Annotated in this window: 50 protein-coding genes and 2 tRNA genes (1 of these 52 only partly in view); 28 read left to right on the top strand and 24 right to left on the bottom strand. The window is 70.5% G+C overall.

All coding sequences use genetic code 11. The features are described from left to right. The first annotated feature begins 208 nt into the window (after positions 1-208). Positions 209-784, top strand: a complete 576-nt coding sequence (locus tag ABIA38_RS18375; RefSeq protein WP_424639759.1) for a TetR/AcrR family transcriptional regulator — start codon at positions 209-211, stop codon at positions 782-784. 569 nt (positions 785-1353) lie between these two features. Here ABIA38_RS18375 and ABIA38_RS18380 read toward each other — a convergent pair. The 9 genes from ABIA38_RS18380 to ABIA38_RS18420 all read right to left on the bottom strand — a co-directional run bounded on the left by ABIA38_RS18380 (position 1354) and on the right by ABIA38_RS18420 (position 8828). Then, positions 1354-2190: an SGNH/GDSL hydrolase family protein gene (locus ABIA38_RS18380; protein ID WP_424639760.1), complete on the bottom strand. Its 837-nt coding sequence runs from the start codon at positions 2188-2190 to the stop codon at positions 1354-1356. Positions 2191-2369: 179 nt separating this feature from the next. Further along, positions 2370-2443 (bottom strand) — tRNA-Ala (locus ABIA38_RS18385). A 49-nt stretch (positions 2444-2492) separates the two neighbouring features. Then, the gene (locus ABIA38_RS18390) at positions 2493-3677 is read right to left on the bottom strand and encodes a hypothetical protein (RefSeq protein ID WP_424639761.1); all 1185 of its coding nucleotides are present in this window, start codon (positions 3675-3677) and stop codon (positions 2493-2495) included. Positions 3678-3969: 292 nt separating this feature from the next. Next, positions 3970-4599 (bottom strand): GNAT family N-acetyltransferase, encoded by a 630-nt coding sequence (locus ABIA38_RS18395; protein WP_424639762.1) that lies wholly within the window; start codon positions 4597-4599, stop codon positions 3970-3972. Next, positions 4584-5282 (bottom strand): MogA/MoaB family molybdenum cofactor biosynthesis protein, encoded by a 699-nt coding sequence (locus ABIA38_RS18400; RefSeq protein ID WP_424639763.1) that lies wholly within the window; start codon positions 5280-5282, stop codon positions 4584-4586. The genes ABIA38_RS18395 and ABIA38_RS18400 overlap by 16 nt, the downstream gene beginning before the upstream one ends. Then, complete coding sequence (gene moaC / locus ABIA38_RS18405) at positions 5282-5749, bottom strand: cyclic pyranopterin monophosphate synthase MoaC (RefSeq protein WP_424640053.1); 468 nt, start codon at positions 5747-5749, stop codon at positions 5282-5284. The genes ABIA38_RS18400 and moaC overlap by 1 nt, the downstream gene beginning before the upstream one ends. Before the next feature lie 164 nt (positions 5750-5913). Then, positions 5914-7134 carry a gephyrin-like molybdotransferase Glp gene (glp, locus tag ABIA38_RS18410; RefSeq protein WP_424639764.1) on the bottom strand — a complete coding sequence of 407 codons (1221 nt, stop codon included), beginning with the start codon at positions 7132-7134 and terminating at the stop codon, positions 5914-5916. Further along, the gene (gene galU / locus ABIA38_RS18415) at positions 7131-8057 is read right to left on the bottom strand and encodes a UTP--glucose-1-phosphate uridylyltransferase GalU (RefSeq protein ID WP_424639765.1); all 927 of its coding nucleotides are present in this window, start codon (positions 8055-8057) and stop codon (positions 7131-7133) included. Before galU ends, glp begins: the two co-directional genes overlap by 4 nt. Positions 8058-8066: 9 nt before the next feature. Next, positions 8067-8828 carry a GGDEF domain-containing protein gene (locus ABIA38_RS18420; RefSeq protein WP_424639766.1) on the bottom strand — a complete coding sequence of 254 codons (762 nt, stop codon included), beginning with the start codon at positions 8826-8828 and terminating at the stop codon, positions 8067-8069. A gap of 91 nt (positions 8829-8919) precedes the next feature. Between ABIA38_RS18420 and ABIA38_RS18425 the strand changes: the two genes are divergently transcribed. Beyond that, positions 8920-9507 (top strand): 5-formyltetrahydrofolate cyclo-ligase, encoded by a 588-nt coding sequence (locus ABIA38_RS18425; RefSeq protein WP_424639767.1) that lies wholly within the window; start codon positions 8920-8922, stop codon positions 9505-9507. Positions 9508-9538: 31 nt separating this feature from the next. On the opposite strand, the gene ABIA38_RS18430 is transcribed toward ABIA38_RS18425, so the two are convergent. Further along, on the bottom strand, positions 9539-12781 hold the full coding sequence (locus ABIA38_RS18430; protein WP_424639768.1) for a penicillin acylase family protein: 3243 nt from the start codon (positions 12779-12781) through the stop codon (positions 9539-9541). A 296-nt stretch (positions 12782-13077) separates the two neighbouring features. Here ABIA38_RS18430 and ABIA38_RS18435 point away from each other — a divergent pair, with 296 nt between their 5' ends. From ABIA38_RS18435 to mscL, 6 genes are all read left to right on the top strand, one after another. Next, positions 13078-14580 (top strand): potassium/proton antiporter, encoded by a 1503-nt coding sequence (locus tag ABIA38_RS18435; RefSeq protein WP_424639769.1) that lies wholly within the window; start codon positions 13078-13080, stop codon positions 14578-14580. 267 nt (positions 14581-14847) lie between these two features. Continuing rightward, positions 14848-16119 (top strand): MFS transporter, encoded by a 1272-nt coding sequence (locus tag ABIA38_RS18440; protein WP_424639770.1) that lies wholly within the window; start codon positions 14848-14850, stop codon positions 16117-16119. Positions 16120-16165: 46 nt separating this feature from the next. Further along, positions 16166-16531 (top strand): FmdB family zinc ribbon protein, encoded by a 366-nt coding sequence (locus tag ABIA38_RS18445; RefSeq protein WP_424639771.1) that lies wholly within the window; start codon positions 16166-16168, stop codon positions 16529-16531. A 3-nt stretch (positions 16532-16534) separates the two neighbouring features. After that, positions 16535-17374: an S-methyl-5'-thioadenosine phosphorylase gene (locus ABIA38_RS18450; protein ID WP_424639772.1), complete on the top strand. Its 840-nt coding sequence runs from the start codon at positions 16535-16537 to the stop codon at positions 17372-17374. Between the two features lie 344 nt (positions 17375-17718). Next, a complete protein-coding gene (locus tag ABIA38_RS18455; protein ID WP_424639773.1) occupies positions 17719-18438 on the top strand; it encodes an SAF domain-containing protein in 720 nt (239 codons plus the stop codon). Between the two features lie 126 nt (positions 18439-18564). Beyond that, positions 18565-19038: a large conductance mechanosensitive channel protein MscL gene (mscL, locus tag ABIA38_RS18460; RefSeq protein WP_424639774.1), complete on the top strand. Its 474-nt coding sequence runs from the start codon at positions 18565-18567 to the stop codon at positions 19036-19038. 108 nt (positions 19039-19146) lie between these two features. On the opposite strand, the gene ABIA38_RS18465 is transcribed toward mscL, so the two are convergent. The 4 genes from ABIA38_RS18465 to ABIA38_RS18480 all read right to left on the bottom strand — a co-directional run bounded on the left by ABIA38_RS18465 (position 19147) and on the right by ABIA38_RS18480 (position 23071). Beyond that, entirely contained in the window at positions 19147-19374 is a 228-nt protein-coding gene (locus tag ABIA38_RS18465; RefSeq protein WP_424639775.1) for a hypothetical protein, read from the bottom strand. A gap of 35 nt (positions 19375-19409) precedes the next feature. Then, positions 19410-20387, bottom strand: coding sequence for a sigma-70 family RNA polymerase sigma factor (locus ABIA38_RS18470; RefSeq protein ID WP_424639776.1), 978 nt, complete (start codon positions 20385-20387; stop codon positions 19410-19412). Between the two features lie 343 nt (positions 20388-20730). After that, positions 20731-22260, bottom strand: coding sequence for an MFS transporter (locus ABIA38_RS18475; RefSeq protein WP_424639777.1), 1530 nt, complete (start codon positions 22258-22260; stop codon positions 20731-20733). A gap of 34 nt (positions 22261-22294) precedes the next feature. Further along, positions 22295-23071, bottom strand: a complete 777-nt coding sequence (locus ABIA38_RS18480; protein ID WP_424639778.1) for a GNAT family N-acetyltransferase — start codon at positions 23069-23071, stop codon at positions 22295-22297. Between the two features lie 151 nt (positions 23072-23222). Between ABIA38_RS18480 and ABIA38_RS18485 the strand changes: the two genes are divergently transcribed. After that, the gene (locus ABIA38_RS18485) at positions 23223-23552 is read left to right on the top strand and encodes a cupin domain-containing protein (protein ID WP_424639779.1); all 330 of its coding nucleotides are present in this window, start codon (positions 23223-23225) and stop codon (positions 23550-23552) included. Between the two features lie 55 nt (positions 23553-23607). Continuing rightward, positions 23608-23680, top strand: a tRNA-Arg gene (locus tag ABIA38_RS18490). A gap of 95 nt (positions 23681-23775) precedes the next feature. Here the strand turns inward: ABIA38_RS18490 and ABIA38_RS18495 are convergent. The 4 genes from ABIA38_RS18495 to ABIA38_RS18510 form a co-directional block, all read right to left on the bottom strand. Next, positions 23776-24708 carry a trypsin-like serine peptidase gene (locus ABIA38_RS18495; RefSeq protein ID WP_424639780.1) on the bottom strand — a complete coding sequence of 311 codons (933 nt, stop codon included), beginning with the start codon at positions 24706-24708 and terminating at the stop codon, positions 23776-23778. Between the two features lie 340 nt (positions 24709-25048). Then, the gene (locus ABIA38_RS18500) at positions 25049-26068 is read right to left on the bottom strand and encodes a TIGR03842 family LLM class F420-dependent oxidoreductase (RefSeq protein WP_424639781.1); all 1020 of its coding nucleotides are present in this window, start codon (positions 26066-26068) and stop codon (positions 25049-25051) included. A 74-nt stretch (positions 26069-26142) separates the two neighbouring features. Next, positions 26143-27546, bottom strand: a complete 1404-nt coding sequence (gene hydA, locus ABIA38_RS18505) for a dihydropyrimidinase (protein WP_424639782.1) — start codon at positions 27544-27546, stop codon at positions 26143-26145. An 8-nt stretch (positions 27547-27554) separates the two neighbouring features. Continuing rightward, entirely contained in the window at positions 27555-28397 is an 843-nt protein-coding gene (locus ABIA38_RS18510) for a nitrilase-related carbon-nitrogen hydrolase (protein WP_424639783.1), read from the bottom strand. Between the two features lie 243 nt (positions 28398-28640). On the opposite strand from ABIA38_RS18510, the gene ABIA38_RS18515 reads away from it, so the two are divergent. The 3 genes from ABIA38_RS18515 to ABIA38_RS18525 all read left to right on the top strand — a co-directional run bounded on the left by ABIA38_RS18515 (position 28641) and on the right by ABIA38_RS18525 (position 31307). Next, entirely contained in the window at positions 28641-30161 is a 1521-nt protein-coding gene (locus tag ABIA38_RS18515; RefSeq protein WP_424639784.1) for an ATP-binding protein, read from the top strand. Then, positions 30109-30600 (top strand): Rieske (2Fe-2S) protein, encoded by a 492-nt coding sequence (locus tag ABIA38_RS18520; RefSeq protein WP_424639785.1) that lies wholly within the window; start codon positions 30109-30111, stop codon positions 30598-30600. The genes ABIA38_RS18515 and ABIA38_RS18520 overlap by 53 nt, the downstream gene beginning before the upstream one ends. Before the next feature lie 134 nt (positions 30601-30734). Then, on the top strand, positions 30735-31307 hold the full coding sequence (locus tag ABIA38_RS18525; RefSeq protein ID WP_424639786.1) for a DUF4383 domain-containing protein: 573 nt from the start codon (positions 30735-30737) through the stop codon (positions 31305-31307). Between the two features lie 165 nt (positions 31308-31472). Here the strand turns inward: ABIA38_RS18525 and ABIA38_RS18530 are convergent, their stop codons facing one another. Next, positions 31473-33020: an MFS transporter gene (locus ABIA38_RS18530; protein ID WP_424639787.1), complete on the bottom strand. Its 1548-nt coding sequence runs from the start codon at positions 33018-33020 to the stop codon at positions 31473-31475. Between the two features lie 149 nt (positions 33021-33169). On the opposite strand from ABIA38_RS18530, the gene ABIA38_RS18535 reads away from it, so the two are divergent. The 4 genes from ABIA38_RS18535 to ABIA38_RS18550 all read left to right on the top strand — a co-directional run bounded on the left by ABIA38_RS18535 (position 33170) and on the right by ABIA38_RS18550 (position 38532). Beyond that, positions 33170-33892 carry a TetR/AcrR family transcriptional regulator gene (locus ABIA38_RS18535; protein WP_424639788.1) on the top strand — a complete coding sequence of 241 codons (723 nt, stop codon included), beginning with the start codon at positions 33170-33172 and terminating at the stop codon, positions 33890-33892. 114 nt (positions 33893-34006) lie between these two features. Beyond that, positions 34007-35143: a P1 family peptidase gene (locus ABIA38_RS18540; protein WP_424639789.1), complete on the top strand. Its 1137-nt coding sequence runs from the start codon at positions 34007-34009 to the stop codon at positions 35141-35143. Positions 35144-35267: 124 nt separating this feature from the next. Further along, positions 35268-36146, top strand: coding sequence for an MHYT domain-containing protein (locus tag ABIA38_RS18545; RefSeq protein ID WP_424639790.1), 879 nt, complete (start codon positions 35268-35270; stop codon positions 36144-36146). An 817-nt stretch (positions 36147-36963) separates the two neighbouring features. After that, positions 36964-38532, top strand: coding sequence for a M4 family metallopeptidase (locus tag ABIA38_RS18550; RefSeq protein WP_424639791.1), 1569 nt, complete (start codon positions 36964-36966; stop codon positions 38530-38532). Between the two features lie 136 nt (positions 38533-38668). Here the strand turns inward: ABIA38_RS18550 and ABIA38_RS18555 are convergent, their stop codons facing one another. Beyond that, positions 38669-39331 carry a M15 family metallopeptidase gene (locus ABIA38_RS18555; RefSeq protein ID WP_424639792.1) on the bottom strand — a complete coding sequence of 221 codons (663 nt, stop codon included), beginning with the start codon at positions 39329-39331 and terminating at the stop codon, positions 38669-38671. A 151-nt stretch (positions 39332-39482) separates the two neighbouring features. On the opposite strand from ABIA38_RS18555, the gene ABIA38_RS18560 reads away from it, so the two are divergent. From ABIA38_RS18560 to ABIA38_RS18585, 6 genes are all read left to right on the top strand, one after another. Continuing rightward, positions 39483-40478: a Zn-ribbon domain-containing OB-fold protein gene (locus tag ABIA38_RS18560; protein WP_424639793.1), complete on the top strand. Its 996-nt coding sequence runs from the start codon at positions 39483-39485 to the stop codon at positions 40476-40478. Between the two features lie 62 nt (positions 40479-40540). After that, complete coding sequence (locus tag ABIA38_RS18565) at positions 40541-41665, top strand: lipid-transfer protein (protein ID WP_424639794.1); 1125 nt, start codon at positions 40541-40543, stop codon at positions 41663-41665. Next, on the top strand, positions 41662-42819 hold the full coding sequence (locus ABIA38_RS18570) for a thiolase domain-containing protein (protein WP_424639795.1): 1158 nt from the start codon (positions 41662-41664) through the stop codon (positions 42817-42819). Before ABIA38_RS18565 ends, ABIA38_RS18570 begins: the two co-directional genes overlap by 4 nt. A gap of 170 nt (positions 42820-42989) precedes the next feature. Next, a complete protein-coding gene (locus ABIA38_RS18575; protein WP_424639796.1) occupies positions 42990-44114 on the top strand; it encodes a nitronate monooxygenase in 1125 nt (374 codons plus the stop codon). A 517-nt stretch (positions 44115-44631) separates the two neighbouring features. Further along, a complete protein-coding gene (locus ABIA38_RS18580) occupies positions 44632-46119 on the top strand; it encodes a hypothetical protein (protein ID WP_424639797.1) in 1488 nt (495 codons plus the stop codon). Positions 46120-46408: 289 nt separating this feature from the next. Then, entirely contained in the window at positions 46409-47233 is an 825-nt protein-coding gene (locus tag ABIA38_RS18585; protein ID WP_424640054.1) for an alpha/beta fold hydrolase, read from the top strand. Between the two features lie 123 nt (positions 47234-47356). On the opposite strand, the gene ABIA38_RS18590 is transcribed toward ABIA38_RS18585, so the two are convergent. Next, positions 47357-48868: an FAD-dependent monooxygenase gene (locus ABIA38_RS18590; protein ID WP_424639798.1), complete on the bottom strand. Its 1512-nt coding sequence runs from the start codon at positions 48866-48868 to the stop codon at positions 47357-47359. Positions 48869-48940: 72 nt separating this feature from the next. Then, entirely contained in the window at positions 48941-49249 is a 309-nt protein-coding gene (locus tag ABIA38_RS18595) for a hypothetical protein (RefSeq protein WP_424639799.1), read from the bottom strand. Between the two features lie 358 nt (positions 49250-49607). Between ABIA38_RS18595 and ABIA38_RS18600 the strand changes: the two genes are divergently transcribed. Continuing rightward, a complete protein-coding gene (locus ABIA38_RS18600) occupies positions 49608-50090 on the top strand; it encodes an iron chaperone (RefSeq protein WP_424639800.1) in 483 nt (160 codons plus the stop codon). Positions 50091-50462: 372 nt separating this feature from the next. Here ABIA38_RS18600 and ABIA38_RS18605 read toward each other — a convergent pair whose 3' ends face one another. Then, a complete protein-coding gene (locus ABIA38_RS18605) occupies positions 50463-52928 on the bottom strand; it encodes a DUF4132 domain-containing protein (protein ID WP_424639801.1) in 2466 nt (821 codons plus the stop codon). Then, positions 52925-53317, bottom strand: coding sequence for a hypothetical protein (locus tag ABIA38_RS18610; protein WP_424639802.1), 393 nt, complete (start codon positions 53315-53317; stop codon positions 52925-52927). The genes ABIA38_RS18605 and ABIA38_RS18610 overlap by 4 nt, the downstream gene beginning before the upstream one ends. A gap of 582 nt (positions 53318-53899) precedes the next feature. Between ABIA38_RS18610 and ABIA38_RS18615 the strand changes: the two genes are divergently transcribed. From ABIA38_RS18615 to ABIA38_RS18630, 4 genes are all read left to right on the top strand, one after another. Further along, positions 53900-54127, top strand: a complete 228-nt coding sequence (locus tag ABIA38_RS18615) for a hypothetical protein (protein ID WP_424639803.1) — start codon at positions 53900-53902, stop codon at positions 54125-54127. Next, positions 54105-54614, top strand: a complete 510-nt coding sequence (locus ABIA38_RS18620; protein WP_424639804.1) for a DUF6879 family protein — start codon at positions 54105-54107, stop codon at positions 54612-54614. The genes ABIA38_RS18615 and ABIA38_RS18620 overlap by 23 nt, the downstream gene beginning before the upstream one ends. After that, positions 54614-55465 (top strand): helix-turn-helix domain-containing protein, encoded by an 852-nt coding sequence (locus ABIA38_RS18625; protein ID WP_424640055.1) that lies wholly within the window; start codon positions 54614-54616, stop codon positions 55463-55465. Before ABIA38_RS18620 ends, ABIA38_RS18625 begins: the two co-directional genes overlap by 1 nt. A 309-nt stretch (positions 55466-55774) precedes the next feature. Then, on the top strand, positions 55775-56796 hold the 5' portion of the coding sequence (locus ABIA38_RS18630; RefSeq protein WP_424639805.1) for a methyltransferase domain-containing protein. The gene runs 115 nt beyond the window's last position; the window shows 1022 of its 1137 coding nt (coding positions 1-1022); it begins with the start codon at positions 55775-55777; the stop codon falls past the right edge of the window.

Raw genomic sequence — 56796 nt, forward strand, 5'->3', positions numbered from 1 at the left:
CGGGAGCCACGGAACGCCGACGCGCATGGGGAACCGCCGGGGTCGTCGCGATCATCGCCCTGATCGCCTGGAACTTCCTCTACTTCTATCCGATCTTCACCGGTGAGACGATCACCCGCAGCGGGTGGCTGGATCGCATGTGGTTCAGCACCTGGATCTAGACCCGGACCCAGTGCCGCGCCCGGCACTAGCGAGAGAGGCTGCGCCGGTGTCCGTCACGCGGGAGCAGGACATACGCCGGCGGGCCATCGACGCGACCCGCGACCTGGCCGCGGCGGGCGGCTACGACAGCGTGCAAATGCGCGACGTGGTCCGCCTGTCCCGCCTTTCCTCGGCCACCATCTACCGCCACTTCTCCTCCAAGGACCACCTGCTGGCCGCCACCCACCTGGAATGGATGGCCGCCCTCGAACGCAGCGACACGGCCCACCCGCAGGGCGCCGACGCGGCGGAACGGGTCTGCGCGATCCTCCGCGATACCTGCCGCACGATGGCCCGTCACCCGAGGCTCACGGCCGCCCTGATCCACGCCCTCGGCTCCAGCGACCCGGGCGTCGGCGACTGCCACCGCGAAATCAACCGCATCATGAACACGATGTTCCGCACGGCAATAGCCGACGAATCCAAAGCCCCCGACGAATTCGTCCACCTGCTGGGCATCGCCTGGGAAGGCGCCCTGTTCAGCTGGGCCTTCGGGCGAATGACGATGCAGGAAGTCGAACAAACGGTAACCAGATCCGCCCACCTACTCCTCCTGGGCGCAGCAGCGGAACCCAGCCCCTAGCAACTCGGAAACAAGCCCAGCCGCACCCAAGAACGCAACCAATCCAGCCCGTACAGCGCTCGCGGACAACCAACCCGAGCCCACGTCACGCCGGGACACCAACCACCCCAGCCCGTCCGGCACCGAACGCCAACCCCAACGCACACCCGCAAGCCCCACCAAGCCCGTCCGGCGTTTGAGGACAACCCGGCGCAAGCCCAGCCACACCGGGGGGCGCAACCAAACCAGCCCGTCCGGCGCTTGAGGACAAGCGACGCATGCCCACGTCACGCCCGGACGCCAACCACCCCTGCCCGTCCGGCGTTTGAGGACAACCGACTCGGGCCCACGCCACGCCGGGACGCCAACCACCCCAGCCCATCCGGCGCTTGAGGACAAGCCTCGGCAAGCCCAGCCGCACCCGAGAGCGCAACCAATCCAGCCCGTCCGGCGTTTGAGGACAACCGACACAGGCCCACGCCACGCCGGGACGCCAACCACCCCAGCCCGTCCGGCGCTTGAGGACAACCCGGGCACCCGGCACGGGCCATCGCCCGAACACGGGGCGCCAACGGGCGCAGACCGACCCGCTACGACGCCTGTCGACTCGCCGAAGGCGGCGTGATCGGGACGATGTCCAGCGGTGCCAACTCCGGCCGCTTCGCGGTGACGTGGTCGCCCGAGGACTGCCCACGAAGCCGCCGTCCGATCCACGGGACCAGGTGCTCCCGCGCCCAGTGGACGTTCTCCAGCCGCGCAGCGCCCGCGGTGACCTCGACCTCCTCCGCCGGCCACGGCGCATCCGGGTCGCCCTCCACGGCCAACCCGAGCGCCCGCCCGACCTTGAGCGCCACCCGGTCGTGCCCCTCCGGCGACAGGTGCAACCGGTCCTCGCTCCAGGCCCGCCGATCATGCAGCGAGGTGAGCCCCCACATGTCCGCCACCAGGCAGTCGTACCGATCCGCGACCGCCCGCAACAGCTCGTTGTAGGTGGCCACCTTGCCCCGAATCAGCTTGAGCACCGGCACCCACCGCGTATCGAACCCGGTGAACACCACCACCCGCGCGCCCGCCGCCGTCAACGCGGCGACCGCCTCCTCGTACTCGGCCGCCAGCCGGTCCGGATCGCTCCCGGGCCGCAACACGTCGTTCCCACCCGCGCACAACGTCACCAGATCGGGCCGCGCCGCGATCGCCAGCGGCACCTGCTCCTCGATGATCTGGTGCATCAACTTCCCGCGCACCGCGAGATTCGCGTACCGCAACCCCGGCCGCTCGACCGCCAACCGAGCCGCGAACCGATCGGCCCACCCGAGGTAGTTCCCGTCGGGCCCGGGGTCGCCGACACCTTCGGTGAAGCTGTCGCCGATAGCCACATAAGAGTTGATTTCGGACAGGTTCCCGTGTGGATTCAATAGCTCGGCCATGTCACCCGATGTTGGCAGTCCCGTCCTCGGCTACGCGACCGTAATAACGACCCGCTCACCCAAGGTGGTCGCGGCGCGACCACCACGAGCAACACCGCCGCGCGCAACGGGATTCCCCCAACGCCGCAGGAAATGTCGAAAGCCCCGCCGGAAGAATCCGGCGGGGCTTTCGAACCGTGTGGACCTGTGGGGATTTGAACCCCAGACCCCCTCGATGCGAACGAGGTGCGCTACCAGACTGCGCCACAGGCCCAACGAGGAGAAACATTACCACCTCGCCGAGGTGGGTCGCGCACGGGTATTCACTCGTTGCCGGCCCGGCGCCACTCGTGTTCGTACAGCGGCAGCGAGTCGACCGAGGCGCCGTAACCGGCGCGGGTGTCCTCGGCGTACTGGTCGAACAACGGGGTGGACGGGCGCGACGCTTCGGCCGGGTGGGGGTCGGGAACCGCGTGGATCTGCGGGCGTTCCGGCTCCGGTTCGGCGTCGCCGCGCGGGACCACCGGGGCGGTCACGTAGGTGGGCAGCGGGACCGGTACCGGGTCCCACGAGTCGCGGTCGTGCGGGCCGTCGCCGGTGGCCAGTTCGGCGATCCACTCGGCCAGCGCGGGCTCCTCCGCCTTCGGGTCGCGCCTGCCGCGGGCCGAGCCGCTCGACGAGCCCGAACCCGAGCCCGAGCCGCCGGCGCGCGGCGGCCGGGCCGTACGCGCCTCGCCGCCGGCCGGCGGGGTGGGCGTACGGGGTTCGGCGGCGGCGCCGTCGGGCGCCTTGGTCCGCACCCGCGATTCGGCGGCGGGACCGCCGTCGGCCGCCGTGCCCGACTTGCCCACGGGTCGGCCGAGTCGGCGCAGGCCCGCCTCGTAGCGACGGCGTTCCTGGACCCGCAGGTGGACGATGTACGCGGACAACAGCACACCGGGCACGGCCGGCAGCCACACCCACGCGAGCCCCGCCACGCCGGCCAGGATCGCCCCGGCGGTGAACGTGGCGAACAGGCTCGCGATCACCCGACGCCGCCGCGTCAACAACGCGGCCCGCCCGTCGTCCCGCCGCACCGGCCCGGCGGGCCGCTTGCCCACACCGCTCTTGCCCTTGGCGCCGCCGGACCCGGACGACCCGGCGGACCGAGGCGACCCGAAGGTCCCGGCAGAGCCGGCCGATCCCGAAGAGCCCACCGACCCGGCGGACCCGGACGACCCGCCCGAGCCGGCCGCCGATCCCGGGGAGCCCACCGACCCGACCGCCCCGACGGACCCCACGGACCGAGCGGACCCCGCGCCTTCGGCACCCCCCGGGCCCGCCTCCGCGACCGCCCGCGCCGATCGGCGTTCGAACGCGCCGCGGCGGGAGAGGATCCGGATCGCGGTGGTGAATCGTTCGGTCGGCCGGGCCTCGTTCAGCTCGTCCTGTCGGCGAAGCCACATGGGCACCAGATAGGCAGCCCAGGCCCCCACGATCGCTGCGTAGATCAGGCCGCTGCCGTTCACGCTTCACACGCTAAGCCGGATGGGCACCGCATCGTCGGATTAGGCACGGTGTGTCGCCCGATCCGCACTGATGCCCATGTGACGAATGATGCCCGTGTGACGAACCCGACTGGCATGACTGTCGGGATTGTCGCGACTGTGGATACAGCTGAGCCGGTCAGGGCGTTCGGGACCGTCGTTCTCCCGGAGGCTCTGGGGTCTGCCGAGGTGACACCGCTCATATCTCCGGGAGAGTAGCGAAGTCGCGACATCGATGTGTCGATATGGCGGGATCGACACCGAAGAGATGCCACTACCAGGTGAACCCCCGGCTCTCCCGGTAGGCACGCCACCGCATCAGCAGTCCCTCCGGGACCTCCTCGGCGTTCAACGCGTAGGCGAGATGGTCGCGCCAGTCGCCGTCGATGTGCAGGTAGCGCGGGCGCAGACCCTCCTCGCGAAAGCCCAGCTTGTCCACCACCCGCCGACTGGCCCGGTTCTCCGGCCGGATGCACACCTCCAGGCGATGGATCCCGAGCCGGAAGAAGCAGTGGTCGGACACCAGCGCCACCGCCGTCGGCATCACCCCCAGGCCGGCCACCCGCTCGTCCACCCAGTAGCCGACGTGCGCCGAGCACATCGAGCCCCACGTGATCCCGGCGACGGTGACCTGCCCGACCAGTTGCCCGTCGTACAACACCACGAACGGCAACATCCGCCCGGCGCCCGCCTCGGCCCGCAAAAAGCGCACCATCTGCCGGAACGTCGGCCGCCGACCGGCCGCGGACCCCGGCGGTACGGTCGCCTCCCAGCGGCGCAGCCAGTCCCGATTGCGGGTGTGCACCTCCTGCCAGGCGACCGCGTCCCGGGCCCGGATCGGGCGCAGGGTGACCCGGCCCTCGGTGAGCTCCACCGGCCACCCGCGGCTCAGCGCGTGCCCCATGGCGGCTGCTGCGCCCCTCCGTAGCCCCCGCCGCCCTGGAACCCGCCGCCCGCGCCGCCGCCTTGGTAGCCGCCCCCGGCGCCGAAGCCGCCCTGGTAGCCGCCACCGCCCGGCGCGGGCTGCTGTTGCCCACCGGCACCGGCACCGCCCGCGCCGGCGAACCCGCCCCCGCCGCCGAAGCCGCCGCCCTGCTGGTGGTCGCCGCCCTGGAGCTGGGACACCACGTGCGGCAGCACCTTGGCCAGCACGTTGATCCCGTCCTGCGCGCCGCCCGGCGAGCCGGGCAGGTTGACGATCAGGCTGCGGTAGGTCCAGTGCGAGTCCTGGGTGATCGCCACACCCGCCAGGCCGCGGGACAGGATCGAGGTGGGCACCCGCTCGAAGTTCTCCATCCGGATCGCCTCGGCGATGCCCGGCACCTCGAAGCTGATCACCCGGCTGGTCATCTGCGGGGTCTGGTCGAACGGATTGAGCCCGGTCCCCCCGGTGGTGATGATCACGTCGTAGTGCCCGGAGACCGCGTCCCGCAGTGCCTGGGCGACCGGTTCGCCGTCGGGCACGATCTGCGGGCCGCGCGTCTCGAAGCCCAGCGCCTGCAGCCCGCGCACGATCACCGGACCGCTCTCGTCCTGATAGGTCCCGGCTGCCGCGCGCGTGGACACGGTGATCACCATGGCTCGCATCAGACTTGCCCTCCGTCGCGTTGTGTGGCTGCTGTCCCGGTGTCCCGTCGCCAGTCGCCGGAGACTCCGCCCGTCTTCTGCTCCACCCGCACGTCGGTGATCACCGCGCCCGGGTCCACTGCCTTGATCATGTCCACCACCGTCAGCGCCGCGACGGAGACCGCGGTCAGCGCCTCCATCTCGACGCCGGTGCGGTCCGCGGTGCGTACCGTCGCGGTGATCGCCACCGCGTCGTCGAGCACCGTCAGGTCCACCGCGACGCCGTGCAGCGCGATCGGGTGGCACAGCGGTACCAGGTCGGGGGTGCGCTTGGCGGCCATGATGCCCGCGATCCGGGCGGTGGCCAGCGCGTCGCCCTTGGGCATGCCCTCGCCGCGCAGGAGTTCGATCACGCGGGCCGAGACGAGTACCCGGCCCGAGGCCGATCCGGTGCGGACCGAGATCTCCTTGGCCGTGACGTCCACCATGCGGGCCGCGCCGGCCTCGTCGAGGTGCGTGAGGTTCTTGGCGCCGCGCGTCAACTTTCCACCTCATAGGTGTGTACCGAACAGCCCTGTGTCGTGCTGGGGCAACGTTAGAGGCACAACAGGGCGGCCCGCATGCGCGGGCCGCCCGGACGCGGTCGTGGCGCTCAGCCGAGCAGCAGCACGGACACCTCGCCGCCCGCGGCCACCTCGGTGACCTCGGCCGGCAGGGTGATCAACGCGTTCGCCTTGGCCAGGCTGCCCAGCAGGTGCGAGCCGGTGCCGCCGACCGGTTCCACAGTGCCCGCGCCGACGCCCGCGACCGGCGGGGTGTACCAGGCGCGCAGGAACTGACGGCGGCCCTCGGGCGATTCGAGCGCCGTCGAGCAGGAGGCGGTCACGGTCGGCCGATCGGTGACCTCGGCGCCCTGCATGCGCAGCAGCGCCGGGCGGACGAACACCTCGAACGAGACGAACGCGCTGACCGGGTTGCCCGGCAGGGTGAAGATCGGCGTCTCGTCGGGGCCGATCACGCCGAACCCCTGTGGCATCCCCGGCTGCATCGCGACCTTGCCGAACTCGACCGTGCCCAGCTCGGAGAGCACCTCCTTGACCACGTCGTAGGCGCCCGCGCTGACCCCGCCGGTGGTGACCACCACGTCGGCCCGGATCAGCTGGTCCTCGATCGTGTCGATCAGGATCTTCGGGTCGTCGGGCACGTTGCCCACCCGGTAGGCGATGGCGCCCGCCTCGCGCGCGGCGGCGGTGAGCATGTAGCTGTTCGAGTCGCGGATCTGCCCCGGGCCGATCGGTCGGCCGGGCTGGGTCAACTCGCTGCCGGTGGACAGGATCACCACGCGCGGCTTGGGCCGGACCCGGATCCGCTCGCGACCGATCGCGGCGAGCAGACCGACCTGGGCGGCGCCGATCGTGGTCCCCGCGTCGAGCACGGTCTGCCCCGCGCTCACGTCGTCGCCGCGGCGCCGGATGAACTGGCCGCTCGCCGGCGCCCGGGTGATCCGCACCGTCGGCATGCCCGCGTCGGTCCACTCCACCGGGACGATCGCCTCGGCCCCCTCGGGCAGCGGCGCGCCGGTCATGATCCGGGCACAGGTGCCGGAACCGATCGCCGTCTTGGGCTCGTTGCCCGCGGCGATGTCGTCCACCACCTCGAGCACCACCGGGTATTGCTCCCCCGCGTCGGCCACGTCCGACAGGCGTACCGCGTAGCCGTCCATCGAAGAGTTGTCGAACGGCGGCAGGTCGCCGGTGGCGGCGACCTCGTCGACCAGGAGACTGCCGTGCGCGTCGAGCAGTTGCAGTTCGAGGGGGGCCAGCGGTGCGATCCGCCCGAGGATCCCGGCCAGGTGGTCCTCGACGCTCTTCATGCCTGCATCTCCTCGTTCACGTACTGCCTCAGCCAGGTCCGGAACTCCGGTCCCAGATCCTCACGCTCGCACGCCAACTTCACGATGGCGCGCAGATAGTCGGCCCGGTCGCCCGTGTCGTAGCGGCGCCCGGTGAACAACACGCCGTGCACCGTGCCGCCCTCGGCCAACTCGCGGCCGGCCAGCACCCGCAAGGCGTCGGTCAGCTGGATCTCGCCACCGCGGCCGGGCGGGGTGTGCTCCAGGACGTCGAACACCGCCGGGTCGAGCAGGTAGCGGCCGATCACCGCGAAGTTGCTCGGCGCGGTGCCCGCTTCGGGCTTTTCCACCAGGTCGGTCACCCGCACCACGCCGGGCTCCGAGACGCCCTCGGGCAACATCTCCACCGCCGCGCAGCCGTAGAGGTGGATCTGCGCCGGGTCGACCGCGATCAGCGCCACGACGCTGCCGCCCAGCTCGCGGCGTACCCGCAACATCGTGCTCAGCAGCGGGTCGCGCGGGTCGATCAGGTCGTCGCCGAGCAACACCGCGAACGGCTCGTCGCCCACATGCGGGCGGGCGCAGGACACCGCGTGCCCCAGGCCGCGCGGATCGCCCTGGCGCACGTAGTGGATGGCGGCCAGCTCGCTGGACTCGCGGACCAGCTTGAGCCGGTCCACATCGCCCTTCGCGGCCAGCGCGTGCTCGAGCTCGTAGGCCCGGTCGAAGTGGTCCTCCAGCGCGCGCTTGTTGCGCCCGGTGACCATCAGCACGTCGCTCAGCCCGGCCGCGACCGCCTCCTCCACCACGTATTGAATGGCCGGCGTGTCCACCACCGGGAGCATCTCCTTCGGCGTGGCCTTGGTCGCCGGCAGGAAGCGAGTCCCCAGACCGGCGGCGGGAATCACGGCCTTGGTGATGTGAAACGGCTGACGCTCAGGCATGGGCGCACACTAACGGGTGAGATCACCGGGGGTCCCGTGGAGTCCGACGATTGGCCGGTTGTCGGCCGGCGGCGCGGTCTCGGCCGCCGGGCCGCTCTCGGCCGGACGGGGGCCGCAGAACCGGTCCCCGCCGGCGCTCTTGGCCCGGGCCAGCGCCCGGTCCGCGGCGCGCAGCAGGGTCGCCGAGTGGGTGCCGTCGCCGGGGAGCACCGCGGTGCCGATCGCCAAGGTCAGCCGGACCGGGTCGCCGGCCGGCCCGAACGTGCCCCGTCGCACGGCGTAGCACAGCCGTTCGGCGACCTTGGCCGCGCCGGCCGCGTCGGTCTCGGGCAGCAGGATCACGAACTCCTCGCCGCCGTACCGGGCGATCGTGTCCACCTGGCGGATCTCCAGGGCGAGCCGCTGGGCCACCTCGCGCAACACCGCGCCCGCGCACTGGTGGCCGTGTCGCTCGTTGACCGTGCGGAAGTGGTCGAGGTCGAGCATGAGCAGCCCGAGCGGCCGGCCGAACCGGCCGGCCCGCATCACCTCGCGGTCGAGCACCAGTTGCAGGTAGCGGTAGTTCCACACGCCGGTCAGCGGGTCGGTGACGGACAACCGCTCCAGTTCGGCGCGGCTGAGTTCGAGCCGGGTGACCTCGTGGCGCAGCTCGGGCAGTTCGTTCCCGGCGAGCGCGCGCAGCCGGCGCACGGCGACCGTCAGCGAGCCGACCGCGACCGCGAGGGCGCCGACGAGCAGGATGATCAGGAGGCGTTCGAATGTCAGGCCCATGCGGCGTCCGGGTCCGGTGCGGTGGCGCGAACTGTGTCGATTGCGCGGACTCCTTCGATAACCCGTCCAAACACGTCATTCAGGGAACAGCATGAAGGACATCCTCAACGACAAGGCCACGCTGAGGTCACAGTTGACGCACTCACGGTCACGCGTCGGGTCGGACCGGCGTGTCGCGGCGAGTCGCGCGCTCCGCGCCGCGCTCCTCGCGCTCCCCGAGGTGGCCGGCGCGCACACCGTGGCGGCGTATGTGCCGGTGGGGTCCGAGCCGGGCGGCCGGGAGTTGGTCGAGGACCTGGCCGCGGGGTCGACCCGGCGGGTGTTGCTGCCCGTGCTGCTCGCGGACGACGACCTGGACTGGGCGGTGTACCAGGGACCGGAGTCGCTGGTGCCGGCCGGCCGCGGGCTGCGCGAGCCGATCGGGCCGCGCCTGGGCCCGGAGGGGGTGCGCACGGCGGACGTGCTCGTGGTGCCGGGCCTTGCGGTGGATCGCCGGGGGGTGCGGCTCGGGCGCGGCGGCGGCTCCTACGACCGGGCGCTCGCCCGGCTGCCCGCCTCGGCGGTGACGGTGGTGCTGCTCTACGACGGCGAGGTGCTCGACCGGGTGCCGGCCGAGCCGCACGACGTGCCGGTGGACATCGCGGTGACGCCCGCGGCGGTGCACCGGTTCACCCGGTAGCACCGCCGCGAGCCGCGATCGGGGCCTGAGATCAGGGCCCGGCGGGTGGTGGCGCCGGCGCGGCCGGCGTCAGCGTCAGCCGGTGCTGGGCCGCCTTGTCCACCGCCGCGCGGGTGAACGGCCAGGGCAACGTCTTGCCCTGGCGCCACAGTTCGGTCTGATCGGTGTAGTTGTCGTGCCACACGTGCCCGGAGGCGCCGGTGAGGTTGATCCACCTCGACGCGTCCAGATCGGCCAGGTCCACCACCATCCGCATCGACGGCACGGTGGTCACCGCGTAGCCCTGCGCGGCGTTCCACCCGGTCGCATTGACCAGCCCCTCGCCGCCGGCCATCCGGTACGGACCGCGGTTGAGCATCCACTTGACCACGCCCGGCCCGTCGGTGCCCAGCGTCTGGTTCTTCAGGGTCAGTGTGTGCAGCCGACCCCACGACCAGGTGTCGATGTCCTTGCCGAGCCGCGAGGTGAGGTCCTTCTTCGCCTCGACCATCGCCTTGTGCAGCAGCCCGTCGCGGGTGGTGATCGTGCCCGGGTTCTTGGAGATGTTCCACCACGGGCTCTCCGGGGTGGTCAGCAGCGTGCGGGCGACCTCGTTCCAGCGATCGCCGCCGTCCGGCTGCGCGGTCGAGTCGTCCCGCTTGCCGCACTGCACGTGGCCGGTCTTGGGATTGCTCGCGCAGTCGTTGTCCGCGCGGACCGAGAACGGCATCTTGTCGCCGAACGCCAACATCAGCACCTGGCGCCACACCGCGTTGAAGTAGGCCGCGGCGCCCGAGTCCGCGTCGTTGCGCATGTTCCAGCCCTTGAGCAGGTCCTGCGCCTCGCGCACCCACGGATCGTCGATCCGGACCCCGAGCAGGTAGGGCACCAGCATCGGGGCGACCGGGTTGAGGTCGTCCGCCTGCATCTGCTGCATCATCGCCGCGTCGATCTTGCCCGGCGCCTTGGTGATCATCTCCTCGATCCGCGCACTGCGCGCGCCGTAGCCCCAGTCGGAGGTGATCAGGTACGGATACGCGGGCGAGACCACCGCGTTGTTCGCGGTGACGATGTACCCCTCCGGCGGGTCGTAGGAGTACGGCAGCGACTCGAACGGGATCGCGCCCACCCAGTCGTACTTGGGGTCCCAGCCGTACACCGGCCAGCGGCCGTCACCGCTGCGCCGGATCGGGATCTTGCCGGGCGCCTGGTAGCCGATGTGGCCCTCGACGTCGGCGTAGATCGCGTTCTGCGAGGGCGCGTCGAAGTTCTTCAGCGCGCCGCGGAAGTCGGCCCAGTTCTGCGCCTTGTCGAGTTGGAAGAGCGCATCCATCGTGTTGCCCGGATCCAGCGCGGTCCAGCGCAGCGCGACCGCGTAGCCGTCCTCGCGCTGCGGGCTCAGATCGGGGATCGGCGCCTTCTTGCCGACGTCCTTGAGGTCGTCGGAGGCGTCGGCGTCGGTCAGGATCGGGCCGTGTCGGGTGGTCCGCACGGTGATCTTGCGATCGGCGCCGCCGGCCACCTTGATGGTCTCCTCGCGAACCTCCTTGAACGGCTCCCACTTGCTGTCGTAGAGCACGCCGTCGCCCTGGACCTTCTCCAGGTAGAGGTCGGTCACGTCGGCGCCGAGGTTGGTGAAGCCCCAGGAGATCTTCTGGTTGTGGCCGATGATCACCCCCGGCATGCCGGAGAACGTGTAGCCGGAGACGTCGTATTGGCACTGCGGGCCGACCGTGCGGCAGTGCAGGCCCATCTGGTACCAGACCGAGGGCAACGACGGGGACAGATGCGGGTCGTTGGCAAGGAGCGGTTTGCCGGTGGTGGTGCGACTGCCCGCGATCACCCACGAATTGGAGCCGACGCCGGACGACTTCTGGCTGAACAGCGAGGGCAGGTTGGCCAGCGAGTCGGACAGGTTGGACAGCGCGTTCTGGGCGTTCTTCGAGGGCACCGGCGGCGGCGCGTCCTGGGCGAAGCGCTCGATCTTGGCGTCCTTGGGATCCTTGACGATCGCGCCGTCGCGCACGATCGGCTTGTTCACGTCGTAGGGATACGGCGGGTAGAGCTCGTCGATCTGATTGACCGTCAGCTTGTCCGACAGCAGCGCGCGGTCGATCTCCTCCTGGATGTTGGTACGCAGGTCCCAGGCCATCGCCTTGAGCCAGGCGACCGAGTCCACCGGGGTCCACGGCTCGGCCTTATAGCCGTCGTGCACGACGCCGAGGAGCGCGTACTCGAAGGACGCGTCCGCGCCCTTGTGGTCCTTGAGGTAGGCGTTGACCCCCTCGGCGTAGGCCTGGAGAAACTTCTGCGACTCCGGCGCGAGTGCCGCGTACTCCTGCTCGGCCACCTTGCGCCAGCCCAGCGTGCGCAGGAACCGGTCGTTCTTGACCTGCGAGTCGCCGAACATCTCCGACAGTCGGCCGGCGGTCATATGGCGCCGTACGTCCATCTCCCAGAACCGGTCCTGGGCGTGTACGTAGCCCTGTCCCCGGAAGAGGTCCTCGGACGTGTCCGCGTACACCTGCGGGATGCCGTTGCCGTCGCGGATCACCTCGACCTTGCCGGTCAGTCCGGGCACCTTGATCGTGCCGGAGGTCTGCGGGAACGAGTCGCGGGACAACTGCCAGCCCCACCAGCCCAGTCCGCCCGCCGCGATGGCGAGCACCACGACGAAGACGATGGCCGTCAACCGGAACCGGCGCCACGCCTTGGACGGCCCCTTGGGGGTCGTCGGTCGTTCCTTGACCTTGGCGGTGGCACCGGGCACGGGGGCGGCGGGCTCGGATCCGGACTCGGGTTCGGGCTCGGGCTCGGACCCGGGCGCGGTCCCCGCCGCGGGCCGGGACTCGGCGCGCGGCTCGGGCGCGGGCGCGGGGACCGGTACGGACACCGGCTCGGGGATCGCCGGCGGTGGTTCGGCGGCGCGCGGCGCGGGCGGCACGGCGTGGGCGGCCGGCTCCGCGTAGGGCTCGTCGGGCGGGTAGGGCTCCTGGGCGGCGTACGGCTGGTAGGGCTCCTGGGGTGCGTACGGCTCTCGCGGTGCGTACGGCTCGGGTTCGGCGTACGGCTCGGGTTCGACATACGGCGACTGCGGCGACTGCGGCGGCTGTTGCCCTGCGGCGGCTTCGCGCTCATGCTCCGCGCGTTCTTCCGCGCGCCGCCGGGCCGCGACCGGATCCGCGGCCGCCCACTGCGACGTGGGCCACTCGCCCGTGGGCCAGTCGTCCCAGCCGGATGAGGCGTCCTGGCCACCGGGGGGCTGCTCCGGGTCGGGCGTCTTCGAGGGAGGCATCAAGGTCCTTATGCGGTCGGTGCGGCAAGGGACACCTTAAAAGCCGAGCGTCGTCGGCATCACAGCCACGGGTACGAGACGGGACCCCTCTGGGGTATGGATCCTTCGCTTTGGTAAAATATTTGCCAGGCGTAGGTAATTGATCGCCGGTTCGCCGGCGCGGCAGGCCCCCCGTCCCAAGGCCCGCTGATTCCCTGCGTTTTCGCGGTGTCGCCGGTTCCCCCGTCGTCGCCTGCCTTCATGTTCTGCACTCCGTGTGGCCGCCTGGGGGGTGGCCGGACCGACGACCGCCGGAGGTGACGCACGTGTCCGTGCCCGAGCTCAACCAGGTATTGCTCCTGGGTGCCATCGTCATGTTGTCCGCAGTGATCGCGGTACGCCTCGCGACCAGGACCGGGCTGCCGAGCCTGCTGCTCTACCTCGGCCTCGGCATGGTGATCGGGGCCGACGGCCTCGGCATAGGTTTCAACAACGCCGAACTGACCCAGACGCTCGGCTATGCCGCGCTGATAGTAATCCTCGCCGAGGGCGGGATAGCGACCAGTTGGAAGGAGATCAAGCCGTCCGTGCCGGCGGCGGCGGTGTTGTCCACGGTCGGCGTCGGGGTGAGCGTCGCGGTCACCGCGCTGGCCACCAAGATTGTGCTGGACGTCAACTGGTCCACCGCGATCCTGATGGGCGCCATCGTGTCCTCCACGGACGCCGCCGCGGTGTTCTCGGTGCTGCGCAAGCTGCCGCTGCCGCATCGGCTGACCGGCTTGCTGGAGGCCGAGTCCGGGTTCAACGACGCGCCGGTGGTGATCCTGGTGGTCACCTTCGCCCACGTGGGTCACATCGAGCCGTGGTACCGGATACTCGGCGAGATCGGCATGGAGCTGACCATCGGCGCGGCGCTCGGCCTCGCGGTCGGCAAGCTCGGCGCGTTCGGGCTGCGCCATGTCGCGCTGCCCGCCTCCGGGCTCTACCCGATCGCGGTGATGGCGCTGTGCGTGCTGGCCTACGCCGGCGGCGCGCTCGCGCACGGCAGCGGGTTCCTGGCCGTCTACCTGACCGCGCTGATCCTGGGCAACTCGCAGCTCCCGCACGGTCCGGCCACCCGCGGCTTCGCCGAGGGGCTGGGTTGGATCGCCCAGATCGGGCTGTTCGTCCTGCTCGGACTGCTGGTCACCCCGCACGAGTTGGGCAGCGCGGTGGTACCGGCCCTGGTGATCGGCACGATCCTGTTGCTGGTCGCCAGGCCGCTGTCGGTGATCGTGACCACCACCCCGTTCCGCGTACCGTGGCGCGAACAGCTGATCCTGTCCTGGGCCGGGCTGCGCGGAGCGGTGCCCATCGTGTTGGCCACGATCCCGATCGTGAAGGACGTCCCGCACGCCCAGCGGCTGTTCAACATCACCTTCGTCCTGGTGGTCGTGTTCACCCTGGTCCAGGGGCCGACGCTGCCGTGGATAGCGCGCAAGGCCGGCTTCGCGGGCGCCGACGAGCCGACCGACCTGGGGGTCGAGTCCGCGCCGCTGGAGAAGCTCCAGGGGCATCTGCTGTCGGTCAGCGTGCCGGCCGGCTCGCTGATGCACGGCGTGGAGGTCGGCGAGTTGCGGCTGCCGCGCGGGGCCGCGGTCACCCTGATCGTGCGCGACGCGGAGAGCTTCGTACCCGAGCCGACCACGGTGCTCCAGCGCGGCGACGACCTGCTCGTGGTGACCACCGACACGGTGCGCGACCAGACCGAGGACCGGCTGCGCGCGGTCAGCCGGGGTGGCAAGCTGGCCGGTTGGTTCGGGGTCAAGGGTGCCGCGTGAGGTACGATCGGTTGGTTGATTGCCTTCGCGGTGCCACCCGGCACCACGATCGCCGATCCCCTACACACACCGACTCTGCCTGACGCAGGGCTGGCGTCGTGACCGCACGGCGGCCGAAGCAAAGCTTCGGTATCTACCCCGGTGGACGCTTTCGAGGACAGCTCTCGGCGCACCGGGGTTTTCCCTGTGCGTCACCAGGTGGCAGGAAGCGATACCCACGATGCCCACGCATCGGACCGGCGTCCGCGCCCGCGAGGAGCGGCGCGGATGATCTCCACGTACACCGAGCTGCTGCGGACCCCGTCCGCGTGGCGATTCCTGGCTCCCGCGCTGATCGCGCGGCTGCCCTACGCGATGCTCGGCCTGGGCATCGTGTTGTTGGTCAAGCACACCACCGGCTCGTACGGCACGGCCGGCGCGGTCTCCGCCGCGGCGGCCGTGGCGCTCGCGTTCGTCGGCCCGCAGACGGGCCGGCTCGCCGACCGCTTCGGTCAGTCGGCCGTGGTGGTCCCCGGCGCGCTGCTGCACGGCGCGGCGGTGTCCGCGCTGATCGTGGCCGCGCTCGCGGACGCGCCGCTGTGGCTGCTGTTCGCCGGCGCGGTGCTCTCCGGTGCCACCGTGCCGCAGATCGGTTCGATGGTGCGCGCCCGCTGGGCCGCGCGACTGGAACGCTCGCCGCTGTTGCCGACCGCGTTCGCGTTCGAGTCGGTCACCGACGAGTTCACCTTCGTGGTGGGCCCGGTGGTGGCCACGTTCCTGGCCACCGGGGTGCACCCGGCCGCCGGTCTGGTGGTCGAGGCGGCACTGACCGTGGTCGGGTCGTTGTTGTTCGCGGCGCAACGCGGCACCGCGCCGCGCCGGGTGGTCCGGGCCGCCGGCGACGCGCCGCGCGTCTCGGCGTTGCGGATCGGCGGCGTACGACTGCTCGTGGTGGCGTTCGTGTGCATCGGCGGGGTGTTCGGGACCGTGCAGGTATCGGTCACCGCGTTCGCCGAGGAGGCCGGTCGACCCGGCCTGGCGGGCGCGCTCTACGCGGTGTTCGCGGGCGGCAGCCTGATCGCCGGCGCGGTCTACGGCGCGATCGCCTGGCGGCGGTCGGCGCAGCGGCGGATGGTGCTGATGTTCGCGCTGCTCGCGCTTGGCACCGCGCCGCTGTGGGCGATCCCGTCGGTGGGAATCATGGTGCCCGTCGCGTTGCTGTGCGGACTGGCGATCGCACCCACCCTGATCACCGGGTTCACCCTGGTGGACACGCTGGTCCCGGCCGCGGCCAAGACCGAGGCGTTCACCTGGCTGACCGGCGCGATCGGCCTGGGCCTCGCGCTCGGCTCCACCTTCTCCGGGATGCTGACCGACGCGCGTGGTTCGAGTGCCGGGTTCGCGCTGACCCTGGGGTCGGCCGGGATCGGCTTCCTGGTGGTGCTGGCCGGGCAGCGGCTGCTGCGGCCGAGCGTGGATGTGACACCCATTACACCGGTGACGTCGACCGTGGTGGACGGAACTCCGGTGGATGCTGCACCATTGGCACTCGACAGGTGAGAGTGCCAGTACCCAGCTGACCTGTCTGTCGAAGGAGGACCAGACCGTGCCGACGTACCAGTACCAGTGCACCGCCTGTGGCGAGGGGCTCGAGGCCGTTCAGAAGTTCACGGACGACGCGCTGACCGAGTGCCCCGCCTGCCAGGGCAGGTTGCGCAAGGTCTTCTCGGCGGTGGGCGTCGTGTTCAAGGGCTCGGGCTTCTACCGCACCGACAGCCGCGGGTCGAGCACGTCGTCGACGCCGGCGACGGCCGCGGCGGGCTCGGGTTCGTCCGCGTCCTCCTCGGGCTCGTCGTCCTCGGGCTCGTCCTCGTCGGAGGGCTCGTCGTCCTCGTCCTCGGGGTCGTCCTCGTCCTCGTCGTCTTCCTCCTCGTCGTCCGGCTCGTCCGGTACGACGTCGACGGCGGCCTGACCGATGGCCTCGGGCGTGCTGCCGGCGGGCGTGGCTCCGGCCGAGATCGGCGTGATCGGCGGTTCCGGGTTCTACGCGTTCCTGGAGGACGTGGTCGAGGTGCGCGTGGACACGCCGTACGGCGCGCCCAGTGACGCCCTCTTCCTGGGCGAGATCGCGGGCCGTCGGGTGGCGTTCCTGCCCCGGCACGGCCGCGACCACTCGATCCCGCCGCACCGGATCAACTACCGCGCCAACCTGTGGGCGCTGCGCGCCGTCGGGGTGACCCAGGTGCTCGCCCCGTGCGCGACCGGCGGGCTGCGGGCCGAATTCGGCCCGGGCACGCTCGTGGTGCCGGACCAGCTGATCGACCGCACCTCCGGCCGCACCCAGACGTTCTTCGACGGGCTGCCGCTCGCCGACGGCACCGTCCCGCCGGTCGTGCACACCACGTTCGCCGACCCCTATTGCGCGGACGGCCGCGCGGTGGTCACCGCGAGCGCGCGCGCCGCGGGCTGGGCGCCGGTGGACGGCGGCACCCTCGTGGTGATCGAGGGGCCGCGCTTCTCCACCCGCGCCGAATCCAAGTGGTACGCCGCGCAGGGCTGGTCGATCGTCGGCATGACCGGGCACCCCGAGGCGGTGCTCGCCCGCGAACTGGGGTTGTGCTGCACGGCCATTGCGCTGGTCACCGACCTGGACGCGGGGGTCGAGGCCGGCGAGGGGGTCACCCACGCCGAGGTGATGGAGGTCTTCGCGGCCAACGTCGACCGGCTGCGCACACTGCTGTTCGACGTGGTGGCGGAGCTGCCGAAGACCCGTTCGTGCGCGTGTGGCACGGCGGAGGTCGAGCGGCCGGCCTAGTGCCGCGCCACCAGCTGTTCCTACGCGCGGCGGCCGTTCGGCCAACCGCACGTACCGATCGCACGTGTCGGTGAGCCATCGAGGCCGCCTCCCGGGTTCCGGGGGGTGGCTTTTTTGGTGTGCGGGTGGCGGGGGTCACCCACGTGAGTGAATTCGGTATCCACAGGCGCCGAGTAATCCACAGGCGGGTGGACGGTTCGGCCGGGCCGGGGTCGTGCGCGGCACGGTGGGAACGCGGCTCGGCCCTCGTTTCCTGCCCCGGTTCCGACGCGGGTCGGGCCGCACTCGTCCGAGTCGTTCGGGTCGTGCGCGCCGGGCGCGTACCGACCCGCGCTGGAGGTGTGATGTCCGCTTCGGGATCGTTCGGATCCTCGCCCGGTGCCGCTCCCCGTTCCGCGTCCGCCGCCGCCCGGGTGTCGTGGCGGCGCGTACTGGCCCGCCACCGACGGGGGTTGGCCGCACTGTCCGCCGCCGTCGCGGCGCTCGCGCTGATCGTGGCGGTCCGGCCGCCGCCCCCGTCGACCACGCCGATCGTGGTGGCCGCGCGCGATCTGCCGGCGGGCAGTACACCCGGGCCCGCCGATCTGGCCCTGGTCGAGATGCCGACGGCGCTGCGCCCGGCGGGAGTTCTCCGCGCGGTACGACAGGCCGCGGGCGGAGCGCTGACCGGTCCGCTGCGCCGGGGCGAGCCGGTGACCGACGTCCGCCTGGCCGGCCCCGGCGGCCGACCCGACGGCGGCACGGTCACCCTGCCCGCGCGCTTCGCCGACGCCGACGCGGTGGCAGTGCTGCGGCCCGGCGACCGGATCGACGTACTGGCCGTACCACCGCCGGAACACCCCGGGCCGGCCCGGCTGATCGCCCCCGCCGCACTCGTCCTGGCCCGCCCCACCGCGACCGGTGCCGCGGCCGGTCCGTCGCTCGGTTCCTCGACCGGGGCGTTGTTGCTGCTCGAGGTGCCCCGGGCCGTGGCGGCCGAACTCGCCGGTGTCGCGACCGGCCCCGTACTCACTTACACCATCCACGGGTTCGCGAGTGGCGCTGTTGCGACGAATCACGAATAACACCAGACTCGTGCGAGTTGTCCGGCTTCATGGGGCATTCCGCGATTACGACCATTATTGGTATTGATCGATGATCGGATCGCCCCGTCGAGGCTTCGACCGATCAAGATCGATGGGAATCAAGCAGTGGGCGGCTTCAAGAAGTTCCTCATGCGCGGAAACGTCGTCGACCTGGCCGTGGCCGTGGTCATCGGCGCCGCGTTCACGGCAGTGGTGAACGCCTTCGTGAAGGGGATGATCAACCCGGTCGTGGGTGCCCTCGGCACCAAGAACCTGGACAGCTACACGTCCTGCATCAAGGGCCCGTGCGGGGTCGACGCGAAGGGCGAGACGATCGGTGTCCAGCTGTTGTGGGGCTCGGTCCTCGGCGCGGCACTGACGTTCGTGATCACCGCGGCGGTGGTCTACTTCCTGCTCGTACTGCCGCTCAACCACATGATGGAAAAGCGCAAGCGGGCCCTGGGCCACGGCGGCGAGAAGGAGCTGAGCGACACCGAACTGCTGGGCGAAATCCGCGACTTGCTCGCCGAGCGGCTCAACCCGCAGGCGCGCCCCGGCCACGGCAGCACCGGCTCGGGATCGTCCCGCACCGAGGACTGAGCAGGTACCGACACCACTACGCACAACGGCGGACCCGTACGCACAACGGCGGACCCGCACCTTCCCTCGAAGGTGCGGGTCCGCCGTTCGTCGTCGGGTCGGTCGGGGTCACATGTGGTGCGGCGGCTTGTCGTCCAGAAAGCGCCGCAGGTCCGCCGGATCGGGGGCGGCCCGATCCTCGCCCCACCCGGCGTCCGTCTCGTCCGAACCCAGCTCGGGAAGCACTTCGTCCCACCCGAACCGATCGAGCCGCTCGACTCGTTCCGCCTCGCTCACGTCACCCGCACCCGCCTCCATCGCCCCGATCTCCACCATCGCCCGAGGGCTTGAAGACACACCCCCAGTGTGCCGGCGCCCCGGCGGCACGCCGGTCACGCCGCTTCGAGCCCTTGGGCCGTGGCCAGTTCGCGGAGTTCGACCAGTGCCTGCTTCTCGATCTGGCGGATGCGTTCCCGGGTCAGGCCCAGTTGCTTGCCGACCTCGGTCAGCGTGTGCTCCTTGCCGTCCGCCATGCCGTAGCGCGCCCGCAGGATCGTCGCGGTGCGGCCGTCGAGCCGACCGACCAGGTCCGCTATCTGCTCGCGCCGCAGTGTCGCCAGGGTGATGTCCTCAGGCGTCAACGGGTCGGTCTCCTGGACCAGTTCGCCCAGTTCGGTCTCGCCGTCGTCGCCCACGGGGGTGTCCAGGCTGATCGGGTCACGCGCCCAGCCGATCACGTCCAGGACCCGCTCGGGCGTGGACCCGACCACCTCGGCGATCTCCGCCATCTCCGGATCACGGCCGTGGTCGCGGGCGAACTCGCGCTGCACCCGGCGGATCTTGCTCAGCTCCTCGACCAGGTGCACCGGCAACCGCACGGTGCGCGCCTGATCCGCCATCGCCCGGGTGATCGCCTGCCGAATCCACCACGTCGCGTACGTGGAGAACTTGAAGCCCTTCGCGTAGTCGAACTTCTCGACCGCGCGAACCAGACCCACATTGCCCTCCTGGACCAGGTCCAGGAACGGCATCCCGCTACGCGGGTAGCGACGCGCGACGGAGACCACCAGGCGCAGGTTGGCCTGGATGAACAGCTCCTTGGCCTGCGCGCCGCGCTCGATCAGCGCGTCCAACTCGGCCCGGTCGACGCCCTTGGGCACCGCGTCCTCGTCGATCAACTTCTGTGCGTAAAGCCCGGCCTCGATGTCCTTGGACATCTCGACCTCACGTTCGGCGTCGAGCAGCTTGGTGCGGCTGATCTCGTCCAGGTACACACCGACCGTGTCGCGCTCGACGTCGGCAGCCTTCCGCGTGCGGGAAGCCGCCACTCGCTCGGCGCCCTGTCGGGCCACACCACGTGTAGTCGGCATGCTCTAGCCCTCGCTTTCATTCGCGTTCGTCAATATTTCGAACGAACGAGAAGCCTGTGATATTCCGTCCGGAGATGTACGGTAGAAAGGTTGGCCGATAGCGACCCCTGGGAGCGCCTGCCCGGCCTCGGCCCACGCATGCACGCTCCGGAGTGCCTACGACCCGCTCAACGGTCGACAGGGCCCGGATGTTCCGATCTGCGCACGTGAAGCCGCCACGCGGCGCCCAGAGGCGGTACCCGAGGCGGCTCCCGACGGCGGATCACCGGCCGTCGACCCACCGATTTCGGCCGGCCCGAACACCGAAGCGCCTACCGGCCCGGCGCCGCCTCGGTACGGGTCCTCAGTGCGCGTCCGGCGCGGGTGCCAAGTCCCGAGGAATCAGCCGCCAGGCCAGCCCGGCGGCGACCAGCGCGACCACGCCGCCGGCCAGGAAGGTCGGCGTCATGCCGGCCGTGAACGCGTCGCCCGCCCGGGCGAGCAGGCCGCCCGTACCGAGCCGATCCGCGACCACCGAGGCGTCCCCGATCGACTCGCGCACCGCCGACAGGTCGGCCGGGGCGAGGTCCAGGGCGGGCAGGTTGGACCGGTAGAGCGCCGACGCCATGCTGCCCAGGATCGCCACACCCAACGCGGCGCCCAGCTCGTAGGCGGTCTCGTCGATCGCCGCCGCGCCCCCGGACTCCGCGGCCGGCACCGCGGACATCAGCACCACCGACGCGACGGTGGCCAGCGTGCCGACGCCGAGCCCGACCACCGCGAGCGACACCCCCACCAGCGGGTAGTCCACGTCCCGCACGTGTTGCCCGAGCCACGGCAGCGCGAGCCCGACACCCATCAGCGCGAGCCCGCTCCCGAGCACGTTGCGCGGCGGGAAGCGGTGCATCAGCGCGGGCACCACCATCGACGCGGCGATCAGCGCGATCGGCGCGGGCAGCAGGTGCAGTCCGGCCGAGACCGGGCTGTAGCCCTGCACGTACTGGAACCACTGGCTGAGCAGGAACAGCGCCGCGCCGAGGCCGAGCATGCCCAGGAAGATCGCGGTCGCGGCCATCGTGAACGCGCGGTTGGTGAACAGCCGGACCTGGAGCAGCGGGTTGGCCAGCCGCAATTGGCGCCGGACGAACACGGTCAGCGCGACCGCGGCCACCACGAGCAGGGCCCAGGCGATCGGATCGCCGACGCCGCCCTTGCCGAGTTGCTTGATGCCGCCCGCGAGGGTGCCCATGCCGACGATGGACAGGCCCACCCCCGGCCAGTCCCACGCGCCGGAGCGCGGCGAGCGGGACTCGGGCAACAACCACAGGCCGAACCCGATCACCGCGACCGCGATCGGCACGTTGAGCAGGAACGCCGACTGCCAGCCGTGCGATTGCACGAGCAGTCCGCCGACCACCGGGCCGAGCGCCATGCCGCCGCCGAAGACCGCCGACCACACGGCGTAGGCGAGGGCCCGTTCCCGGGCGTCGGTGAACACCTGGCGCAGGATGGTCAGCGTGGACGGCATGATCGCCGCGCCGCCGACGCCGAGCAGCACCCGGGCCGCGATCACATGCCAGGCGGCGGTCGCGGCCACCGCGAGCAGCGAGGCCGCCGCAAAGATCGCGAAGCCGACCAGGAGCAGCCGCTTGCGCCCCCAGCGATCGCCGAGGGCGCCCGCGGTGACCAGCAGGCCGGACAGGGCGAGTGCGTACGAGTCGATGATCCACAACTGCTCGACCGAGCCGGGCCGCAGATCCGCGACCAGGGACGGGAACGCGACGTTCAGGATGGTCGCGTCCATCGAGATGATCAGCAGGCTCCCGGACAGGATCGCGAGCACGGCCCAGCGCAGCGGGTCGCGGTCGGACGAAAGAGCGGCGGAGCCGGCCATGAAACAACCTCAATCCTTATGAGACATAAATGTCTCACATCAGGGTCGACACGTCCACCGGCTCCCCGCCCGGGAGCACCATCTGCACGAACGACTCACACGGCCGGAACCCGAGCCGCTCGTAGACCGCCCGGGCCGGATTGCCCTCGGTGACCGCGAGCCCGATCGAGGCCAGCCCGTCCAGTCGGGCCAGCCCGAGGGTGTGCCGCAACAACCGGGCACCGAGCCCGGCGTACGCCGGATCCGGATCGCGAAAGACCTCGGTGACCCACGGCCCGAGCGACGCCGCGTCGTTGACCAGGACCGCCGCCACCACCCGCCCCCGATCGAGTGCCACCGTGCTGAACCCGAACAGCGGCCCGATCGTGCCGCCGTCGTACAACCCCTCCAGCCCACGCGGATTCGGCTCCTCGCCGCTGTTGTCGGGATGCCCGGGCGGATAGGCGGCGACCCAGATGTCGTAGAGCTCCGCGGGCTCGACCGAGGCCGCGGCCCGCACCTCGATCCGCGGATCGGCCCACTGCGCGTCGCCGAGTTCCGCCCCCAGGTCGCGGGTGTACTGGTGCAGATGCCGCAACAACCGGCCCCCGGAGGCCAGCAGCACCGCGCCGATGTCCTCGCGGGCGGACACCACCCACCCGGGCAGCGCGGTCAGGATCGCGGGCGCGGCCAGTTCGGCGGGCCGCCGATGCACGCGCAGATCCATCGCGGCGGGCCGACCCGATCGATTGCCCAATCGGTAGTCGGCGACCAGGGTCCCGTCCCGATCGAAGACGGTCCCACGCGTACGAACACTCTCGTCGGTAGTCATGAGTTTCATTCTTCGATGCGCGAGCAAGTGATTTGTCTCCCTCGGCGGCGGCGTCGACCCCATCGCCCAGCATCACCCGACACACCGGCCCCCGCATTCCCGGAGACACCAGAACATGCGCGGAGAGTGATCGCCCACGAAACTGACATACATGGATAAAATCTCGCTCCGCACGGCCACGAAGGAGCAACTCGCGTCGGCCCGCAGCACCTCCTCCGGCCGCAGCTCGGTCACCATGCTCGGCGGCTCCCGGCAACACCTGCGGCAGACCCTGATCGCGCTGACCACCGGCAACTCGCTGGCCCAGCACGAAAGCCCCGGCGAGGCCTCGCTGATCGTGCTCACCGGCCACGTCCGGATGACCACCGACGACGACACGATCGAGGGCACCTCCGGCGACCTCCTGGTCATCCCCGAGGCACCGCACTCCCTGGAGGCCGTCGAGGACTCCGCGGTGATCCTCACCGTCGGCAAACCCTGACCCACCCCCCACGACCGGTCCGCTACCCTGTCCTGCGGGGCCACCAGGCCCCGATGCCTCCATAGCTCAGGGGATAGAGCACCGCTCTCCTAAAGCGGGTGTCGCAGGTTCAAATCCTGCTGGGGGCACCTCGGGTCAGGTCGGATTTTCCGACCTGACCTGCTGTGTGTCCAGCGGCGGTTCGGTGAATCCTTCGGTCGACGCGTGTCCCGGCACCCGGCCGTCACGTGGTCGGGGCCACCTCCGCCGCGCTTGCCCGCTGGTACAACGCCGCGATGGCCGGGCCGAAGTAGCTGCTGTAGTTGGTCAGATCGTCGCCGCCCTCCTGGTAGCCGCCGATCACCCCGATCACCGTGCCTCTGCCGTTGGCCGGGTCGATGTCGGTGAGCATCGGGCCGCCGCTGGTGCCGTCGGGGAAGTCCGCGCAGTCGAACCGCAGTTGGGTGTCGGAGAAGGCGGCGGTGGTGTTCTGGCAGCCGACCGGCTGCTGCTGGTCGTCCGGGTAGCCGACCGTCCGGGCGGGCCGGCCCGGCGGTATGTCGAAGGAGAGTTGCTCGGCGCCGGTGACCGATTCGATCCGGTCCTCCGTACCCGGGCGCCGGACCTGGAGGAACGCCACGTCGTAGGCCGGGTCCCGGTCGCTGACCCAGCGCGGGTCCACGTCGATCCGGGACGGGACCCATACGCCGTACGGCATCACGCCGTCGTGATAGCCCGGCGCGAACGCGATGTCGGACGCGAAGGCCCCGCCGTAGACGCAGTGCGCCGCGGTGACCACCAGGTTTCGGTTCGGCGAGGACACCACCGTCGCGGTGCAGAAGTGCGCCGGATTGTCCCCCTCCCCCGCGTGCAGCAGCGCGCCGATCGCGGGCGTCGGGGCGATCGGCGCGGCCTGCAGCGGATCGGACACCGGCAGTGGCTCCACCGCCGCCGAGGACTCCGTGGGCACCGGCGGCATGGGCGCCCCGGAGGGCGCCGCGGGCGAACTGCCGAGCAGCCCGGCGGCGATGCGATCGCCCTCGGCCGGGTCCGGCAGGTGGTATCCCCGGGCCGCGTCCCCGGTCGGGCGCGTTCTCGGGTGGCCGGAGATCCGGCCGGTCGACGCGAGGCCGACCACGACCAGGACCGCGGCCACACAGAACGCGGCGCCGAGCATCAGGCGCCGTCTTCCCCGGGTCGCTTCGGGCTGCGCGATTCGTCGCGACACTCGATCACCATTCTCAGCGGGATACGGCCTCGGCTCTTGGACGCTACCGGCTGGATGGATACCCCGGTGGGCCTGAAACAGACCGAACCCCGCACGGTCACCAGGTCGTGACGAACTGTTCCTCCGACCGTCGCCCGGGCTGGTGGGAGGAGGGCGACGGCCGCAGGAATCCCCCGCGTTTCCGCGTGCCGGCGCGGCGCAGTCTCTCCAAACACGCCCGACCGGCCCTGCGACCGTATCCCGGGGATCCGCCCGATCGGCACCCCGATTCGGGGGATTTATGACTGCCTTAAGAAAGTTCCATGGTGCGTGCACCTTTTCCGAAGGCCGCCCCGTACGCGTCGATCGTGGCCGGCACCGCGTCGTGCATCCCGTACACCGCGAACTGCGTCACGCCGAGCACGGTCAGCTCGGCCAGCCGCTCCGCGTGCCTCTCGATCGGGCCGAGCACGCAGAACCGGTCGACGATCTCGTCCGGTACGAAGTCGGTGGACGGGTTGTCGGCCCGGCCGTGGTGGGTGTAGTCGTAGCCGTCGCGGGCCCGGATGTACTCGGTCAGCGCGTCCGGCACCGCGCCCGAGTGCTCGCCGTATCGGGCCACCAGGTCGGCGACGTGGTTGCCGACCATGCCGCCGAACCAGCGACACTGCGCGCGGGCGTGTGCGATCGCCTCGGGCGCGCACACGTACGCGGGCGCCGCGACGCACACCGCGAGGGTGTCCGGATCGCGCCCGGCCGCCACCGCCGCGTCCCGGAAGCCGCGCACCATCCACTCCACCAGGTACGGATCGGCCAACTGGATGATCAGCCCGTCCGCCACCCGCCCGGCCAGCGCGAGGGCCCGCGGCCCGTACGCGGCCATCCACACCGGCAACCGCCCCTCGCGCACCCACGGGATCCGCACCGGCGTACCGGCCAGGTCCACCTCGCCACCCCCGGCCAGTGTGCGGATCGCGCCGATCGCCTCCTCGAGGCGAGCCAGCGTGCCGGGCCGGCGGCCGATGAAGCGCACCGCCGAGTCGCCCCGGCCGATCCCGCACACCGTGCGCGGCCCGTACATGTCGTTCAGCGTCGCGAACAACGACGCCGTCACCGTCCAGTCCCGGGTCAGCGGGTTGGTCACCATCGGCCCCACGGTCAGCGCGCTCGTCTCGGCCAGGATCCGGCCGAGCACGAGATACGCCTCCTGCCACAACACGCACGAGTCGAACACCCAGCCGTGCTCGAAGCCGTTGTCCTCCGCGCGCCGTATCAGCGACACCACGGACGACGCGGGCGGATCGGGTTGCAACACCAGGCCGAGTTCCATGACGCTCCGTCGACTCGGTTACCGGAAATCGGTTACCGGAAAGGGGGGAAGGGGGGAAGGGGGCCGCACCGAAGTCAGAGCAGATAGCCGCAGGTGTCCCGGCGCCGATAGCGCCCGTGTCCCGCGACGCCCGTGTAGACCCCGTCGTCGACCACGACCCGCCCCCGGGACAACACCGTGCGGGCCCGACCGGTGACCACCCGGCCCTCGTAGGCGGAGTAGTCCACGTTCATGTGGTGGGTGCGTACCGACAATTCGTGCCTGGCGTGCGGGTCGTAGATCACCACGTCCGCGTCCGAGCCCGGGAACAGCGCGCCCTTGCGCGGATACAGGCCGAACATCCGGGCCGGCGTCACACACGCCAGCTCGATCCACCGGCGCAGCCCGATGTGCCCGTCCAACACCGCCTGATGCAGCAGGTCCATCCGGTGTTCGACGCCCGGCAGGCCGTTGGGGATCCGGGAGAAGTCGCCACGCCCCAGCTCCTTTTGGCCGGCGAAGCAGAACGGGCAGTGGTCCGTGGAGACCACCGACAGGTCGTTCGTGCGCAACCCGCGCCACAGCGCGCCCTGATGCTCCTCGGCGCGCAGCGGCGTCGAGCACACATACTTCGCGCCCTCGAAGTCCGGCCGGGCCAGGTCCGCCGCGCTCAGGAACAGATATTGCGGACACGTCTCGCCGAACACGTTCAGCCCCAGGTCCCGGGCCCGGGTCAGCTCCTCCACCGCCTCCTGGGCGGACACGTGCACCACGTAGAGCGGCGCACCCGCCACCCGGGCCAGCGCGATCGCCCGATACACCGCCTCGGCCTCGAGCAGCGCCGGCCGGGTCGAGCCGTGAAAGCGCGGATCGGTGCGCCGCGCGGCCAGCGCCTGCTGGACCAGGACGTCGATTGCGATGCCGTTCTCCGCGTGCATCATCGGCAGCGCGCCGGTACTCGCGCAGCGCTGCATCGCCCGCAGGATCCGCCCGTCGTCGCTGTAGAGCGCGCCCGGATAGGCCATGAACAGCTTGAAGCTGGACACGCCCTCGTCGACCAGGCCGGGCAGTTCGGCCAGCGTGCGGTCGTTGACGTCGGCCAGGATCAGATGGAACGCGTAGTCGATCGCGCAGTTCCCCTCCGCCTTGGCGTGCCAGTCGTCCAGCGTCTCGCGCAGGCCCGCGCCGATCTTCTGCACCGCGAAGTCGACGATCGTGGTGGTCCCGCCCCACGCCGCCGCGCGGGTGCCGGTCTCGAACGTGTCGGAGGCGACCGTGCCGCCGAACGGCATCTCCATGTGGGTGTGCGCGTCCACCCCGCCCGGGATCACATAGCACTCGCTCGCGTCGATGATCCGGGCGCCGCCGCGCGCCCAGCCCTCGGCCACGTCCGGCGCGGCCACCGCCGCGATCCGCTCGCCGTCGATCAGTACGTCGGCGCGGATCTCCTCGGCGGCGGTCAGCACCAGGCCGCCCCGGATCAGGGTGTGCTGCGTCACCGCGCGCCTCAGGCTTCCGTCAGTGGGCCGTAGGCGTCCGGGCGGCGATCGCGGTAGAACGCCCAGTGCGCCCGGGTGCGGGTGATCAGGTCCAGATCCAGATCGCGCACCACCAGTTCGTCGTCCCGATCCGAGGCCGGATCACCGACGAAGCGGCCGGTGGGATCGACGAAGTAGCTGGTGCCGTAGAAGTCGTTGGCGCCGTACTCCTCGACCCCGACCCGGTTGATCGCCGCGACGAAATAGCCGTTGGCCACCGCCGCCGCGGGCTGCTCCAGGCGCCACAGGTGGGCGGAGAGGCTGCGCGAGGTGGCCGAGGGGTTGAACACGATCTGCGCGCCGGCCAGGCCCAGCGCCCGCCACCCCTCGGGGAAGTGCCGGTCGTAGCAGATGTAGACGCCGATCCGGCCGGCCGCGGTGTCGAAGACCGGCCAGCCGAGGTTGCCCGGCCGAAAGTAGAACTTCTCCCAGAATCCGGGCAGTTGCGGGATGTGGTGCTTGCGGTACTTGCCCAGGTATCGACCGTCCGCGTCGATCACCGCCGCGGTGTTGTAGAGCAGCCCCGGCTGCTCGATCTCGTAGACCGGCACCACCATCACCAGGCCCAACTCCCGGGCCAGCGCCCGCATCCGGGTCACCGTGGGACCGTCCGGGACCGGCTCGGCCCAGCGGTGGTGCGCGGTGTCCTGCACCTGGCAGAAGTACGGCGCGTTGAAGACCTCCTGGAAACCGATCACCCGCGCGCCCTGGCCGGCGGCCAGCCGAGCCAGCTCCTCGTGGCGCACGATCATCGATTCGGTGTCACCGGTCCAACCGGCCTGGACGAGTGCCGCGCGGACTACCTCGGGCATGTCTGGCTGCTCCACAACGTTCGGGCCGATCGGGTGCGGCCGACCTACCCGCACGTTCCGCCGTCCATGTGCCCATTCATCCGTACGTGTGCATCGGGTCCCTCGGATGCGGGCGGCCGGATCATGCCCTCGTGCCGCGGGCCCGGCGCTGCCACAATTTACGGTGTTCCACGAGGGGTTCCGGGCCCGGTGCGGCGCCGGGAGAGCGCGGGACGCGGGCGGGCCGGAGAGGGCGGGGTACCGATGGCGGCTTCCGACGACTCGTGGTGGACGGTCCGGGCGCGGCTGCGGCTGATCTGGGTGCCGTGCGGCGCGGTCCTGCTCACCACCGTGGCGGCGCTCGTGGTGGGCCTGACGCTGACCGGCGACGCGCGCTCGCGCGGGCTGCTCGTGGTGCTCGGCGTCGATCTGGTGCTCGTGGTCGGGCTGACCGTGCTGATCGAGGCCGCGCTGCGGCGCACCGTCGAGCGGCCGTTGGCCCGGCTGGCCGCGTCGAGCGGTGCCGCGCCGCGGGCCGCCCGCTACGACAGCCGCGAGTTCGCCGCGATCGCCGGGGCGTTGGCCGACCTGCGGGCGCGGGTGCGGACCGCCGAGGGCGAGGCGCGCCGCGAGCGCGAGCGGGCCACCGGGTTGACCGGGCTGGTCGCGGAGCGGGACCGGGAGCTCGACGCCGAGCGGGCGCGGGCCCGCGAGTTGGAGCGGGGTCAAGACGAGTTGCGCGCGCTGATCGACGAACACGCCCGCCGGGCCCGGTTGGTCCAGGCCGATCTGGACCAGTTCGCGCACGCCGCGACGCACGACATGCAGGATCCGCTGCGCCGGATCGTCTCCTTCGGCCGGATGTTGCAGGAGCGGTACGAGGACGTGCTGGACCGACGCGGCCGGCAGTACATCGATTTCACCATCGACAACGCCCGCCGCCTCCAGGTGCTCATCGACGAGATGGTCACGTTGACCGAGGTGGGCCGCTCGCGCGCGGAACGGGTCGAGGTGGACCTGGGCGAACTGGTCCGGCAGACCTGGCTGGACATGGCCGATCGGGTGGAGGACACCGGCGCCGAACTGGCCCGGAGCGAACTGCCGGTGGTGCAGGCCGATCCCGCGCTGCTCGCCACCTTGATCCGGCATCTGCTGGGCAACGCGGTCAAGTTCCAACGCCCGTACGAACGGCCCGTGGTGCGCGTCGAGGCCGAGCCGACCCCCGACGGCGGTCGGCGGATCACCGTGACCGACAACGGGATCGGCATCCCCGCCGAGGCGGCGGAACGGGTGTTCGCCGCCTTCCGGCGGCTGCATCCGCGCGAGACGTACACCGGCAGCGGCATCGGCCTCGCGATGGCCAAGCGGATCGTCGAACAACACGGCGGCCGGATCGCCGTGGACACCGGATACACCGACGGGACCCGGATCGTCTTCACCCTGCCGGGTGGTGCCGCCGAGCCGCCGACGGAGGCCGTCGAGCCCACGGTGGCGGCCGAGTTCGAACCGGCGACCGAGGTCGAGCCGGCCGGCCATCCGGTGCAGCCGACCGGGCCCGCCGAGCCGGTCGGACCCGTCGCACCGGCCGAACCGGCCGAGCCCGCCGCCGACTCGGGCCTCGTTGAACCCGTTCGCTTCACCGATCCGTCGAACCACGAGCCCCTCGCGTACGTTTTCGTTGCATCGGCGCCGGACGAACGACCGGCACCGGGTACCACGACGGAGGCAGCACATGCGAGCGAGCGACCCGACCACCGAGACGACGAGCCCGGAGCCGACCGGTAGGGCCGAGCCCACCCGGCGGATCATGCTCTGCGGCACCCTCGTCGCGGCCGGCGGCGCCACGCTGGTGGCCTGCGGCGGCGGCGGTGGCGGTAGCAGCAACAGCAACAGCAGCGACAACGGTGCCAAGGGCAACGCGCCGGCCGCCGACAAGACCCTCGGCCCGGTCTCCGACGTCCCGGTCGGCGGCGGCAAGATCTACGACGCGGCCAAGGTCGTGGTCACCCAACCGACCGCGGGCGACTTCAAGGCGTTCAGTGCGGTGTGCACCCACCAGCAGTGCCTGGTCGGCAGCGTGACCAACGGACAGATCGAGTGCCCGTGCCACAACAGCCGCTACGACGCGAGCACCGGCGCGGTGCTCGGCGGCCCGGCCCCACGCCCCCTGCCGACGAAGAACGTCGCGGTGGCGAACGGCCAACTGGTCCTCAAGTCCGCATAGTGTCGCGCCCGGCACAAGACCCGGCCCGGCGGATCGCTTCGGTCCCGGTCGGGCCTCGGCGGCGTCGAACCGGCATTTCCGGGAAAAGGGATTAATAGGAGTAATCCCATGCCACACGATGCCCGGAGGCGGCCATGACAGGCTTGGACGAAGGCATGCCGGTCGATCACCGACTCGGCCAGGTCTACCGATACGGCGGCGGGTTGATGGGGATCGCGCTGATCACGTTCGGCATCCTCGGCTTCACCCACAATGTCGGCTTCTTCTCCACCACCGGGCGCCAGGTCGCGGGCATGTCGACCAACGGCGCGCTGAGCCTGATCTCCGTCGTGGTCGGCGCGATCCTGATCGTCGGCGCGATCATCGGCGGCAACACCGCCTCCACGGTCAACATCGTGGTCGGCGTGTTGTTCGTACTCAGCGGGTTTGTGAATCTGGGCCTGATCGGCACCCCGGACATCAACTACCTGTCCTTCAAGATGCCGAACATCATCTTCAGCTTCGTGGTCGGATTGTTGGTGATGACCTTCGGCCTGTATGGGCGGGTCAGCGGCCATCTGCCGCACGACAACCCGTACTGGCGCTCGCGACACCCGGACCAGGCCGCGCGCGAGGACGCCTTCCGCAACCGGGCCTCGGTGCTCACCCGCGACGGGGCATCCGCGCTCGGCGGGCCGTCCCACCGCGGCATCGCCGGCAGCCACTAGGACCCGCACCCTGGGATGCGCTGCCGCGCAGCCGCCGTCCGAGCTCCGATCGTTCGGACGGCGGCTTCGTGCGGTCCGGCCTCGGGCCGGCCTCGGTCCTCCTTCGGCCCTCCTGCGGCCCTCCCTCGGTGCCTTCGGCGGCGCTCGCGTCCCGGAACCCCGTGCTCAGTGCGCCGCCGCACCCATCGGCCGTTCCCGGCGCGGCATCAGGAAGGCCAGCCCCCACGCCGCTGCCAGCGCGAGCACACTGGCGACGATGCCGATCGTGAACGCGTCGTCGAACACCGCGCGCACCGCGTCCACCCCGTGTGCCGCGCCTACGTGGTCCTCCACGTGGGTGAAGAACAGCGTCCCGAACAGCGCGACGCCCAGCGCGCCCCCGAGCTGCTGTACCGCGTTGAGCACCCCGGAGGCCGAGCCGATCTCGTGGTCGGCGACCCCCGCCAGGGCGATCCCGAAGAACGGCGACATCGTCAGGCCGAACCCGAATCCCGCGACCGCGGTCGCCGGCAGCAGGATCCACATGTTCACCGGGCCGTCGTGCAGCGCGACCGTGGCACCGATCCCGATCGCCCCGAGCCCGCCGATCACCAGGCCCGTATGCAGCACCCGGCGGCCGTACCTGTCGGCGAGTACCGCACCCGCCAGACCCGCGCCCACCGTCGAGCCGAGCGACCAGGGGATCAGCGCGAGCGCCGCGTGTGTCGCGGTCCAGCCCAGGCCGACCTGGAGGTAGACGCCGAGCACGAGCATCAGGCCGATCATCGCGCCGAACATCATCAGGCCGACCGCGAGGGCGCCGGTGTACGCACGATTGCCGAACAGGCTGATCTCCACCAGCGCGTCGCGACCCGCACCGGTCGTGCGCACCTCGTACCAGGCGAACAGCGCGAGTACCGGGAGCGCGCCGACCATGCACGCGAACGTCCAGGCGGGCCAGCCCTGTTCGCGACCCTGGACGAGCGGGTACACGAGCAGCAGCAGCGCGGTGGTGACCAGGATCATGCCGACCAGGTCAAGGCCCGGCCGACGGGCGCCGGCCGCCTCGGCGGTGGGTCGGGGCAGCACGGTGGCGCCGGCGAAGCAGGCGAACAGGCCCAGCGGCACGTTCACCAGGAACACCGCGCGCCAGCCGAGGCCGAACACGTCGGCGTCCATCACCACCCCGCCCAGGATCGGGCCGAGCACCGCCGCCAGGCCCATCGACGGGCCGAACACCGCGAACGCCGCGCCGATCTCGCGTTCGCCGAACATCTCCCGGATCAGCCCCAACCCCTGCGGCACCATCATCGCGGCGGTCAGACCCTGCAGGCCGCGGGCGCCGATCAGCATCTCCGGCGACTGCGCGAGGCCGCACAGCGACGAGGTGAGCGTGAAGGCGACGATCCCGCCGAGGAACATCCGGCGCCGGCCGAGGATGTCACCGAGCCGGGCGCCGGTGATCAGGAACATCGCGAACGCGAGCGTGTACGCGGCGGAAAACCACTGGAGGTGGGTCGAGTTGCCGCCGAGCGCGTCCCGGATGCCGGGGCCCGCCACATTGACGATGGTGGCGTCGAGCAGGTCCATGATGTCGGCGCCCACGACCACCGCGAGACCGATCCAGCGCAGCGGATAGGGCGGGCGTTTCGCCGCCTCGGCCGCTTCGACCGGCTCGACCGGTCCGACCGACTTCGCTGTGGGTGGTGGCGCCGTGCCGCTCTCGGTTTCCATCGTCGTTCCCCCTCCGTCTCGAACACTGTTCGTTCATAGAACAATGTTTGTTCTTCGAACACTGTTCTAGACACAATCAGTGTTCGCGTCAAGTACGGTGTTCGTAAAGTCCGTTGGATCAGCGTTGGTCAGGTCGAGGAGGTGGCGCCGTGTCCGAGGCTCCCGAGGTCCCCGTGCCGCCGTGGCGTACGGCGCCCAAGGCTCGGAGTCCGCGCAAGCCCGTGTTGTCCCAGGAGGCGATCGTCACCGCCGCGCTGGCGATCATCGACGCGGAGGGCATGGACGCGCTGAGCATGCGCCGGGTCGCCCAACGCTTCGATACCGGCGCGGCGTCGTTGTACGCCTACGTGGCGAACAAGGAGGAGCTCGTCGAGCTGGTGGTGGACCGGGTCAACGGGGAGGTCCGGATCCCGGTCGCGGACCCCGCGCGCTGGCGCGAACAACTGCGCGAGGCGATGTTCTCGATCCGCGACGTCTACGCGTCGCACCGCGATCTGGGTCGTGCGTCGATCGGCGCCGTGCCGCTGGGGCCCAACTCGCTCGCCTCCACCGAGCGGATCCTGGCCATCCTGCGCGCGGGCGGACTGTCCAAGAAGGTCAGCGCGTTCGCGTGCGACGTGCTGTCGATGTACACCGTGATGTCCGGTCTGGAAATGGGCGGCCAGGACACCGTGCACGGCGCGAGCGACGCGGAGCGGAACGCCTACTACCGGCGGATCCAGGACTACTTCCGGTCCCTGCCCGCTACCCGCTTTCCCATCCTGACCGCGCTCGGCCCCGAACTGACCTCCGGGGACGGCGACGAACGCTTCGCGTTCGGCATCGAGGTGTTGTTGCTCGGCATGGTCGCGTATTCCGAACGGGAGACCTGAGCCGACGTCCGGGCCGCCGCCGATGCTCATCCATGGCGCAGTCCGGCCCATGGAGCAGCATGGGAGCAGGACCGAAACACGGTCCGCCGTGGTTCATCACGCTCGGGAGGCTGCATGTTCGGTGTCGAGGAGTACAAGGTCGGGCCGCGCAACACGATCACCGACGTGGCCGGTCTGCGGGTCGGGCACGCCGCCTACACCGACGCGGGGGCGATGACCGGGACGACCGTCCTGCTCGGTCCGGTCGGCGGATTCGTAGCCGGGGTGGACGTGCGCGGCGGCGCGCCGGGCACCCGTGAGTTGGACGCGCTCGACCCGCGCAACCTGGTACCCCGGATCGAGGCGATCGTGCTCAGCGGGGGCAGCGCGTTCGGCCTGGACGCGGCGAGTGGTGTGGTGGCCTGGCTGGCCGAGCACGGCCGGGGGTTCCCGGTGGGCGCCGAGCCGCATCAGGTGGTGCCGGTGGTGCCCGCGGCGTCCCTGTTCGACCTCGGGCGCGGCGGCGACTGGCAGCGCCGTCCGGACGCGGCGCTCGGCCGGGCGGCGATCGTGGCGGCGGACGCCGAGCCGGAGCACGCGGCGGTGCCGATGGGCAGCGTGGGCGCGGGCACCGGGGCGATGGTCGGCGGGCTGCGCGGCGGGGTGGGCACGGCGAGTGTGCTGCTGCCCGGCGGGGTCACCGTGGGTGCGCTCGCGGTGGTCAACGCGGCCGGTTCGGCGGTGGACCCGATCGGCGGGCTGCCCTATGCGGTCGGCCTCGGGCTGCCCGGGGAGTTCGCCCTGACCCCGCCCGAACACGCCGAGCACGCCGCCGCGTTGGCCCGGGCCGAGGCGACGTTGCAGGCGCCGCCGTCGCTGAACACCACGATCGGGATCGTGGCCACCGACGCGGTGCTGACCAGGGCCCAGGCGCAAAAGGTCGCGGGTGTCGCGCACGACGGGCTGGCCCGGGCGATCCGACCGGTACACACCCTCTACGACGGCGACACGATCTTCGCGGTGTCCACGGCCCGTGTACCGCTGCCCGCGCCCGATCCGGGCACGCCCTACGGGGTGAACGCCGAGGCGGCCTCGTTGACCCTGCTGCATGCCGCGGCGGCGGACGTGTTCGCCCGAGCCGTGGTGCACGGGGTGCTCGCGGCGAAGCGGGCCGGGGTGGGGGCCGGGGTGGGGGCTGCGGATGGAGTGGCCGGCACCGTGCCGGCGTACCGAGATCTTTATCCGAATTCCACCTCCCGATACGCCCGCTGACATCCTGCGGTAATTCGGGAAACCCGCTGCCGAGTCGTCGTCGGCGCCGGCCTATCATCGGCGATTCGAGAACAGGAATCCCCCCGCTTCGAAGGGGCCCGGACCGACGGAGCGGTTTGCCGACATGGGACACGTAGATCATTTCGCTTACGGAGCGTTGACCCCGGTCGTCGCCTACCTGATGTCCTGCCTGGGTTCGGCCCTCGGTTTGTTGTGCACGACCCGGGCCCGTGCGGTACGCGGTTGGGTACGACTGCGTTGGTTGGTGCTGGGCGCGGCGTCGATCGGCGGCACCGGAATCTGGGTCATGCATTTCATCGGCATGCTCGGATTCTCGGTGCGCGGCACGCCGATTCGATACGACGTGGCAAAGACGATCACCTCGCTGGTACTCGCGGTGATCGTGGTCGGGATCGGCATGGCGATCGCCGGTCGGCGGGGCGCCGGCGTGCCTGGACTCGTGCTCGGCGGCCTGGTCACCGGCGGCGGGGTGGCGAGCATGCACTACATGGGCATGGCCGCGCTGAGCCTGGATGGCACGGTCGAATACGACTCGCTCCGGGTCGGCCTGTCGATCCTGATCGCGGTGGTCGCGGCGACCGCGGCGCTGTGGGCGGCGTTGCACGTGAGCGGATTCGTCGCGACCGGCGGTGCCGCGTTGATCATGGGCGTGGCGGTCAGCGGAATGCACTACACGGGAATGTCCGCGATGAGCGTGCGTACCGACGGTCGACACGGGATGGCACACGGTGTCGACGCGTCCCAATTCCTCGCTCCGCTGATCACCGGAATCAGCCTTTTCACGGTGATCACGCTGTTCATCGTGGCGCTGTCGCCGTCCGCCGACGAAATCAAGGAAGAGGCCGAACTCAACGCCAGATTGGCCCGGTTGGAGGACGGCCGCAGCAGTTCGATCGTCGCCGCGGCGCAAGCCGGCAAGCGCACCACGCATCGCCGGCGGACGGAAAACGACCCACGGGATTACTTCCGCGCCGGCCACTGACCCGAAATACCGCCGGGTGGCCGGGAATAGCCGGCCCAAAATCCGAACGAGCGTCGCACCGACGCGATTTCGGGGTGGCGGATCCTCCCCCGCGCACCCCGCCGCCGAGGCTGTTTCGGCGCCCGCGTCCGCGTCGGTGGTGGCGGACCTGGTGGTTGTCGGCGCGGTTTCGGGTACTGCGCTCGGGCCGACCGTCCGCACCATGGTCGAACTCACCTGCGACCACCGCCAAACAGTCGAAAGACACCGCCCGCGCGCCCGGTCCGTGCCCGGTCCGCACCCCCCGCAGCTCACCCGCGCCTTCCGCGCCGGCGTGAACCCGTCCCTCCACCGCGCCCCCACCGGCGCCCGCGCTCGGGAAGACCACCTCGGCGAGCGGATCGGCCGGGCCCGACCTCGGCCCGACACCAAGGCCGTTCGAGCGGAACGATTCACCGCCGGTCCACCTGCCGGCCAGCTTTCGTGCCCGTCCCGAGATCGGCCCGAGATCGTCCGCCGTGCGAACCGACCATCCCCGCACCGCAGTTGATCACCCCGTCACCGAAGACGGCACAACACGCTCGGTGTGGTGTCGATTACCGGACAATCATGAACAGGCTCTATTAAGTCATCGGTGGTTGCTGCAAGTATTTCTGCTGCGGTTCCGACAGTCCCCAGGAACGGGCCCGACCACTTTGCTGACCCGAAGCGGTCGAGCGATGTTCCCGTGTCTTGTTCCGTGTACGTCATACGCGTTCATGTTCCTCACCGCGCCGCCATCCGCGGCCGGTTCCACACCCCCGCCGCCACCATGCGACGGGTCGGTAGAGGAGTTTGCATGCCACACCACAACCGCGCCCGCTTAGCCACGCTCGCGGTCGCCGCCACCGCCGCCCTGCTCGCGGCGGGAATCCCCGTCGCAGCCCATGCCACCGGCACCACCGGCAATTCGGCCCCCGCCCCCCGGGCCGAATTGCTGAGCCAGGCCGACCGGCAGAGCAGCGCGACCGCCCACTCCCTCGGCCTCGGCAACCAGGAACACCTGGTCGTCAAGGACGTCGTGGTCGACACCAACGGCACCCGGCACGTGCGGTACAACCGTACGTACGCCGGCCTGCCGGTCCTCGGCGGCGACCTGATCGTGCATCGGAGCCCCTCCGGCAAGATCACCCACGTGGACCGCGCCAACCCGGCGAAGCTCAACGGTCTCACCACCAAGCCGGCCGTGGCGGCCCCCGTCGCCGCAGCCGGCGAAAGCCTGTCCGGCGCAGCGCAACTGGTGGTCTGGGCGGGCAAGAAGCACACGCCCACGCTCGCCTGGCGCACCTTCGTCACCGGCCAACAGGCCGACCACACCCCCAGCCGGGTCGAGGTCGTCACCGACGCCGCCTCCGGCGCGATCCTGAGCCGTACCGAGACCATCGAAACCGGTTCCGGCAACGGCGTGTTCGTCGGCCAGGTGAACCTCAACACGACGAACTCCGGCGGCTCGTACGAGCTCAAGGACGGCGCGCACGGCGGCCAGTACACGACCGACATGGCCAACGGCACCGCCGGCAACGGCACGCTGTTCACCAACTCCACCGACACGTGGGGCGACGGCACGAGCAACAACCGGGAATCGGCCGCCGTCGACGCGCAGTACGGCGCCATCGCCACGTGGGACTTCTACAAGAGCATGTTCGGCCGCAACGGCATCCGCAACGACGGCGTCGCGTCGTTCAGCCGCGCGCACTACGACAACAACTACGTCAACGCCTTCTGGGACGACGGCTGCTTCTGCATGACGTACGGTGACGGCGCCAACAACACGGCTCCGCTCACCGAAATCGACGTCTCCGGCCACGAGATGAGCCACGGCGTCACCGCCGCCACCGCGGCTCTCCAGTACGCGGACGAGTCCGGCGGCCTCAACGAGGCCACGTCCGACATCCTGGGCACCGGCGTCGAGTGGTACGCCAACCTGCCGGGCAACCCGCCGAACTACTGGATCGGCGAGCTGATCAACATCAACGGCAACGGCACGCCGCTGCGCTACATGGACAAGCCGTCGTCCGACGGCCAGTCCGCCGACTCGTGGTACGCCGGTGTCGGCGGCCTCGACGTGCACTACTCCTCCGGCATAGCGAACCACTTCTTCTACCTGCTCTCGGAAGGCAGCGGGGCGAAGAGCATCAACGGCTTCAACTACGACAGCCCGACGGCGAACGGCGTCACGGTCACCGGCATCGGCCGGGACAAGGCCCTGCACGTCTGGTACCAGGCCCTGACCGCGCACATGACCTCGACCACCGACTACGCCGGCGCGCGCGTCGCGACGCTGGCCGCGGCCACCGACCTGTACGGCGCCAACAGCCCCGAGTACAACGAGGTCGCCACCGCCTGGACTGCGGTGAACGTCTCCTGATCCAGCGGTAGTTCACGACCGGTCCAGGACCCGTCGGCTGGTCCGCGACCCGTCCGTGACCGCCGGTCCGCAGCACCGTCGTCGAGCGCCGAAGCGGGCACCACCCCGCCTCGGCGCTCGACGCGCGTCTGCTCGATCAACTCCGCGGCGGGAGGTCCGTCGGCCCGTAGATCGCCGTCGGCTTCCCGCTCGCCAGCGCCCAGTACCGGTCCCCGTAGGACCAATGCCACCACTCCGTCGGGTAGTTCACCAACCCGACCGCCACCAGTGCCGAACTCAGCAACTCCCGGTTGTGGCGCGCCTGCGCACCGATGCCGGCCGCGTCGGTGTAGCACGCACCGGCACTCTCCTCCGGAGACGCGTTCATCCGCGTGCCCAGATCCAACTCGTGCCCGTCGTCGTCCACCAGCGTCAGGTCGACCGCCGCGCCGGCGCTGTGCGGGGCGATCTCGGGCGGCGACACATACCGGCTCGCCGCCGCGTGGATCCGCTCGGCGTCCCAGTCGGGGTGATCCGCCCGCAGCCGGCCGGCGTACTCCTCGAAGTACTCCCGCTGGAGGGACAGCGGCCGGTACCCCTCCACGAACAGCAGCCACAACCCCGCCGGCAACAACGTCTGAGCATCGACCAGCCGCCGCAGCACGCCCTCCCGCAGATACGCGAAGGCATCCGCCGGGTCCTGCTGGCGCGTATCGACCCGCAACGAGCCGTCGACACGGACGTCCACGAGCGGCTCACCACAATCCACCACGGGTATCGCGGCGACCTGCGGATCCGACATCAAGACGATCTCACTCATCGAACGATCATCCCGCACGGTTCGACCCGACGCGGCTCCACCCGACGCACGCATCCCCGGACCGAGAACAGGTTTTCGTTATCCATTGACCTCGTCAAGGAACCTTACCTATCGTTCGGCCGGTGGCCGATCTCGTTCCCAGGCCGAGAGGATGACCGTGTCGACACAGACCGTCAGTACTATCCAGTTCCCGTACAAGCGCACACTCGGACCGGTCATGGGTCGCTTCTTCTCGGAGCTGACCGCCCGTCGGATCGTCGGGATCCGGTCCGGTGAGCGGGTGATCGTGCCGCCCATGGAGTACGACCCGGAGACCGGGAACGAACTCGCGCACGACTTCGTCGAGGTGGGCCCGGTCGGCACCGTGCGGTCCTGGACCTGGGTCGCCCAGCCGATCGAATCGCACCCGCTGGACCGGCCGTTCGCCTTCGTGCTGGTCCGCCTGGACGGCGCGGACACCGATCTGGTGCACGTGCTCGACGCGGGCGCCGAGGACGCCGTGCACACCGGCATGCGGGTCGCGCCGCGTTGGCGGGACGAACCGGTGGGCCGGATCGACGACATCGTCTGCTTCGTCCCCGGCGAGCGGGCCGAGGCCCCCGAGGGCGAGCCCGGCGCGGCGCAGGACGTGACGACGATGGAGTACTTCTCCAAGATCACCTACACCGACGTCCTCTCGCCCACCCTGGTCCGCTACGCGAACAACCTGCGCGCCGGCCGACTGACCGGGCAGCGCTGTCCGCAGTGCAACCGGGTGTTTCTGGGGCGCGGCTACTGCTCCGTGGACGCCATCCGGCTCGGCCCGGAACTGGACGAGGTGCTGCCCGATCGCGGCGTGGTGTCGAACTACACGATCATCACCCCCACCCCGTACCCCGGGCAGCAGGAGACCGAGCCGTTCGCCCGGGCCTCCGTCGTGCTCGAAGGCGACGAGATGGTGATCGCGCAACAGCAGATCCTGGACCTCCCGGTGTCCGAGATCCGGGTCGGCATGCACGTCCAGGCGGAGTGGATGCCCGAGGCCGAGCGGGACGCCGCCGAGATCACCAGCAAGGGCTGGGGCACGGTCGCGGGCTTCATCAAGGGCTGGCGGCCCACCGGCGAGCCGGACGAACCCGCCGAGCAATACCTGAACCGGGTCTTCTGATGACGGCGCGTCAAAAGCCAGGCCCGGCAGGCCAACAGCCGGGCGAGACAAGGGAGACGGCAGTGCGGCAGCAGCGGCAGCGGCAGGACGGCGACATCGCGATCGTCGCGACCGCGCAGCTCCCGGCGGTACGCCGGCAGGAGCTCACCGAGACCGAGATGTTGCTGACGGTCGTCGACGAGGCCCTGGGCAAGGTCGGGCTGAAGCGCTCCGACATCGGGTTCAGCTGCCAGGGATCGTGCGACTACATCTCCGGCGGCACGTTCTCCTTCGTACCCAACCTGGACGCGATGGGCGCGTGGCCGCCGATCCACGAGTCGCACGTCGAGATGGACGGCGCCTGGGCGATGTACGAGGCCTGGGTCCGGCTCAGGCACGGTGACCTCGACATCGCGGTGGCGATGGGCTCGGGCAAGTCCTCCACCGGCGATCCGGCCGCGATCTACCCGCTCGAACTCGACCCGTACTACCTCGCGCCGCTCGGCCTGGACCCGGTCTCGCTGGCCGCCCTCCAGGCCCGCCAGTTGCTCGAGTCGGGCAGGACCACCGAACGCGAACTAGCCGAGATCGCCGCCCGTTCGCGACGCGACGCGGCGGCCAACCCGAACCAGCAGGTACGCAACGCCGAGCAGGACGTGGACAAGCTGCTTGCCGAGGGCTACCTGCGCAACCCGCTGCGCAGGAGCGACCTGCCGCCGATCTCCGACGGCGCCTGTGCGGTGGTCCTGGTCCGCGGCCCGCGCGCCGCCGAACTGACCGCGCGCCCCGCCTGGATCACCGGTCTCGACCACCGCAGCGAGGTACACAACCCGGCGCTGCGCGACCTGACCGATTCGCGCTCGACCCGGCTCGCCGGGGAGCGCGCGGGCGGTGCGGCGGGCTTGGCGGGTGTCGAAGTGGCCGAGCTGATGGCGCCGTTCACCGCGCAGGAGGTGATCCTGCGGCAGTCCCTGGGCCTGGCCGAGGACGTACTGATCAACCCCTCCGGCGGCGCGCTCACCGGCAACCCGCTGATGGCCACCGGCCTGGTCCGGATCGCCGCCGCGGCCGACCAGATCCTGCTGAACGGCCGCTCGCGCACCCTCGGCCACGCCACGTCCGGCCCGGCGTTGCAACAAAACCTCGTCTGCGTCCTGGAAGCGGACGCCCCGGGCAGCGACACCGCCTCGAAAGGTGAGACCCGATGACCCATGAGCGCGTTGCCGTCGTCGGCATCGGCCAGACCAAGCACAAGAAGCGGCGCGACGACCTGTCCATCGCCGGGCTGGTCCGCGAGGCCGCGCAACGTGCCCTCGACGACGCGCGGATGACCTGGAGCGACATCGACGCGGTGGTGATCGGGAAGGCACCCGACATCTTCGAGGGCGTGATGAAGCCCGAGCTCTACCTGGCGGACGCGCTCGGCGGCGCCGGGAAGCCGGTGTTTCGGGTACACACCGCCGGCAGCGTCGGCGGCTCGACCGCGATCGTCGCCTCGCACCTGATCAGCAGCCGCGTACACACCCGCGTGCTGGCCGTCGCGTGGGAGAAGCAGTCCGAGGGCAACGCGCAATTCGGCCTGGGCGGCGGCAAGTCCGGGTCGATCGGCGCGGGCGGCGCGTTCGCGCCGTGGATCCGGGCGTACATCCAGAAGTCCGGGGCGCCCGAGCACATCGGCTGGCAGGTGGCGGTCAAGGACCGGCAGAACGCGCTGCGCAACCAATACGCGCACCTCCAGCTCAAGGACATCTCGATCGACAAGGTCCGCGAGTCGCCGATGATGTGGGACCCGCTGCACTTCCTGGAGTCGTGCCCGTCCTCGGACGGCGCCGGCGCGATCGTGCTGACCGACGAGGCGGGCGGCGACGCGGCGGCGGCCGACGGGCGGGCGCCCGCCTGGATCCTGGGCACCTCGATGCGTTCCGAGCCGTCGTCCTTCAACGGCCGCGACCCGATCCGCCCGCAGGCCGGGATCGACTGCGCGTGGGACGTGTACCGGCAGGCGGGCATCACCGACCCGCGTCGGCAGATCGACGTGGCCGAGTTGTACGTCCCGTTCTCCTGGTACGAGCCGATGTGGCTGGAGGGCCACGACATCGCGCCCGTGGGCGAGGGCTGGAAGATGGTCGACCGGGGCGAGACCGCGTTCGACGGCGACTTCCCGGTCAACCCGTCGGGCGGCGTGTTGTCCTCCAACCCGATCGGCGCGTCCGGCATGTTGCGCTTCCTGGAGGCGGCCCTCCAGGTGCGCGGCGCGGCCGGGGAGCACCAGGTGGACGGCGCGAAGGTGGCGCTCGCGCAGGCGTACGGCGCGGCGGCGCAGTACTTCGCGATGTGGGCGGTGGGCGCGGACAAGCCGTAGGCCCCGGCAGCCCCCGGCACCACCGGACCCCGGCAACCCCGGACCACCGGCGACCCCGGCGACCCCGGCAACCCCCAACAGTTTCGGAAATGGTAAGGCTCCTTGACCTTGATTTGGTCAAGGAGCCTTCCTATTCTGGGGCCTTCACCCGGTGACCGGAGGTTCTGGCGATGAAGCCCCCCATCTGCGCGAAGCTCGGGATCGACTTCCCGATCTTCGCGTTCTCCCACTGCCGTGACGTGGTCGCGGCGGTCAGCCGAGCCGGCGGCTTCGGCGTGCTCGGCGCGCTCGCGTTCGATCCCGAGCAGCTCGAGGTCGAACTGGCGTGGCTGGACGAGCACACCGACGGCAAGCCGTACGGCGTCGACCTGGCGATCCCGATGGCCTACATCGGCAAGGGTGGTGGCGAGGCCGCGCTGCCCGCCAACCTGGAGAAGCTGATCCCGGAGCAACACTGGAAGTTCGTCGACGAACTCCTGGACAACCACGGCATCCCGCCGCTGCCCGCCGAGTTGGCCGATCGGCCGATCAAGGCCGCCGGGCTGAACGTGGACCTGGAATCGCGCGCGCAGATCGCGGTCTCGCTGAAGCACCCGCTGGTGAAGATGTTCGTCAACGCGCTCGGCCCGCCGCCGGCCGACATCATCGACGCGTGCCACGCGGCCGGTGTCCTGGTCGGCGCGCTGTGCGGCAGTCCCCGGCATGCGCAGAAGCAGGTCGAGGCGGGCGTGGACGTGGTGGTCGCGCAGGGCACCGAGGCCGGCGGGCACTGCGGCGAGATCTCCACGATGGTGCTGATCCCGCAGGTGGTGGACACGGTCGGGCCGGACATCCCGGTACTCGCGGCCGGCGGCATCGGCAGCGGCCGGCAGATGGCCGCCGCCCTCGCGCTCGGCGCGCAGGGGGTGTGGACGGGCAGTCTGTGGCTGACCGTCGCCGAGGGCGACACACACGAGGTGGCGGTGCAGAACCTCCTTGAGGCCAAGTCCACGGACACCGTGCGCTCGCGCGCGATGACCGGCAAGCCGGCTCGCCAACTCAAGAGCGCGTGGACCGACGCGTGGGAGGACCCGGCCAATCCCGACCCGCTGCCGATGCCGCTCCAGGGCATCATCTACAACGCGGCGTCCCGGCGGTTCACCCGGACCCGGAACAAGGAGCTCAACGGCTGGCCGGTGGGCCAGGTGGTCGGCATGATGGACCGGGTCCGGCCGACCCAGGAGGTCGTACTGTCCCTGGTCGAGGAGTGGATCGAGACCACCGAGCGGCTGAGCGCGTTCCTGGCCGACGACTGAGCCCGGCGATCGATCCGGCCGAGACCTGCCGGGCCGCGCGTGCGGGAGGACTCGCGTGCACGGCCCGGCGGTCGGCGGGCCACGGGAGTGAGTGACACCGGTCCCGCGCCTATGGGTACCGCGAACTGTCCGGATATTTCCGCGAGTCGGGCGTTTTCGGTACGTCGACCCCGCCGACCCGGTATCCTCCGCCGCCACCAACAGGCGGAACCACTACGGAACCCGCTACGGAGCCACTCCAGAACCACTACGGATCCACTCCGGTCCGGCGCTGCCGGCCGCGGTGATCGCACTGCCTCGGTTTCGGCCGCCAGGGGCTCGGTTCGAGCCAGTTGTGCACAATCGTGGCTTCCGGACCGCCCGCCGGGGTCATTCTTCCCCTGGGCCGGCTTCTCGCCCGAACCTGTCACCGCACCGAGCCGGCACCTGCCGGTACCTGCCGGCACCGACCTCCACTGCGCGCCTTCCGCCCGCATCGTGTGCAACGCCAAGGTAGGGAGTCCTCACCGTGCCGTCTTTGTTGAACTACACCGTCATCACGGATCCGACCTCGCTGCAGGCGTCGCAGCCCGGGGCACCGTCCGTGGGAACGGTGTACGTGATCGTCTCCAACACTCACCAGTCCGACGTGACATGGGAATTCATCGATGTGGAGATCCCGGTCGGCGGCGGCGCCGGCGACCTGACCGGCAATCCCACGGCGATCAGCGCGCGTATCGACAGCAACTACACGGTGTCCGGGCAGAATCCGGTCTTCGGCTGGGACAGTACGCTCGGCCGCTTCCGGGCGCATGACCCCTCGGTGCGGAGGCTGGCCATGCCTGCCCATCGGTCGTTCGTCCTGGTGCTCGAAGACATACCCGTTGCCGGCGCGGAGGGATTGGTCCTCCTTGAGATACACGAGAGGTCCGGCGGCGGTGACAACAACATACCCATTCGGCAGGCCGACTTCGTCACCACGCTCGGGCTGGTGAAGCAAGCTCCGAAAATCCCGGGCAACTTCCGTCCGGAAAAGAATTCATTGGTGGACGTGGACGCGGGCGCGAACGTCGTACTGAGGTGGGAGGGGCCCGACAATCTCGACTACTGGATCCGTGACCCGGAGGGGAACGAGGTACTTGCCCAGTCGGCAGCCCCGGGACCTCGGGTAATTCGGCAATCCTTCACCTGGTCACCCGCCTCCGCCCCGAAGCGAGGCACCACTTACACGCTTATCGCCGGGACGACCAGCGCCGGGCAACAGCAGCAGGGATACTTTTTCACCACCACGGTCCACGCACGCGTTCCCGAGTTCGACAGCGGGACGCGCACTCCGTGGGTCGAGGGGACACCGAACAAGAGCCGTGTCACCTTCACCGCGGCGGGGGTGGAGATCCGCAACGGGGCGGGCGGATGGGGGACCGTCGCGGCCGACAAGGTCGAGGTGGACCGCGTGGACACCGAGTCGGTGCACGGCCGCAATTCCGACGACGGGTGGATCGACTTCCCGAAGGCCGGATTGCACGTACACCGGGACGGGCAGCCGCTGTTGGGTATCCTCTCGGCCGGCTCGGTCGAGGTGGATCGGGTGGACACCGGGTCGGTACATGGCCGCAATTCCGACGACGGGTGGATCGACTTCCCGAAGGCCGGGGTGCAGATCCGGGACGGACAGAACGACCTGGGCACCCTCACGGCCGGAAAAGCCGACGTGGACGAACTGCTCGCCGGCCAGGGGAAGGTGAAGGGCCGCCTGGTCGTCGAAGGAGGGATGAAGGTCAGCGAAGGAGGCGAGCAGGCGCTCGAAGCCAGTGACACCGGGGTACTGGTCAACAATGGGCTATCGGTTTCCGGTGGCGGCGATATCAAGGGCGTAGTGGAGCTCCACGATGGCATTTTCGTCCATATCGATAAACTCAACTACATCTCGGCGGGCAAAGGTATGGGCGGGGTGGCAATCAAAGGGAATCTTGCCGTCACCGGAACAATCCTTGCGGAGACCGACACCGAGGGACGGAAGGTCTAGGAATCGACGCGGCGCGCGGCCGGGGCGGACTTTGCCGCTGCGGCCGGGCCGCGGCCTGGTGGCGGGGTGAGCCAGGTGGGCCGGGCGCGGCCTGGCGCCAGGCCCACCACGAAGCGCACACCACCACCTACGCCGGGCGGCCGACGGCTCGCAGCCGAGCCGCCGCCACACCGGCCCGTCCGTCATCACGACAACCGAGGTGTCAAGATCGGAGTGGCCATCGGAGTGGCTATCGAAGTGGCCAGGGCGTGTCTTCAAGCCCTGGCGGCACACGGGAAGGGTGCGCACGTTGCTTGACTGGGAACTGAGCAGGACGTTTGACAGCGCCTCGGGCAAGGTGCGCTGGGATCGGCTCGGGGATCCGGCCGCCGCGCCGGTGGTTCTGCTACACGGCACGCCCTTCTCCTCCTACGTCTGGCGTGGTGTCGCCCGCGCGCTCGCCGCGTCTCATCAGGTGTTCGTCTGGGACATGCCCGGCTACGGTGCGTCGGCGAAGTTCGACGGACAGGACGTCTCACTGGCTGCTCAGGGCCGGGTCTTCACCGAGTTGCTGGACCATTGGGGGCTGTCCGAGCCGCTCGTCGTGGCACACGATTTCGGCGGCGCCGTCGCCCTGCGCGCGCATCTGTTGCACGGCGCACGCTATCGGCGGCTGGCACTGGTCGATCCGGTCGCCCTGGCCCCCTGGGGCTCACCGTTCTTTCGCCTGGTCGGCGAGCACTTCGCGGTCTTCGAGCAGTTGCCGCCCAATCTGCACCGAGCGCTCGTGCGCGAATACGTCGGTTCGGCAAGCAGCCCGGGGCTCCATCCGGCGACCCTCGAACGCCTTGTCGAACCCTGGCTCGGTGACGACGGCCAACGAGCCTTCTACCGCCAGATCGCGCAGGCCGACCAGCACTTCACCGACGAGATCCAAGGACGGTACGAGTCCATCTCCCTTCCCGTGCTGGTGTGTTGGGGAGAGAACGACAGCTGGATCCCGGTGGCCAAGGCGCACGAGTTGGCATCGCGTATCCCGGCGGCCGAACTGCAACTGCTTCCCGGCGCCGGCCACCTGGTCCAGGAAGACACCCCGGCCGAACTCACCGCGGCCCTCTTGAGCTTCCTCGCCTGAACAAGGAAGCGAGCAAAGGAATCGAGCATTCGCCGACGGCGGCGAGGTTGCCGGACGACGATGAATCGCCTCGACCTGCCTGGGCGGATGTACGCCCCACCCGGTCGGGCCGCCGCCGCGGCCTCAGGCGGTGGGCGCGCCGAACCACCTCGGCAGGTGGGCGAGCAGGGCCGCCTGGTCGTCGCCGACCCACGCCACGTGGCCGTCGGGGCGCAACAGGACGGCGGGGGCGTCCAGTTCCTCGCTCGTGTCGATGATGTGGTCGATTCGGTCGGTCCAGCCGGTGATGGAGAGTCGGCCGGTCTGGTCGAGGAGGATGCCGCGCCCGCCGTGCATCAGGGCGTAGAGGCGGCCCTGCTTCAGCTGCACGTCCCGCAGTCGGCGGCCGAGGAGTTCGTGGCCCTTGCCGCCGGAGCCGCGGTCGGCGTCGGCGTCGGCGTCGGCGTCGGCGTGGGCGTGGGCGTGGGCGTGGGCGTGGGCGTCGAAGTCGTAGCGGATGTCGACCGCGGTGATCATCCCGGTGATGTACCCGTTCACCTCCTCGAAGTCCGCCAGCTTCGAAAGCAGTTCCCGCAGCGCGACCGCACCCGGATCGTTCCCGAGAAGCGTCATCTGGGCGCGGGTGTTGTCCAGTACGGCGGCGCCCACCGGGTGCCGTTCGGCGTGGTAGCTGTCGAGCAGCCCCTCCGGCGCCCAGCCGTGGACCTCGGCGGCCAGCTTCCAGCCGAGGTTGAACGCGTCCTGTACACCCAGGTTGAGCCCCTGCCCGCCGGTCGGCGGGTGGATGTGCGCCGCGTCGCCGGCCAGGAACACCCGGCCGACCCGGTAGCGCTCGGCCTGCCGGGTGGCGTCGCCGAACCGGGACAACCAGCGCGGTGAGTGCGCGCCGAAGTCGGTGCCCGCGTACGCCCGCAGTTGTTGCTTGAACTCGTCGAGGGTCGGCGCGGTCGTCCGGTCCTCGGCGACGCCGTCGGCGGGCACGATGACGCGGTACACCCCCTCGTCCCCGTCCTTTTCCGGAATGGCGCCGAACCGCAGGTGCGTCTTGTGGGCCGCCTCGACGATGGCGGCGATCGTCGCCGGATCCTCGGACAGTTCCATGTCGCCCAGCAGCGTCTCGACCTTGGCGGGCTCGCCGGGGAAGGCGACGCCGAGCAACTTGCGTACCGCACTGCGGCCACCGTCGCAGCCGACGACGTAGCGCGAGCGCAACTGCGTACCGTCCGCCAGCTCGACGGTCACCCCGTCCTCGTCCTGGCGCAGCCCCACCACCTCGTAGCCGCGCCGAATCTCGGTACCGAGTTCGACGGCGCGCTCCTCGAGGAGTCGCTCGGTGACCAGCTGCGGGATGGCGAGGCTGTACGGGTGGGCCGTGTCCAACCGGTTCGGCCACGGCTTCAGGATGCCGCCGAAGAAGCCGCCGATCTGGAACTTCTCACCGACCGCGAGAAACCGGTCCAGCAGGCCGCGCTGGTCCAGCATCTCCAAGCTGCGCGTGTGCAGGCCACGCCCGCGCGACTGCTTGTTCGGCTCGGCCGACTTCTCCAGCACGACCGTCTGTACCTCCTGCAGCCGCAACTCGGTGGCCAGCATCAGGCCGGTCGGTCCGCTGCCGACGACGATCACGTCAATCATGGAAACTCCGTATTTCGAAAGGGCGTTGGTTGTTCCCGGGCGACGGTCCCCGGCTCGGCGCTCCCGCGCGGTTCACCCGGATCCGGGCGGCCCGCCTCGGACCACCGCGTCGAGCAGCGCCTTCGCGGCCACCGGCGCCGCCCCGTCGGCAGGGATCGCGCCGGCCACGGCCGCGGCGCGGGTGGCGGCCCGGGCAGGGGTCCGGGCGGCGGGCCGGGTGGCGGCCCGGGCGCGGGTCCCGGCGGTCGGCACCGTCGTGAGCGCCTCGGACAGGAACCCGGCGGTCGACGTCGGGCGGTCGTACGCGGCGCCGAGGCCGGGCTCGACATCCCCGCGCGACCACTCATACCTCGACAACAACACATGCACTACGCGACTCACCCATTTCATCGAAATCCGACCCAAGTTCGGGCCGAGATCGATGATTCTGCGGCATGACGGGGGCCTTGCCGCAAGGCCCCGGGTGCGCTATATGTTGGTTATGGCGAGGAGTCGATATCTCCTCGCCTTTTTGCGTTCCGCGCCGCCGCGCCCCGGGTGCTCGACGGCCAAGCCGCCGGCTCCCCAGCCTCCGGACCATGAGCATCGACCGACCCGGACGGGCCAACCGACACCCCCACACGGGTTGACCCGGGTTGCCTCCGATCAGTTTTGGAGAAGCCACCCCCACAGCGAATCCATAGCCTGGGATGACCCGATCCGATCCGGTCCCACCGGAAACAAAGGAAACCGAGCCGCCATGAATGGCACGAAGAAGTCCACCGAGAGCACGGGCGCAACGACCGACGAGACGAAGTACGACGGTTTCACGCCCGAGGAACGAAGCGCGATGAAGGACCGCGCCCAGGAACTGAAGGCTGCCTCGCGCCGCGGCACACGCGGGGCCAAGGCGGACCCCGAGGCCGAGGTGCTCGCGAAGATCGCCGAGATGCCGGAGGCGGACCGCGTCCTGGCCGAGCGGATCCACGCCATCGTGCGGGCCGAAGCGCCGGACCTCGCGCCGAAGCTCTGGTACGGGATGCCCGCGTACGCCAGGGCCGGCAAGGTCGTCTGCTTCTTCCAGAGCGCGGAGAAGTTCAAGTCGAGGTACGCCACCCTCGGCTTCAGTGACCAGGCGCATCTCGACGACGGCACCATGTGGCCGACCGCCTTCGCCCTGACCAAGCCGACCACCGCCGACGAGGCCCGGATCGCCGAACTGATCAAGAAGGCGGCCGGCTGAAGCCGGGTCCCTCCCTCCTCGAACGCGACGCGAGCCCGCCGCACGGCCCGACCGAGCGAAGCAACCGGACACCTTCGAGGGACGCTCCCGGCCCAGGAACACCGGCGCGCGGCCCCACCGGGGCCGCGCGCCGCGGGTTGTCGATCCGCCGAACCCGCCCCGCCGATAGCCTGTGTCGTCTTGAAGCGCGCCTGGACCCTGCCGATGCTGCTCGCGGTCTGCGGCTCGGCCGTGGCGATCGTGCTGCTCGTCCGCGCGAAGCCCAGCGCAGCCGCAGCCCTGCTGCCGCAGCGAGAAAGGGCCTGCGCTCGGGTGGCAGGCCCGTCCTCGCCGCGTGATCAAGCAACCCGGCGAGCGTATGCGGTCACAGCACTACAGCTGGCTCAGAATCGTCGGGTCCGTGATCCTCGTGTCCTCGGCCAGCATCATCGCCTTGCTGAGGATCACGGCCAGCATGCGGTCGCCCTCGAAGGGGAGATAGCCGGTCTGCGAGGCAGCCGCGTCGGACTTCGGGACGATGCACAGATACTGGTCGTTCGGCGTCATCAGGATATTCCCCGAGCCGAGGTGGATCTTGTACGTGTGGCGCTCGCCCTTCACGTGCAGGAAGCGGCCCTCGACGGTGCAGCGGTCGGCGATCGCCAGCCGGGGCACGAGCCGCTCCAGCAGCGTGCGGCGCGTCTCGGCGGCCTGGCCGAGCGCACCGAAGCCGTACGACCTCCAGTAGCCCTCGAAGCGGCCCTCCGGTCCGCCGTCTTGCCAGGTCGGGTCGTTGCCGATGCTGGCCACGCCCACGAACAGGTCCACGTCGCGCAGGACTTCGGACAGCACGAGCGGCGGGACCTCGGCAATCTGGACGGGCTCCACCGGCTCGGCGCCGGCCTCCGGCCACATGCGATACTCACCGCCGTCGCAGTGCGCCTCGTTCTTCGGCGCGTCGATCGGGTAGAAGCGGACCTGGTCAGTGGTCAGACGCAGGTAACTGCCCGACACGGTGGTGTCGTCTCCGTACTCGTCGCCCTCCCCGTGGATCCAGTACTCGGCGCGCAACCCCCACTGCGGCAGCGCACGGGTGGCGGGCGGGGCCGAGTCGTCGACCATCAGGCGCAGCTTGTTGCGCCACCCCCGGATCGACGCCAGGGAGTGGAACTGGTGCTGGCGCAGGACGTGCGCGGCGAAACGGTTGGAGTACGTCCCCGTCGCGCGCTCGGCGTCGGTCAGCAGGTACACCTCGCGGTGGGCCTGCTTGAACGGCTGCGTGATCTCGTGCCGCTCCAGCCAGTCACGCCAGGCCACGATCTGGGCGGACTCGTGGCTCACCGGGTGCCAGAGCCGGACCTCGCTCCCTTCGCGCACCGGGTGGTCGGTGAGGGTGCGCAGTTCGCCGTCCGCGAATCCGACGGTCGTGCCGTCGACCGTCCACAGCAGCCGGCGGGCCAGAGTGCCGACCAGGGGGTGGTCGAGATACCGCTCGCGCCATGCGGTGTACGGCCAGGTGCGGCGGCCGAGGAACTGCCGGTCCAGACGCTCGCTCTGGGCGGAGAGCATCTTGTCGATGTCCTTGACCGCCGTCTTCAGCACCTTGAGCTCCTCGGCGTGGTCGCGCTTGACGGCGGCGGGCACGCTCTTGACCTCCTTGCCCGCGGCGTTGCGCCAGCCGAGGAACACCCTGGTGCCCCGGACCTCCAGGACCGCCGTGACCTCGCCCAGACGCGGCTCGGCCCGGCCGACCCCGGTCAACCCGTAGGAGGGGACGGCAAGTTCCTCGATCTCCTCGCGGGACAGGCCCAGCGCCTCGGCCCGGGTCCGGAGCGCGGTGTCGAGCAGCTTGAGCGTGCCCTTGTAGGTCACGCGGGTGGCCAGGCGGGCGAGTTCGGCGAGGGCCGCCTCGCCGTCGATGCGGGAGAGCGCGGTCGTGGCGGCGTTGGCGACCTTCGGGTTGCGCGGACCGAGCCCGGGGATCTTCCTGAGGGAGGTCTCGACCAGCGCGCCGAGGGCGCGGGCGGTGTCCGGATGGGCGGGCAGCAGGGCGAGTATCCAGGTCAGTCCGCGAAGGGCGTTGGCGTTGTACGGGTCGTAGGCGCTGTGTCCGTCCGGCCCGAGGAGTTCACCGTTCAGCGCGAAGGTGCGGCGGCCGACGAGGGTGAGCCAGGGCAGCAGGGTGGTCCGGACGCGGTCGGCACCGAGGGGGAGGATCAGGCTTTCGGCCCGCTGCTCCCACAGGCGGGAGGGCTTGGTGGCTGTGGCGGTCGTCGCGTGCCGCAGGAGCGCCCGCCGGCCGGGGTCGTCCAGGGTGTCCCGCAGGGCCTGTTCGGCCCATGCCTCACCGACGTTGAGGACGGGCTCGGTGAGCGTGCCGGCGAACTCGACGAGCAGCTTCCCGCAGTAGGGCTCCAGGGCCGAGCGTCGGAAGACGGCCACAACCTCGGGCGCGAGGGGGCGGCCGGCCCTGAGTTCGGCCTCGGCGAGGAACAGGTAATGGCCGTTGAACCGCGCGGAGTTCCTCTGGCCGAGCTCGTCGAGCCGCTCCAGGCGCTCCGCCTGAAGCCGGTCGCCGGGCAGACCGTGCTCGACGGTACCCAGCAGGATCAGCACGTTGTCGCGGACGACCGGGCCGGCCTCGGCCGAGTGGTACTGCCCGACCAGCGCGTCGGCGAGCGCGGTCCGGGCCTCGGACGGCAGCGCGCGCAACTCGGCGAAGACACCGTCCCACCGTCCGTCCCAGAAGCCCGTGTTCCTCCCGGCTCCCAGCTTCAGCAGCTCGACGGCGAGGCCATCCGCCTCCCCTACGTACTGTCGGACCAACTCTGTGATCTCCTGGAAGTCCACCACCGTCATCCCCCCACCAGCGGAACGAGCTTCAGGAACGTGACCTCGGTGCCGAGCCCGAACTCGATCTCCTCCTCCGGGTCGGTGACCTGGCGCTTCCCCACCAGCACCAGGAAGCCGTTGCCCGCGAACGCCCGGAGTGCCAGCTCGCTCTGCACCTCCGGATCGATCCGGCGCGGCGTGCGCAGCGCGTACCCGTTCAGCATCCGCTCGGCGTCGGGCGGCTGCACCAGCCCCTGGAAAACCTGCGGCGCCTTCGCGTTGTACTCGGCGACCTCCTGGAACACCCTGCGCCGGATCAACTCACGTACGGTGAGCCTCTCCTCGAGAATTTCCAGCCCCCACCCGTCGCTCCGGTCTCCCGCCGTCGTCTCGTCGACGAACATCACGAATGCCATGCCGTGAACAGTACGGGCGCACGGTGACACCGATGTCCGACAGAGTGATGCAGGACTGCTGGAGCCAATCCACCATGCCTTGGCCGACCGGTCCGAAGGAACTGCCCAGCTCGCCGGCATCCCCGGAGCGGGCTGCGCCGGTGGTATCCCGGGCGCGCGGGCCCCCAACCCGGTGAACCTGATTACTTGTTAACGGCGCCGCGAGGAGCGCCGGCCTTTCGGTGCTGCGGGATCCAAGTGCAGGCGACCAACGTCTCGGTGATGTCACATCACCCCCCCAGGGCTCATTACTGACACGCCTGCCGTTTCCCAGCCCGCAAACTCTCGCGCGACATCGTCCAGGAGCCTCGTGTGGACAAGCGGACGGCGCGCCAAGGGCGCGTCGAGTTTCACGGTGACGATCCGCGGAGGGCCGTACCACACCCGAGCAACTGAAGCCGCTCGTGGAGCTTGTCCGCACGGACCAGGCCCTTCGACCGCTCCCATGCAAGTTCGTGCAAGTAACTGGTTCGTGCGTGAACCATCGAGCAGGCTCGTGCCAGGTGTGCGTCAAACCATGACGCGAAGACCCAGGGGGCGACGATGGCGCTGCACAGGCTCGGCAAGGACCCCGAGAGCCCGAACAACGGAAGCCCGACCCTCTACTACGACGACGAGACCGATACCTACGTGTTCCAGTCCTGGAAGGTCACCGACGCCGATCGGTTGGCCGCCATGGATGTGCCCGAGCATGAGACCGTGATCGAGTTCCCGCGACGGATGATGCAGTTTTTCCCGGAGGTTCAGGGTGGCGGCGGTGTCGAAGTTTGAGGAGTTGTTCCGGTCGGTTCAACACACCGCCGTGCACCTGGAGTTGCGCGACGAATACGCCAGGGACGCGGACTTTCGCGCCTGGCGTTCCGGTGCGCGGTTCGATCCGGCCGTGCGTTGGCGGTTCTGGTTCGACCTGGTGTCCGAGACCGTTGCCCGGGGCGTACGGATTCAACGGGCCCGGGTCGTCTCCGAGCCGGTCGGCGACTACATCCGCTACGAGTACGAGGTGACCGCCGGACACAACATCAAGGCGGGCGAAGAGGTCCGCTGGTTGGCCCGCCGCGAAGCCGCCGGCCTCGCCCTGCCGGGCACCGACTTCTGGTTGTTCGACGGCGAGTTGGTGCTGTTCAACCACTTCGCCGGCGACGGCACGATGACTGGCGAGGAAGTGGTGGCCGACCCGACCACGGTCGCGCTGTGCAAAGGGGCGTTCGAAGCCGTGTGGGAACGGGCCACGCCACATGAGGACTACCGGCCCAGCTGATCGTTGTGTCCTCGTCGTCAAGCGTCGTACAGGCGCGCCAGGCTCTCGGGCAGCGGCTGCGGGAGATCCGGAAGGACGCCGGCCTGACGGCGCGCGCACTGGCCGGACTCGCCGGGTGGCACGAGTCCAAGTGTTCGCGCATCGAACACGGCCGTACTCCACCATCCGATGCCGACATCCGAGTCTGGACGGAACTGTGCGACGCACGAGGGCAGACGGCCGACCTGATCGCGGTGGCGCGCGGCATAGCGGGAATGTACGTCGAGTGGCAGCGGATGGAGCGATCCGGGCTCCGGCCGGCGCAGGAGTCGGTGTTGCCGCTGTGGGAACGAACCCGGTGGTTTCGCACCTATTCGTCGTGGCTGGTCCCGGGTCCGCTGCAAACCCGGGCCTACACCCGCGCCCTGCTCTCCGCGATCCGGGACCGGCGGGCGCTCCCCGACGATCTGGAGGCGGCGGTGGCGGTGCGGATGGACAAACAGCGAATGATCCACGAGGGCGGACGCCGCTTCGCGATCGTCATGGAAGAGAGCGTCCTGCGGCACCGCATCGGCGGCGCGGAGACGATGGTCGAACAACTCAACCACCTGATCACGCTCACGTCGTTGCCCTCCATCAGCCTCGGCATCGTCCCGCTGACGGCGAATCGGACGGCACTGTGGCCGGTCGAGGACTTCTGGATCTTCGACCGTGAACAGGTCAACGTCGAATTGGTGTCCGCCTTCCTGACCATCACCCAGCCACGCGAGATCGGCATGTACGCCGAGACGTTCGCCGGACTCGCCGAACCGGCGGTATACGGCGCGGCTGCCAGATCGCGGATCACCGCTGCCATCGACTCGCTCGGGTGAATCCGCGCAAGTTTGCGCACGTTCGTTGGGCACCGACCCGGCCCCTTCTACCGTCGAAGGCATGGCAACAGACGGCTCCGGCTCCGGGCGAGTGGTATCGCACGCTCCGCGCCCAAGTCGCGACTTCGACACCGACATGAGAGGAACGGCAATGGGAAATCATGGCACCCCGCCGGGAAGTGACGAGCGGCCGATCAGTCCCAAGGATCGGAAGCCGTCGAAGCCGACACCCGACACTCCCCCGCCGCCGGGTGGTGGCGATCACCGGAAAGACGGTGACAAGTGAACGTGCCGATTGGTGAGCGTCTCGTGTCGAGCGGAGTGCTGTCGGCGAGTTGGGAGAAGGCGTTCGCGGCTGTCGGGCGGGACGGGTTCGTGCCTGGGCGGGTTTGGCCCTATCGGGACGGGGTCGGGTACGGGCAGGTCGTCGATCGTGGTCGGGATCCGGGTGCCTGGAGTGCCGTCGTCGCCGAGGACATCGCGCTCGTGACCCAGTGGGACGACGGGGCGCATGTCGGGGACGGGCCCGGGGAGTTGGCCTCCTCGTCGGCCTCGGCGCCGACCGCCGTCGCCGTCGAACTCGCGGCGCTCGAACTCGCCGACGGAATGCGGGTGTTGGAGATCGGCACCGGGACCGGATGGACAGCGGCGCTGTTGGCCGCACGCGGCGCCCGCGTCACCACCGTCGAGATCGATCCCGCGATCGCGGCTCGGGCCCGGGACGCGATCGGGCGCGCGGGGTACGGCGAATCCGTCACCGTCGTGGCCGGCGACGGCACACTCGGGCATCCGCCGAGCGCGCCGTTCGATCGGGTCCATGTCACCGCCGGCGTCCGACGTGTCCCCGCCGCCTGGATCGAGCAGACCGTGCCCGGCGGCGTACTGGTTATGCCGTGGGGGACCGACTACAGCCCGGACGACCAGGCCGTTCGGCTTACCGTGGCCGCCGGGAATCGGGCGATCGGGGCGTTTCTCGGCGGGCTGTCGTTCATGAAGTTGCGTTCCCAGCGGGCCGAGTTTCCGGACGCCCACTGGCCCGGGACGTGGAAGCGCACCGCGCGCACCTCCACCCCGGCACTCACGATTGCCGAAGTCACCTACCCGGCCGTGGAGTTCATCCTCGGACTACTGGTCCCGAACTGCATGCCCGACATCTGGGACGCCGAGCGTATGTACCTGTACGGCTGGGAGGGCTCGGGCCGCGACTCCGGCAATGGCGAACACTCCCTCGCCGAAGTCCTCTTCCCCGCCGGCGGCGACACCCCCGTCGTACACCAGGCCGGCCCCCGCGACCTATGGACCGAGGTGGAGACCGCCCACGCCCGATGGTC

Source organism: Embleya sp. AB8, assembly GCF_049739465.1.
Taxonomy (GTDB): Bacteria; Actinomycetota; Actinomycetes; order Streptomycetales; family Streptomycetaceae; genus Embleya.

Coding starts and splice junctions, on each gene's coding strand:
- ABIA38_RS18455 (WP_424639773.1), top strand. CDS start 17,719: ATGTCCGCTTCGGGATCGTTCGGATCCTCGCCCGGTGCCGCTCCCCGT.
- ABIA38_RS18540 (WP_424639789.1), top strand. CDS start 34,007: ATGTTCGGTGTCGAGGAGTACAAGGTCGGGCCGCGCAACACGATCACC.
- ABIA38_RS18570 (WP_424639795.1), top strand. CDS start 41,662: ATGACCCATGAGCGCGTTGCCGTCGTCGGCATCGGCCAGACCAAGCAC.
- ABIA38_RS18520 (WP_424639785.1), top strand. CDS start 30,109: ATGCGAGCGAGCGACCCGACCACCGAGACGACGAGCCCGGAGCCGACC.
- ABIA38_RS18395 (WP_424639762.1), bottom strand. CDS start 4,599: ATGGGGCACGCGCTGAGCCGCGGGTGGCCGGTGGAGCTCACCGAGGGC.
- ABIA38_RS18430 (WP_424639768.1), bottom strand. CDS start 12,781: ATGCCTCCCTCGAAGACGCCCGACCCGGAGCAGCCCCCCGGTGGCCAG.
- ABIA38_RS18420 (WP_424639766.1), bottom strand. CDS start 8,828: ATGGGCCTGACATTCGAACGCCTCCTGATCATCCTGCTCGTCGGCGCC.
- ABIA38_RS18380 (WP_424639760.1), bottom strand. CDS start 2,190: ATGGCCGAGCTATTGAATCCACACGGGAACCTGTCCGAAATCAACTCT.
- glp (WP_424639764.1), bottom strand. CDS start 7,134: ATGAAGAGCGTCGAGGACCACCTGGCCGGGATCCTCGGGCGGATCGCA.
- ABIA38_RS18605 (WP_424639801.1), bottom strand. CDS start 52,928: ATGACGGTGGTGGACTTCCAGGAGATCACAGAGTTGGTCCGACAGTAC.
- ABIA38_RS18480 (WP_424639778.1), bottom strand. CDS start 23,071: ATGACTACCGACGAGAGTGTTCGTACGCGTGGGACCGTCTTCGATCGG.
- ABIA38_RS18500 (WP_424639781.1), bottom strand. CDS start 26,068: ATGGAACTCGGCCTGGTGTTGCAACCCGATCCGCCCGCGTCGTCCGTG.
- ABIA38_RS18425 (WP_424639767.1), top strand. CDS start 8,920: ATGAAGGACATCCTCAACGACAAGGCCACGCTGAGGTCACAGTTGACG.
- ABIA38_RS18475 (WP_424639777.1), bottom strand. CDS start 22,260: ATGGCCGGCTCCGCCGCTCTTTCGTCCGACCGCGACCCGCTGCGCTGG.
- ABIA38_RS18400 (WP_424639763.1), bottom strand. CDS start 5,282: ATGCGAGCCATGGTGATCACCGTGTCCACGCGCGCGGCAGCCGGGACC.
- ABIA38_RS18440 (WP_424639770.1), top strand. CDS start 14,848: ATGATCTCCACGTACACCGAGCTGCTGCGGACCCCGTCCGCGTGGCGA.
- ABIA38_RS18510 (WP_424639783.1), bottom strand. CDS start 28,397: ATGCCCGAGGTAGTCCGCGCGGCACTCGTCCAGGCCGGTTGGACCGGT.
- ABIA38_RS18495 (WP_424639780.1), bottom strand. CDS start 24,708: ATGCTCGGCGCCGCGTTCTGTGTGGCCGCGGTCCTGGTCGTGGTCGGC.
- ABIA38_RS18615 (WP_424639803.1), top strand. CDS start 53,900: ATGGCGCTGCACAGGCTCGGCAAGGACCCCGAGAGCCCGAACAACGGA.
- ABIA38_RS18515 (WP_424639784.1), top strand. CDS start 28,641: ATGGCGGCTTCCGACGACTCGTGGTGGACGGTCCGGGCGCGGCTGCGG.
- ABIA38_RS18575 (WP_424639796.1), top strand. CDS start 42,990: ATGAAGCCCCCCATCTGCGCGAAGCTCGGGATCGACTTCCCGATCTTC.
- ABIA38_RS18560 (WP_424639793.1), top strand. CDS start 39,483: ATGACCGTGTCGACACAGACCGTCAGTACTATCCAGTTCCCGTACAAG.
- ABIA38_RS18600 (WP_424639800.1), top strand. CDS start 49,608: ATGAATGGCACGAAGAAGTCCACCGAGAGCACGGGCGCAACGACCGAC.
- ABIA38_RS18470 (WP_424639776.1), bottom strand. CDS start 20,387: ATGCCGACTACACGTGGTGTGGCCCGACAGGGCGCCGAGCGAGTGGCG.
- ABIA38_RS18450 (WP_424639772.1), top strand. CDS start 16,535: ATGGCCTCGGGCGTGCTGCCGGCGGGCGTGGCTCCGGCCGAGATCGGC.
- galU (WP_424639765.1), bottom strand. CDS start 8,057: ATGCCTGAGCGTCAGCCGTTTCACATCACCAAGGCCGTGATTCCCGCC.
- ABIA38_RS18525 (WP_424639786.1), top strand. CDS start 30,735: ATGACAGGCTTGGACGAAGGCATGCCGGTCGATCACCGACTCGGCCAG.
- ABIA38_RS18530 (WP_424639787.1), bottom strand. CDS start 33,020: ATGGAAACCGAGAGCGGCACGGCGCCACCACCCACAGCGAAGTCGGTC.
- ABIA38_RS18485 (WP_424639779.1), top strand. CDS start 23,223: ATGGATAAAATCTCGCTCCGCACGGCCACGAAGGAGCAACTCGCGTCG.
- ABIA38_RS18590 (WP_424639798.1), bottom strand. CDS start 48,868: ATGATTGACGTGATCGTCGTCGGCAGCGGACCGACCGGCCTGATGCTG.
- ABIA38_RS18550 (WP_424639791.1), top strand. CDS start 36,964: ATGCCACACCACAACCGCGCCCGCTTAGCCACGCTCGCGGTCGCCGCC.
- ABIA38_RS18545 (WP_424639790.1), top strand. CDS start 35,268: ATGGGACACGTAGATCATTTCGCTTACGGAGCGTTGACCCCGGTCGTC.
- moaC (WP_424640053.1), bottom strand. CDS start 5,749: ATGGTGGACGTCACGGCCAAGGAGATCTCGGTCCGCACCGGATCGGCC.
- ABIA38_RS18610 (WP_424639802.1), bottom strand. CDS start 53,317: ATGGCATTCGTGATGTTCGTCGACGAGACGACGGCGGGAGACCGGAGC.
- ABIA38_RS18555 (WP_424639792.1), bottom strand. CDS start 39,331: ATGAGTGAGATCGTCTTGATGTCGGATCCGCAGGTCGCCGCGATACCC.